This is a genomic window from Sphingobacteriales bacterium (genome assembly GCA_016711285.1).
GTDB lineage: Bacteria > Bacteroidota > Bacteroidia > Chitinophagales > UBA2359 > JADJTG01.
Genome location: JADJTG010000017.1, coordinates 346028 through 392391, shown reverse-complemented (window position 1 = coordinate 392391; position 46364 = coordinate 346028). Strand labels below are relative to the sequence as shown.

At 42.6% G+C, this 46364-nt stretch carries 41 protein-coding genes and 3 pseudogenes (1 of these 44 cut by a window edge); 16 read left to right on the top strand and 28 right to left on the bottom strand.

From position 1 onward, the window contains the following. Positions 1 to 64 precede the first annotated feature (64 nt). Positions 65 to 229, bottom strand: coding sequence for a hypothetical protein (locus IPL35_17640; protein ID MBK8445107.1), 165 nt, complete (start codon positions 227 to 229; stop codon positions 65 to 67). A 64-nt stretch (positions 230 to 293) separates the two neighbouring features. On the opposite strand from IPL35_17640, the gene IPL35_17635 reads away from it, so the two are divergent. Then, entirely contained in the window at positions 294 to 464 is a 171-nt protein-coding gene (locus tag IPL35_17635; GenBank protein MBK8445106.1) for a hypothetical protein, read from the top strand. Positions 465 to 518: 54 nt separating this feature from the next. Here IPL35_17635 and IPL35_17630 read toward each other — a convergent pair whose 3' ends face one another. Together IPL35_17630 and IPL35_17625 are read right to left on the bottom strand one after the other, a co-directional pair. Then, positions 519 to 941 carry a hypothetical protein gene (locus IPL35_17630; GenBank protein MBK8445105.1) on the bottom strand — a complete coding sequence of 141 codons (423 nt, stop codon included), beginning with the start codon at positions 939 to 941 and terminating at the stop codon, positions 519 to 521. A gap of 350 nt (positions 942 to 1291) precedes the next feature. Continuing rightward, complete coding sequence (locus tag IPL35_17625; protein MBK8445104.1) at positions 1292 to 1468, bottom strand: hypothetical protein; 177 nt, start codon at positions 1466 to 1468, stop codon at positions 1292 to 1294. On the opposite strand from IPL35_17625, the gene IPL35_17620 reads away from it, so the two are divergent. The 10 genes from IPL35_17620 (at position 1389) to IPL35_17575 (ending at position 4795) form a co-directional block, all read left to right on the top strand. Beyond that, positions 1389 to 1622, top strand: a complete 234-nt coding sequence (locus IPL35_17620) for a PHP domain-containing protein (protein MBK8445103.1) — start codon at positions 1389 to 1391, stop codon at positions 1620 to 1622. The genes IPL35_17625 and IPL35_17620 overlap by 80 nt on opposite strands. Beyond that, the gene (locus IPL35_17615; protein ID MBK8445102.1) at positions 1592 to 1777 is read left to right on the top strand and encodes a hypothetical protein; all 186 of its coding nucleotides are present in this window, start codon (positions 1592 to 1594) and stop codon (positions 1775 to 1777) included. Before IPL35_17620 ends, IPL35_17615 begins: the two co-directional genes overlap by 31 nt. Continuing rightward, positions 1765 to 2499: a hypothetical protein gene (locus tag IPL35_17610; GenBank protein MBK8445101.1), complete on the top strand. Its 735-nt coding sequence runs from the start codon at positions 1765 to 1767 to the stop codon at positions 2497 to 2499. Before IPL35_17615 ends, IPL35_17610 begins: the two co-directional genes overlap by 13 nt. 84 nt (positions 2500 to 2583) lie before the next feature. Next, complete coding sequence (locus tag IPL35_17605; protein MBK8445100.1) at positions 2584 to 2712, top strand: hypothetical protein; 129 nt, start codon at positions 2584 to 2586, stop codon at positions 2710 to 2712. Then, a complete protein-coding gene (locus IPL35_17600; protein MBK8445099.1) occupies positions 2709 to 3110 on the top strand; it encodes a hypothetical protein in 402 nt (133 codons plus the stop codon). Before IPL35_17605 ends, IPL35_17600 begins: the two co-directional genes overlap by 4 nt. Before the next feature lie 56 nt (positions 3111 to 3166). Further along, positions 3167 to 3544 (top strand): hypothetical protein, encoded by a 378-nt coding sequence (locus IPL35_17595; protein MBK8445098.1) that lies wholly within the window; start codon positions 3167 to 3169, stop codon positions 3542 to 3544. A 1-nt stretch (position 3545) separates the two neighbouring features. Beyond that, positions 3546 to 3731 carry a hypothetical protein gene (locus tag IPL35_17590; GenBank protein MBK8445097.1) on the top strand — a complete coding sequence of 62 codons (186 nt, stop codon included), beginning with the start codon at positions 3546 to 3548 and terminating at the stop codon, positions 3729 to 3731. A 222-nt stretch (positions 3732 to 3953) separates the two neighbouring features. Further along, the gene (locus IPL35_17585) at positions 3954 to 4238 is read left to right on the top strand and encodes a hypothetical protein (GenBank protein MBK8445096.1); all 285 of its coding nucleotides are present in this window, start codon (positions 3954 to 3956) and stop codon (positions 4236 to 4238) included. A 69-nt stretch (positions 4239 to 4307) separates the two neighbouring features. Further along, positions 4308 to 4517: a hypothetical protein gene (locus IPL35_17580; protein MBK8445095.1), complete on the top strand. Its 210-nt coding sequence runs from the start codon at positions 4308 to 4310 to the stop codon at positions 4515 to 4517. Beyond that, positions 4454 to 4795, top strand: a complete 342-nt coding sequence (locus tag IPL35_17575; GenBank protein MBK8445094.1) for a hypothetical protein — start codon at positions 4454 to 4456, stop codon at positions 4793 to 4795. The genes IPL35_17580 and IPL35_17575 overlap by 64 nt, the downstream gene beginning before the upstream one ends. Positions 4796 to 4899: 104 nt before the next feature. On the opposite strand, the gene IPL35_17570 is transcribed toward IPL35_17575, so the two are convergent. The 10 genes from IPL35_17570 to lon form a co-directional block, all read right to left on the bottom strand. Continuing rightward, entirely contained in the window at positions 4900 to 5010 is a 111-nt protein-coding gene (locus IPL35_17570; GenBank protein MBK8445093.1) for a T9SS type A sorting domain-containing protein, read from the bottom strand. A 251-nt stretch (positions 5011 to 5261) separates the two neighbouring features. Further along, on the bottom strand, positions 5262 to 5921 hold the full coding sequence (locus IPL35_17565; protein MBK8445092.1) for a hypothetical protein: 660 nt from the start codon (positions 5919 to 5921) through the stop codon (positions 5262 to 5264). After that, the gene (locus IPL35_17560) at positions 5870 to 6484 is read right to left on the bottom strand and encodes a hypothetical protein (GenBank protein MBK8445091.1); all 615 of its coding nucleotides are present in this window, start codon (positions 6482 to 6484) and stop codon (positions 5870 to 5872) included. Before IPL35_17560 ends, IPL35_17565 begins: the two co-directional genes overlap by 52 nt. 73 nt (positions 6485 to 6557) lie before the next feature. Further along, entirely contained in the window at positions 6558 to 6797 is a 240-nt protein-coding gene (locus IPL35_17555) for a T9SS type A sorting domain-containing protein (GenBank protein MBK8445090.1), read from the bottom strand. Then, positions 6751 to 8118: a hypothetical protein gene (locus tag IPL35_17550; GenBank protein ID MBK8445089.1), complete on the bottom strand. Its 1368-nt coding sequence runs from the start codon at positions 8116 to 8118 to the stop codon at positions 6751 to 6753. Before IPL35_17550 ends, IPL35_17555 begins: the two co-directional genes overlap by 47 nt. A gap of 72 nt (positions 8119 to 8190) precedes the next feature. After that, complete coding sequence (locus IPL35_17545; GenBank protein MBK8445088.1) at positions 8191 to 8685, bottom strand: T9SS type A sorting domain-containing protein; 495 nt, start codon at positions 8683 to 8685, stop codon at positions 8191 to 8193. Between the two features lie 880 nt (positions 8686 to 9565). Further along, positions 9566 to 9751: a T9SS type A sorting domain-containing protein gene (locus IPL35_17540; GenBank protein MBK8445087.1), complete on the bottom strand. Its 186-nt coding sequence runs from the start codon at positions 9749 to 9751 to the stop codon at positions 9566 to 9568. Continuing rightward, a complete protein-coding gene (locus tag IPL35_17535; protein MBK8445086.1) occupies positions 9667 to 11964 on the bottom strand; it encodes a choice-of-anchor B family protein in 2298 nt (765 codons plus the stop codon). Before IPL35_17535 ends, IPL35_17540 begins: the two co-directional genes overlap by 85 nt. Positions 11965 to 12177: 213 nt before the next feature. Further along, positions 12178 to 12687, bottom strand: coding sequence for an LptE family protein (locus IPL35_17530; GenBank protein ID MBK8445085.1), 510 nt, complete (start codon positions 12685 to 12687; stop codon positions 12178 to 12180). Positions 12688 to 12699: 12 nt separating this feature from the next. Next, complete coding sequence (gene lon / locus IPL35_17525; protein ID MBK8445084.1) at positions 12700 to 15135, bottom strand: endopeptidase La; 2436 nt, start codon at positions 15133 to 15135, stop codon at positions 12700 to 12702. A 394-nt stretch (positions 15136 to 15529) separates the two neighbouring features. Between lon and IPL35_17520 the strand changes: the two genes are divergently transcribed. Then, on the top strand, positions 15530 to 17461 hold the full coding sequence (locus IPL35_17520) for a peptidylprolyl isomerase (protein ID MBK8445083.1): 1932 nt from the start codon (positions 15530 to 15532) through the stop codon (positions 17459 to 17461). A gap of 166 nt (positions 17462 to 17627) precedes the next feature. Further along, entirely contained in the window at positions 17628 to 18500 is an 873-nt protein-coding gene (locus tag IPL35_17515) for a hypothetical protein (protein ID MBK8445082.1), read from the top strand. Between the two features lie 49 nt (positions 18501 to 18549). On the opposite strand, the gene IPL35_17510 is transcribed toward IPL35_17515, so the two are convergent. The 8 genes from IPL35_17510 to IPL35_17475 form a co-directional block, all read right to left on the bottom strand. Beyond that, complete coding sequence (locus tag IPL35_17510; GenBank protein MBK8445081.1) at positions 18550 to 20463, bottom strand: arginine--tRNA ligase; 1914 nt, start codon at positions 20461 to 20463, stop codon at positions 18550 to 18552. A 76-nt stretch (positions 20464 to 20539) separates the two neighbouring features. After that, positions 20540 to 21376, bottom strand: coding sequence for a DUF2059 domain-containing protein (locus IPL35_17505; protein ID MBK8445080.1), 837 nt, complete (start codon positions 21374 to 21376; stop codon positions 20540 to 20542). Positions 21377 to 21491: 115 nt separating this feature from the next. Continuing rightward, positions 21492 to 23513 (bottom strand): T9SS type A sorting domain-containing protein, encoded by a 2022-nt coding sequence (locus IPL35_17500; GenBank protein MBK8445079.1) that lies wholly within the window; start codon positions 23511 to 23513, stop codon positions 21492 to 21494. Beyond that, positions 23513 to 24163 (bottom strand): hypothetical protein, encoded by a 651-nt coding sequence (locus tag IPL35_17495; protein MBK8445078.1) that lies wholly within the window; start codon positions 24161 to 24163, stop codon positions 23513 to 23515. Before IPL35_17495 ends, IPL35_17500 begins: the two co-directional genes overlap by 1 nt. A gap of 234 nt (positions 24164 to 24397) precedes the next feature. Next, positions 24398 to 25546 carry a radical SAM family heme chaperone HemW gene (gene hemW / locus IPL35_17490; GenBank protein ID MBK8445077.1) on the bottom strand — a complete coding sequence of 383 codons (1149 nt, stop codon included), beginning with the start codon at positions 25544 to 25546 and terminating at the stop codon, positions 24398 to 24400. A 100-nt stretch (positions 25547 to 25646) separates the two neighbouring features. Further along, the gene (rlmN, locus tag IPL35_17485; GenBank protein MBK8445076.1) at positions 25647 to 26681 is read right to left on the bottom strand and encodes a 23S rRNA (adenine(2503)-C(2))-methyltransferase RlmN; all 1035 of its coding nucleotides are present in this window, start codon (positions 26679 to 26681) and stop codon (positions 25647 to 25649) included. A gap of 113 nt (positions 26682 to 26794) precedes the next feature. Next, positions 26795 to 27880, bottom strand: coding sequence for a D-glycero-beta-D-manno-heptose-7-phosphate kinase (locus IPL35_17480; GenBank protein ID MBK8445075.1), 1086 nt, complete (start codon positions 27878 to 27880; stop codon positions 26795 to 26797). A 28-nt stretch (positions 27881 to 27908) separates the two neighbouring features. Beyond that, entirely contained in the window at positions 27909 to 29117 is a 1209-nt protein-coding gene (locus IPL35_17475) for a pyridoxal phosphate-dependent aminotransferase (GenBank protein MBK8445074.1), read from the bottom strand. Positions 29118 to 29516: 399 nt separating this feature from the next. On the opposite strand from IPL35_17475, the gene IPL35_17470 reads away from it, so the two are divergent. Both IPL35_17470 and IPL35_17465 read left to right on the top strand, forming a co-directional pair. After that, positions 29517 to 34565: a gliding motility-associated C-terminal domain-containing protein gene (locus IPL35_17470; protein ID MBK8445073.1), complete on the top strand. Its 5049-nt coding sequence runs from the start codon at positions 29517 to 29519 to the stop codon at positions 34563 to 34565. A 269-nt stretch (positions 34566 to 34834) separates the two neighbouring features. Then, positions 34835 to 36037, top strand: coding sequence for an MFS transporter (locus IPL35_17465; protein ID MBK8445072.1), 1203 nt, complete (start codon positions 34835 to 34837; stop codon positions 36035 to 36037). Positions 36038 to 36115: 78 nt separating this feature from the next. On the opposite strand, the pseudogene IPL35_17460 reads toward IPL35_17465, so the two are convergent. The 7 genes and pseudogenes from IPL35_17460 to IPL35_17430 form a co-directional block, all read right to left on the bottom strand. Next, positions 36116 to 36604 (bottom strand): annotated as a pseudogene (locus IPL35_17460) (outer membrane beta-barrel protein). Between the two features lie 312 nt (positions 36605 to 36916). Then, positions 36917 to 38459, bottom strand: a pseudogene (locus tag IPL35_17455) (Rne/Rng family ribonuclease). A gap of 211 nt (positions 38460 to 38670) precedes the next feature. Then, positions 38671 to 39318: a peptidylprolyl isomerase gene (locus tag IPL35_17450; GenBank protein ID MBK8445071.1), complete on the bottom strand. Its 648-nt coding sequence runs from the start codon at positions 39316 to 39318 to the stop codon at positions 38671 to 38673. A gap of 213 nt (positions 39319 to 39531) precedes the next feature. Continuing rightward, a pseudogene (locus tag IPL35_17445) lies at positions 39532 to 40732 on the bottom strand (GlmU family protein). 101 nt (positions 40733 to 40833) lie between these two features. Next, positions 40834 to 41337, bottom strand: a complete 504-nt coding sequence (locus IPL35_17440; GenBank protein MBK8445070.1) for a metallophosphoesterase family protein — start codon at positions 41335 to 41337, stop codon at positions 40834 to 40836. Next, complete coding sequence (gene miaA / locus IPL35_17435; GenBank protein ID MBK8445069.1) at positions 41334 to 42260, bottom strand: tRNA (adenosine(37)-N6)-dimethylallyltransferase MiaA; 927 nt, start codon at positions 42258 to 42260, stop codon at positions 41334 to 41336. Before miaA ends, IPL35_17440 begins: the two co-directional genes overlap by 4 nt. 291 nt (positions 42261 to 42551) lie before the next feature. Then, positions 42552 to 44345, bottom strand: a complete 1794-nt coding sequence (locus IPL35_17430; protein MBK8445068.1) for an acyl-CoA dehydrogenase family protein — start codon at positions 44343 to 44345, stop codon at positions 42552 to 42554. A 396-nt stretch (positions 44346 to 44741) separates the two neighbouring features. On the opposite strand from IPL35_17430, the gene IPL35_17425 reads away from it, so the two are divergent. Continuing rightward, positions 44742 to 46364: the start of a choice-of-anchor L domain-containing protein gene (locus tag IPL35_17425; GenBank protein ID MBK8445067.1), read on the top strand. Its footprint extends 6855 nt past the window's final position; the window shows 1623 of its 8478 coding nt (coding positions 1-1623); its start codon is at positions 44742 to 44744; its stop codon lies off the right edge, out of view.

The following is a 46364-nucleotide window of genomic DNA, read 5'->3' as shown; positions in this document are numbered from 1 at the left end:
CAATTGAAGGAGTATTTTTGTTGAGGCGGTATTTGATGCACAAGAAATTTGCAGCGTGCTTATTTTAAGCGAATATGGTGTTTAAAGATGAGGCGGCACTCCAGCGGCTCAATAGTTGTGTGCCCCCCCCGCCGTGCAGCGCGCGATTATTGAAGGTTGGGCTGCGATGCAAAGAAAACTCCGAGTGCCGTATATTCTCAAAGAAGCGGCTTTGCTTGTAAAGCGGCACTTATCACGCTATTTAGATGCGCTGATGGTATTGACAGCCCGCTTGATTTTGCGCATAGCCGGAAGTGCTGCGCCGCGACCCTGCGCACTTTCGCAAGCCGATGTGGCAAGCCCACATTGCCCGCCAAAGCAGCGATGCCGAAAAAATCGCCCACGCTCAGGCGGTGTTGGTAAATGACGAAACAACGCTGCTGCTGCCGACTATTGTGGAACTGCACCGACAATACAGCCAATAGTGGCAGTGTTTAGTTTTGAATGATGAGTTCTTAATTAAGCGCACAATTCACAATTCATAATTCATAATTCTTCTTTTTTACTCCAAAAGCCTCTACATAGCCTTCCGGCAATTCAAAATAAATACTTTTGCTGCGGCGGTTAATATCTGCAATCTGGTCGGGGTGCAGCGCAATGGGCAAGAGGTGTTCACTCATACGCACTTGTGCTATTTTTGCTGCGAGCAATTCTTCAATGCTTTCTACCACTCCCAAAAACGTTTTGCCGTTATACGCTTTATAACCTTCTATAAAAACAATTGCGCCTCTATCGCCGCCTTTAAACCGCGCACCGCCGCCACCTCCATCGACAAGCTGCACCCCTTTCAGGGGTATCGGCGTATTTTTGTCTTTGCTCTCCTCCACCTGCAAAATCGCCCCTTGTGGAATGGCTTGCAGGCGTTGCACCATATAAGGGAATAGGCGTACCTTTTTGCTCAATATACACCACTTTTATTTTGATAAAAAATCCATTATGTATGGTTCAACATACAATTTTAGTTCGCCTTTGAGGGCGTGCGCTTTTGAATATAGCCGATGGGGTGAAACTGTTCCATATTTTTTCAGATAAAATATAAGATTGACGGATTAAAAATGCAAAAATAGGATATACATTTGAGCAAAAGCGATATTTTGAGCTGTAAAATTGCCATTGCAAAAACTTTTATTATCAAAATTCTGTATTGGTTTTTATAAAAATATCATTGCTTTCCTCAAATTTGATGGTAGTTTTCTGAAAAAAATGCCGAATATTGCTACCTATTTTACTTCCATTTACTTCTTTGTATCGCTTATGCCTGTATTCTCACATCTTCACTGCCACTCAATATTCTTTGTTTAGATGGTGCCGCGCCCATCAAGATATGGTGCCAAAGCCCAAAAGATGGTATGCCCGCCGTGGCACTCACCGACCACGGCAATATGTTCAGTGCTTTTGAGTTTGTAAATGCTGCACAAAAAGCAGGCATTATTCGGTGGTGGGCTGCAATTTTATGTGGTCGAAGACCGTTTTCAGCACACTTTTGCAAAGAACAAAAAGATAAACGCTATCATCAACTATTACTCGCCAAAATCAGGAGGGCTATCGCAATTTGTCAAAATTGTGTTCTTTGGCTTTATTGAGGGGTTTGTACGGCAAGTTTCCGCGTGTGGATAAATCGCTTATCAAGCAATACAAGAGGTTTAATGCAACTACCTGCTGCATCGGTGCCGAAGTGCCCCAAGCTATTATATTCAAAGAGGAAGCTGTTGCCGAGCGCGTTTTTTGGAGTGGTTAGATATTTTTGGCGAAGATTATTTTATTGAATTGCAGCGTCACGACCTGAAAGATATTGACGGAACGGGCATCAGTCAGGAAGATGTGAATCAGGTGTTGTTGAAATGGACAAAAAATACAATGTTCCCGTCATTGCCACCAACGACTCGCATTATGTTGATGAAGCCAACGCCGATGCGCACGATATTTTGTTGTGTGAATGCGGCGACAAACGCAGCACCCGTTGGCGAAGGCAAAGGCTACCGTTTTGGTTTTCCCAACAATCAGTTTTCTTTAAAACACAGGCACAAATGGGAAGCCCTTTTTCAAGATGTGCCGCAAGCCTTAGATAATACCAATTTAATTATAGACCGCATCACACCGCCAAAACTCAAACGCGATGTGCTTTTGCCCAATTATATATTGCCCGAAGGTTTTGCTACGCAAGATGATTATTGCATTATCTGGCTTTTGAAGGGCAAAGAAAAAAATACGGCAGAAATAGACAGTACGTTGGAGGAGCGTTTGAATTATGAGTTGAGCGTGATAAAAGAAGTCGGTTTTCCGGGTTATTTTTTGATAGTACAGGACTTTACGAATGCGGCGCGTGCTATGAATATCGCCGTAGGACCGGGCAGGGGTTCGGCGGCGGGTAGCGCGGTGGCTTATGCCATCGGTATCACCAACATTGACCCCATTCGCTATAATCTGCTCTTTGAGCGTTTTCTGAAATCGAACGTGTGACAATGCCCGATATTGACGTTGATTTTGACGATGAAGGGCGCGACAAATTATTGATTATGTGGTGAAAAATATGGCGAGCGACAAGTGGCGCAAATCATCACTTACGGCACTATGGCTTCAAAATCAAGTATCCGCGATGTAGGGCGCGTGTTGGATTTGCCACTGCCCGAAACCGACCGTATCGCCAAATTAGTGCCCTCCCATTTGATTTGACCGACTACTTGGAAGGCGACACCGAAAAACTCAAAAGAAAAACTCAAAAACGAACAGAAGTGGAGCATATTAAAATGCTACGCCAAATTGCCGAAGCAAGGACTATCAAACCTGGGTGCTGCGCGAAGCCAAAACCCTCGAAGGCTCGGTGCGCTCACCCCGGACTGCGCTTGCGGCATCATTATTTCGCCCTCCGACATCGTAGAACACATTCGGTATGCGCCAACAAAGGATTCAACTTGTTGGTGACACAATACGACAACTCTTTGGTAGAAAGTGCGGGCTTGCTCAAAATGGACTTCTTGGGCTTAAAAACGCTCACCATTATCCGCGATGCCATTGAGAATATCAACAAACAACACCAAATTCCGCCCATTAATCCCGATGAAATCCTTTAACGGACGAAAAAACCTACCAACTCTTTCAAAACGGCGATACCATCGGCATCTTCCAGTTGAAAGTACGGGTATCAAAAATACCTGCGCGACCTCAAACCCAACAACATAGAAGACCTCATCGCCATAGACGCCCTCTACCGCCCGGACAGATGGAGTTCATTGCTTCTTTCATCAACCGCAAGCACGGCAGAGAAACCGTAGAATACCCGCACCGTTGGCTCGAAGAACTCCTGCAACCCACCTACGGAATTATGGTGTATCAGGAGCAAATTATGCTGAGCTGCCCAAGTTATGGCAGATTATACACTCGGAGCAGCCGATATTTTGCGCCGCGGCATGGGAAAGAAAAACCCGAAGAAATGGCAAAACAACGCAGTGTTTTTGGAGGAGCGATGAAAAAGGAGTGGCAGAAAAAAAGCCAACGAAATATTTGATATGATGGAGCGTTTTGCGGCGTATGGTTTCAACAAGAAGCCACTCGGCGGCTTATTCGCTGCTCGCATTCCAAACCGCCTACCTCAAAGCACACCACTCTCGGCAGAATTTATGGCGGCGGTGCTTACGCACAATAAAGACAATACCAAAGACCTCAACTTTTTCTTACCGAATGTAATAATATGAATATCACGGCTCTTGTTCCCGACCTCAACGAGAGTGCTTTGCATTTACCGTTAATAAAAAAGGTCAGATTCGTTTTTGGCTTGGCTGCCGTGAAAGGAGTAGGGAGGCGGCGGTAGAAGAAAATTATTTCGGTGCGCAACGAGGGCGGCGCATTTAAAATGTATTTGATTTTGCAAAGCGGGTGAACTTGCGCACTGTCAATAAAAAGTTTTGAAAATCTGTGTGCCGTGGAGCTTTTTGACAGTTTTGGTTGCCGCGTGCTCAATATTTGGCAGACAACAACGGCAGCAACGGCATAGAAACCATTTTGCGCTACGGCAATACCCTACAACAGCAAAAGAAAGCGCGCAAATATCTTTATTCGGAGGTGGCAGTGATCAGGATATTCCCGAACCTAAATTGCCGCAAGTGGAGGAGTTCGGCTTGATAGAAAAACTCAACCGTGAAAAAGAAGTAACCGGCATTTATTTATCAGGGCACCCCTGCAACGCTATCAGCGCGAAATAAACTGCTGCTGTAATTTACCTTAGACCCGAATTAGACAATTTTCATCAGAAAGAAGTGCGCTTTGCCGCAATGGTGACAAAGTCACAGCACCGTGTATCGGCGGGCGGTTCAAATTACGGCACTTTTACGGTAGAAGATACCAACAGCACTTTGCACCTGAATTTGTTTAAAGAGGATTATCTCAAATACAAACATTTTTTGAAGAAGGCACACTCTTGCACATTCGCGGCGTTTATCAGGAACAAAGATGGGGGGGCGATGCTGCCAAATACGAAGTAAAAATCAACGAAGTACGGCTTTTAGATGATGTATGGCGCGATATAAAATATCTTACTTTACACATAAATTTGCACGATATACAAGAAAACTGGCTGCAAACAATGGATAATTTGTTTGAAAAATACGCCGGAAATCTGCAAGTAACGATAGAGATAGCCGACGACCGCCAGCAAATACAACTGAAATCGCCGCAGCGCAAACTTGCCTATCACCCCGAATTATTTGCACAATTAGACCGTATGAAGCAGATAGCTTATGCGGTTAAAGTGAAAGAATAAAAAAATGAAAAACACAAAAAACGTGTCTTTCATTTTCATCGCTTCACGAATTTTTATCGTCTGAACCACTGATTTATCGGATTAAATGATTTTTGGGATTTTTTTCATCGCTTCACAAACTTTTGGGTAAATACTCTGCCCGACTTCGTGTGGGCTTGCACAAAGTAGATGCCGCTCGCGAGGTGGGCAACGGAAAGTTCGTTTTCTGCTCGAATTGCGTTTCATTTACTCCCCCTGACCCCCTCAAAGAGGGGGAATTTGTACTCCCCCTTGCCCCCTCTAAGAGGGGGAATTGCTGTCCGAGGGTGTTGTATATTGCTACATTGGTGATGGCTTCGGGGCTGTGGATAAATAGCTTATCGGTGGCGGGGTTGGGCGTGATGCTAACCCCGCCTTGCGCGCCCAAAGTGGGGAATGTTTCGTCTATGCCTACAGTCCAGGGGGACAATGTGGAGACTGTCGCAGTCTATTTTCCAGCGGTGTTGCCGAGGCTATCCAACTTGACGACCCAGGCAAATTGTGGCGGCTCATACTGAAAACCACAGGCTACAAAGCCGCCGTCTGCGGTGCGCTCTATGTCTTTTAAGTATGTCATTTTATCGGCATTTACTGTCAGGAACTTCTGCCACAGCACCTCGCCCCATTGGTTGTGTTTAATAATGCTCGCTATTCTCTCATTCAATTCATTATCAGTAGAGGCTACTCCAATATAATCGTTATTTGCTAACATCAAAGGCTGTCCATGAAAAGAATTTACGCCATATTTTAATTGTGTTTCATATTGATTTTCATATACAACGCTGCCGTCATCATAGTGCAGGTGGGCAATGTACATTGTTGAGGGTTTTACCTCAACCAAAGTGCTGTTTCCAAAGCAGCCGTGCAACAGAAAGGTGCTGTCGTTGAGGGGAGCTACTAAGGCACCACAGTCCCAATTATCGGCTTTTCCTATTTTCTTTTCCCATTGCATATTCCCGAAGCTGTCGGTTTTTAGGAGTTGCATATCGGTATTGCCGTCCCATTCGGGTTCTGTTCGCGTGTTACCCGAAAGCACATAGCCTCCGTCTGGGCTTTCTATGACGTTGAATGCCTGAGAAATATACCTAAATCGTATTGTTTGCGCCACTGTATAAATCCATACTGGTCTGTTTTGATAAGCGACATATCATAACCGTCATAACTCGCCCCTGCTATGGCATAGCCGCCGTCTTTGGTGGCTATCAGTTGCCAAGGGAAGGCGTTAAAATCGTCATAAATTTGCTCCAACAATAGATTAGCTTCGCTGTCGTATTGTGCAAAACGGATATGATGTAAACTGTCGGGGGAATATTGTAAAACGTGTACTAAAATAAGATTGCCATTATTGTTTTGTACTAAACAATCAGAACTAGTTATACTACTCAAAAAATCTTCTTGATAAATATGCCTTGTCCACTGTTCTTGTCCATATTTGTTGATATGGGTAAAAAATAATGTCTGAACCTCTTGTAAAGATGGAAGTTGGTAAAACTTTGAACCAGCAAAAGTATATCCTTCATCTAGTGTGTTGACAATGGGAAATGCAATAATATTATTAGTAATTATATCGGGATTATAAATTTTATTAAAATACACTGTAGTATCTGCCCCTTCGGTTTGGGCGTATATGTGTATATATATTAAAAAATATATTATGCTTAAGTGTTTCATTTCTCTATTTTTTTAGTTTTCTAAAATAGAAAGCGTTAGAAGTAGTATTTCGTACTTCTAACGCTTTTCGCCATTATCGTATAATGCTCAATTTAGCAGGTTCGGGTATGTTGTCAATTTTTATAATATAAATACCTTTGCTCAAATGGTTTATTGGTAGCGTGTTGTCGCCTTCTTGCAAAGTACTCTGTATTGTAATATTACCTTGTATGTCAATCACCTTAAAACCTACACCGCTTTTTCCCTGCCATTCTATATGAACCTCATCACTCGCGGGGTTGGGAGAGATGCTTACCCCTCCTTGCGCGCCCAAAGTGGGGAATGTTTCGTCTGTGCCCAACACCCAAGGAACGATGTGGAGGGCTGTCGCAGTCGGTGGGGGAGCAGGTGTTGCCGAGGCTATCCAACTTGACGACCCAGGCAAATTGTGGCGGCTCATACTGAAAGCCACAGGCTACAAAGCCGCCGTCTGCGGTGCGCTCTATGTCTTTTAAGTATGTCATTTTATCGGCATTTACGGTCAGGAACTTCTGCCACAGCACCTCGCCACTTGCAGAATGTTTAAAGATAGTAGCCTGATGTTTGTGATATTCATTTTCTGTAGCGGAAACACCAATACAACTTCCATCGCTATTAATAAGAGGGGTAGAACTATACACACTTAAACCATATTGATTAGGAGTAGGAATATCTTTTTCCCAAATAAGGTCACCTGTATAATTACATTTAGCAATATATAGAGAAAAATTATTGTTATATACATTCTTACAACCGTGAATCAGAAAAGAACCATCAGGAAGTGCTGCTACTTTTGCAGCACAATCTGTAGAGTCAGGAATCCCTATTTTCTTTTCCCATTGCATATTTCCGAGGCTATCTGTTTTTAGGAGCTGCATATCTGCACTGTATAGCCAATCAGAAGATTTTTCGGTGCGCCCTGCAAGCACATAGCCCCCGTCTGGGCTTTCTATGACGTTGAAAAAACGAGAAACGTAACCTAACTCATAGTCTTTGAGCCATAATAAATTACCTGTGGCATCTGTTTTAAGAGCGAAACCATTTACATTTCCCTGTTTTTTGTTATCTCCGACAAATAAATACCCTCCATCTTTGGTGGCTATGAGTTGATTTATATAAAGAGAATTAATACCATCATCATAAGACATTATCCATATTATATTCCCCTCAGCATCGACTTTAACTATTCGTGTATCATAGTAACTGCCATTTTCATTGTATTTTTCATATACATAAGCTATTAAATAGCTATTTTCATTGTTTGTTGTCTTTATGAAAGCATCTCCTTGAGTTAAACCCAAAATTGCATTATTTTCATCTATATATTTTGTCCATATAATATTTCCAAACTCATCCGTGCGAGTAAGATGAAGTTGGTATAAAGGTTCATTATTAGCGTCTAAGCTAAATTTTACACCTGAAAAAACATATCCTTTTCCGTTTGTAGCCTTCAAGATAGCAAAAGCACTGGAGTAGTCATTTTCTAAAAAATAGGTTTTATTAAAATAAATCGTTGTATCTGCTCCCTCTTGCGCTTGAACAAGCACACAAAAATAAGTAATCATACATATTGCAAATACCCTGTTTTTTGATGCTAATAATATTATATTTTTCATATCTGTTCAAATTTATAAATGTAAAAATAAAATACTTTGGGAGTATAACCTCCCAAAGTATTTGTGCAACATTTATCTTACAATACTTAATTTATTAACTTGGTTAATGCCTTCTATTTGTAATAGATATATTCCTATTGGTAAAGCACGAATTGAAACAGGGTTATTACCGCTTTCTAAACGAACTTTCATCATCGGTTTTTTATTCATATCGTAAATAGTTAAGTTCGTCCCTTCTTTACCATTCCACTCTATATATACTACATCATCGGCGGGGTTGGGTACTATATGATACTGTGCCGGTGCGGTTGTATCGGTGGCATCGGTGTTTATATTGCTTTTGCCCGCCGTGCCGCCTACTTCTTCTACATAGCGCACATATTTGGCAGTGCCGTATTGCACCAAAGCTGCCTCGGCTATTGCTACGCTGTAGGCATTGGTGCCATCGGTGTAGCCTTTTAATTTTAGCAACTCTTGCTGTGTTACGCTACTGCTACTGCTCTGCTCTAATTTTAGCATAGATTTTACCACGTTTTTAAATTTGCCATTGGCGGTGCTGTTGGGCAATTGGTTGAGTTTTTGGTCGTTTTGGTGTATTCGGTTTTTTCCAAATACTCACGCCAGCACTTTTTTGCTCAGGTCGTCGTTTTTGCACTCCAAAGCCAAGCGTGCGGCTTCTTTGTTGCTGCCGAGGATATGTTGTTGTGTTGTTTTCACAATATGAGTATTTTATGCGTGGTAAAGCAATGCTACAAATATAAATCTTTTTTTATTTCAACTTTGTCAAAGTTCGAACTTTGACAAAGTTATCCCCCCAGCCGATGACGAACCCGCTACACTTTAAAAAATCCTGTTAATCCTTTAATCCTGAAAATCAAGGTTCAGACGATTATTAGGTGGAGCACGATACCTATCCTGCCGAGGGTAGTAATTTATTAGGTGGAGCACGATACCTATTCTGCCGAGGGTAGCAATTTATTAGGTGCAGCGCGATACTTATCCTGCCGAGGGTAGCAATTTATTAGGTGCAGCACGATACCTATCCTGCCGAGGGTAGCAATTTGTTAGGTGCAGCACGATACCTAGCCCGCCGAGGGTAGCAATTTATTAGGTGCAGCACGATACCTATCCTGCCGAGGGTAGCAATTTATTAGGTGCAGCACGATACCTATCCTGCCGAGGGTAGCAATTTATTAGGTGCAGCGCGATACCTATTCTGCCGAGGGTAGCAATTTATTAGGTGCAGCGCGATACTTATCCCGCCGAGGGTAGCAATTTGTTAGGTGGAGCACGATACCTATCCTGCCGAGGGTAGCAATTTATTAGGTGAAGCACGATGTATATCCCGCCGAGGGGTAACAATTTATTAGGTGAAGCAGAAAATCTTTAATGCTTATCCGCTCCATCTATTTCATTTCTGTTTTATCATTTCCTCCAAAAAACATCATTATTGTGTTTTTAAAAACTTAGCCCCCCAGCGTTTGCCGCTTGTGCTTTGTGCCGAAATATAGTAAATTCCCGTTGCCAAATTTTGCAAACTCACCTCACCTAATGAGGCGGCAGGCACAAAATCGCGCTGCCATACGCACCTGCCCTGTGCATCGCTGATACGCAAGCTGATATTTTCGTGCATTGCTTCGCCGAAAAACGCACTTGCAGCATATCGGCGGTAGGATTGGGAGCTATTGCAAGCGGGAGTATTGTTTGCGGCTCGTTGCCAAAACCCACACCTGCCGCTTCTACTCTGAAATTATCAAAAGCAACTTCGGTATAAGCAGTTGCTGAAGTGTCGGTTTCGGTGACACTGATTTCAAAATAGTAAGTGGCAAAAGGTTTTGAATTATCAGGGCGGCTAAATTCAAAATATTGCCAGGTGCTGTTGGTAATATCCATATCTGCCCATTCTTGCAGCAAAAAGGTGGTGTCGTCATTGCCCACACTGCAACGAATCACAGACGAGCCGCTGCCGCATACCCATAAATTAAAACTCAAAAGATTATCAAATCCTTCCGGATTAATCCAACTGAAATCAGGAGAACGCAGAATAGTAGTGCCTGCATCTAAATCTTGTTGTTCCAAAGCAGCGGCGGCATTGCCTGTCATATAGCAAAAACCACCGTAGTCATCATTTACATCGCTATAAGGCGCACAAGCAATATTGTTGTGCGTAGCCCCGTGCGGTATTCCGCGTTCCCACATACCATTTATGCTGTCGCCGCTTACCTGCCAACCATAATCAAAGAAAAAATCATCAGCGATACTATTATTTCCTCCTGTATATAAGATTATAAAGTTTTCATCTATTGAATAATTTTCATAATAACTTACTTGTTGCCCCCACAATCCTATATAAATATCATATTGATCTGGTACAAAATCAGGAATTTGAATAATGCCATTTTGGTCTGAAATATATAATTCTTCTTCACCTTCGGGATTGATAAGTAATACATAACAAGCAGCAGTATAAGGAACGCATACTGCGCTTACCTGCGTTTCTATTGTCAGTGTAAATTTTTCTTTCTGAACCAACTGCACATCTAAATTGGTGTATTCGGCGGTATTGAGTGTGGTGGTGACGGTTTTGGGATAATAGCCGAATTTACTGAACTCTACCGTATAAACACCTGCATTGGCAACGCCGCTTTTGTAAGCACCCGCTATATTGGTGGAGTCGGTGTAGGCGGTATTTAGTATTTTTACCTGTACATTATGAAGCAGTGCGCCGCTTGCCGAGTCGCTCACCATTCCTTTTATATAGGCGGCTCTTTGGTAAGTGGGCTGTACGACCCACAAGCCGGTGGCGCGGTCGGAGGCGATGATATTTCCGCTGGGCAAAAAAGGATATGCGTCCCAACAACCCTCAAAACAGCAGCCTCCGAGCGGGTTGGTATCATAAAATTCCGTTTGTACCAAATTATCGGGTTCGTGGGCATCTACAATCACCACGCCATCGTTGTAGTAGCTGGCAACAATAAAATCGTTGAACACTTTTACGTTGTGTGGTGCGGCATTGCTGCCGGCATTGGACTGATAAATATCCAAGAGCTGCACATCGTTCAAATCTTCTATGTTATAAGCTGCAATATAGGCATCGCCTTTTTCGTCAGTAGTATAGAGGGTGTGGCTGTCGTCCGAAAGCCAAGTATTGTGTGTAAATGCGCCCGGCGTTTCTTGTGTGGTTAAAATTTGCGGTGCGCTTTTGTCGCTCACATCTACCACCGAAAAATGACCGTTGTAAATTTCGCCGCTATACAGGCGTTTGTTGCGCACATAGCCGTCGTGTGCGTAATAATTGGAATAAGCCCCCACAATCGGCGGCTGCATCGGGTTGGCGTTGAGGTCAAGTATCAAAGCACCGCGCTGCCCCACAGGTACGGTTTTATTTTTGTTGTTGTAGCCGTATAAATACAGATAGCCGTCTTCATCTACCCACAGCGTATGCACGGTAGCAATAGTATCATTGATGCCATAATAGGATTGATAATGAATACTATCGGGCAAATATTGCAGGTCGGCGATGAGCAAACCGTCAGAATTGCCCGAAAAACCATCGTGTACAATATAGGCGTAGTGCGAAAAAGTTTTCATTTCGCGCCATATACTGTTGGCTTGTGCCGGAATAAACTGCACTTGTTCGGGCTGTTCGGGGGTGGTAACATCTACTACCGACAAACCATTTTTTAAGCCCACCAAGGCATATTCTTTGTCGTTGGCGGCGTAGCCCCAGCAACTGCTCAACATTTCGCTGTAAGTATAATTGGAAAGGAGTTGCATTTGATTTTGTGCCGTCGTCGTTGCCCAACAGCACAGCCAGATGCTCCAAAAAAAGTGCAGTTTTCTCATGATTAAAGTGCGTGTATATTTTATATGCCGTGCAAATGAATAAGCAAGATAGCTTATTTATTTACAAAATTTGTCATAGAATATTCAAAATTACACACATTTTGTGATAATGTTAAATGATCAATGATAGAAAGCTGTATAGATCATTGAAAATGATACACTTAACTAATAACTAATCATTCAAAACTAAACACTATCCATTTTGCCGCTTCATTACCAATTTACCAAGGCTTTATTAAAAATATCATCGGTAATTTGTTTGGTGATGTTTTCAATGAGTTGGTCTTCCACTTCGCGCAGGGTAAGGGTGCTTTCAAAATCTTCGTAGCGTGTAAAGGAGTTTGTCCACGTTTCCTGACTGAGGCGGTTGAGATAAGTGCAGCGCACCTCTATGGTGAGGCGGCTCAAAGAGGCACGCTCGTTGCTGTTGAGAGCCACCGGCACTACTGTATAGTTCACCACCGCCCCCGAAAACTCCAAATCGCCGCCTCGGTCTTTGAGGTTCAGGCGCGTTTCGTTGACGAATTTGTTTTGCATTTTTTCGGTGAGCAAAGGACTGAGGCGCGCATTGACCAAAGAGGCTTCATTTTTAAAATACAACACCGACACCGTCTGCACCTCCGGCGGTACCGAAGCACCACTGAAAGAATAAATGCCGCAGGATTGCCACAGCAGCAGCAGTATTGGCAGGCAAGTATATAGCAAAATCCTCTTACTCATCATTGCTTGATTGTTTTATTTCTTGCTCGGCAAAGCAATTTCCAATACTTCCTGCATCGTTTTTACATAATGAAATTGCAGGTTTTTGATAAAATTAGGATTGATTTTTTCCACATTTTTGCGGTTTTCCTCGCACAAAATCACTTCTTTGATACCGGCTCGCTGTGCCGCCAATATTTTTTCTTTGATACCACCCACCGGCAATACTTTGCCGCGCAATGTAATTTCGCCGCTCATCGCCAGATAGGGTTTTACGGGCTGCCCCGACAACAAAGACACCAAAGCCGTGAGCAAAGTGACTCCCGCCGAAGGTCCGTCTTTCGGAATAGCTCCTTCGGGAATGTGGATATGCAGGTCGTTTTCGGAAAATATGTCTTCATTGATGCCGAGTGTTTTGCTGTTGGCTTTGATAAAACTCAATGCCGTTGTCGCCGACTCTTTCATCACATCGCCCAGATTTCCCGTGAGTATTAAATTGCCTTTGCCTCTGCTGCGGTTGGTTTCTACAAATAAAATGTCGCCGCCGCTCGCCGTCCACGCCAAGCCGATAGCCACTCCTGCTGCATTGTTTCCGGTGTAGCGTTCCGGCTCCATGCGCGTGCTGATGTCCAACACCTGATGCACCATTTCCACATCTATTTTGGAGGGGGTTTCTTCGTACATCGCCACCAACTTGGCAATGTGGCGCATCAGGGGGGCAATTTTGCGCTCCAAATCGCGCACTCCCGACTCGTGGGTGTATTCGTCAATCATTACCGCCAGTGCTTTGTCCGAAATCTTGAACTGCTTCGGCTGTAAGCCGTGTTTTTCGCGCTGTTCGGGAATGAGGTGTTTTTTTGCAATTTCTATTTTTTCTTCCGTAGAATAACCGCTCAACTGAATAATTTCCATACGGTCGAGCAGGGCGGGCTGTATGGTGGATAAATTATTGGCAGTGGCGATAAACATCACACGCGAGAGGTCGTATTCTAATTCCAGATAATTATCGTAAAAAGTGCTGTTTTGTTCGGGGTCGAGCACTTCGAGCAATGCCGAAGAAGGGTCTCCGCGAAAATCATTACCTACTTTGTCTATTTCGTCCAATATAAAAACCGGATTGGAAGTGCCCACGCGCAAGAGCGACTGCAAAATGCGTCCGGGCATAGCACCGATATAGGTTTTGCGATGTCCGCGCACCTCCGATTCGTCGTGCAAGCCGCCGAGCGACATACGCACATACTTGCGTCCGAGTGCCCGCGCAATGGAGCGTCCGAGCGAAGTTTTTCCTACTCCGGGAGGTCCTACAAAGCATAAAATTGGCGATTTGAGGTCGCCTTTGAGTTTGATAACCGCCAAATATTCCAAAATGCGCTCTTTGATTTTATCCAAACCATAGTGGTCATCTTCCAAAATTTTTGAAGCGCGTTTCAAATCCAAATTATCTTGGCTCACTTCGTCCCAGGGCAAGTCGAGCAGCAGTTCCAAATAATTCAGGCTCACCGTATAATCCGCCATATTGGGGTTCATACGCTGTATTTTGCGCATTTCTTTGTCAAATGCTTCGCGGGCGGCGGTGGGCATCAATTTTTGTTTGGCGCGTTCGCGCAGATTTTGCAGTTCGCCCACAAAAGAAGCCCCTTCGCCGAGTTCCTCCTGAATGGTTTTCATTTGTTGCTGGAGAAAATAATCGCGTTGCTGCTTGTCTATCTCTACATTTACGCGCGACTGAATTTTGTTTTTGAGTTCCAGTAATTGTATTTCGTGATGCAGCAAGCCTAATAGTTTTTCACCGCGCTGCTGTAAGTCGTTGATTTCTAGGAGTTTTTGTTTTTCCTCAATAGGAACATTTAAGTTGGAGCATATAAAATGCGTGAGGTGTGCATTTTTATCAATATTGCGCACCAAAAAAGTGATGTCGTTCGGAATTTGCGGCGACAACTCAATGGCACGCACGGCACTGTCTTTCAGGCTCGACATCAGAGCTTCAAATTCCGGCGTTTGCTCTTCCTTTTCTTCGGGCAGTGCTTGTATTTGTGCTTTGATATAAGGCGATAAAGTAGTTATTTTTTTTATAACAAAACGCTGCCTGCCCTGTAAAATAACCGTATGCGTATCATCGGGCAATTTCAATATTTTTACTACCCTTGCCAAAGTACCGGTGGTGTATAAATCTTTTGAAGTGGGGTCATCAACCTGTGCCGACCGCTGCGTAATTACGCCGATAAGCTGGTTGGTATCGTGGGCTTTTTTTACGGTTTTAAGCGATTTATCGCGCCCTACACTTACAGGCACTACTATATTCGGAAATAGCACCGTATTGCGCAAAGGCAACAAAACTACCGTTTCGGGTATTTCCATAAATTCGTTCATTTCGGGAAAATCCTCTTCGTTAATAGATACTAAAGGGAACATTTCCGATTCTTCGTCAAGTAATAATTTCAAAGTATTTTGTATTTTAATCATAGAAAACATATCTGAAAAGCTATTATTTGTTTATATACTTATCAGATTTTTTGTCACCAGCAGCCTGTATAATAAAAGGCAAAGTTAGTTAATATTCCATATTTATTGCAACAAATAAGAAGGGCGTTTTAGGGCAGTAATACTACTGAAATGCTGATAATATATTGTTTTTCAGGAGTATATATACAGTTGTCATCACTGAAAAGTTCGGTGTATGACGATGCTGTTCGGTGCATTAATATTTTTTTAACGATTATCATGTAGAGAAGTGTATAAAAATTTTTACTTTTGAAGCCGTTTTTATAAGAAAACATTTCTTTTTTTCTTTTTTATTTAATAAATGTATTATCCTTTTTTATTTATGAATTTTCGCAACAAAATACTGCTTTTTTCTTGGATAGCAGTGTGCATAGTACTGTTTTGCAGTGGTTCGGCAACAGCACAAAACAACTCCATTTTATTCACCTATGGACAACAAGAAGTGCCTTTGTCGGATTTTAATTATGTATATGAAAAAAACAACCGCAACGATGCCAATTTGTACAAAGAACAATCGGTGCGCGAGTATTTGGATTTATTCATCAATTTTAAATTAAAAGTGAAAGCCGCCGAAAGTATCGGTTTGGATACTTTGGCTTCGTTCAAAAATGAGTTGGAGCAGTATCGCCGCCAATTGGCACAGAGCTACCTCACAGACCGTGATGTGAGCGAAGAACTCATCAAAGAAGCCTACGAACACAGCAAAGAAGAGCGCAAAGTGTCGCATATATTGGTGATGTGCGCCGAAGATGCTTTGCCCGAAGATACGCTGAAAGCCTACAACAAAGCCTTACAGCTCAAAGCAGATATTGTGCTCAAAGGCAAAGATTTTAATCAGGTTGCCCGCGAATCTTCTGACGACCCCTCCGTGCGCGACAATGGCGGTGAACTCGGTTTTTTGTCGGCATTTCAGACAATATACCCTTTTGAAAGAGCTTTTTATCGCCAGCAAGTGGGAGAAATCTCTGACCCCGTGCGCACTAAATATGGCTATCATTTGATAAAAGTAGAACAAAAACGCCCCTCTGTCGGAAAACGCCACGCTGCTCATATTTTGTTTCGCATACCAAAATTTGCCGATGCTACGCAAGCACAAGATGCCGAAAAACGCGCCAACGAAGCATACAGTTTGCTCCAGAAAGGCGAAAAATTTGAAACATTGGCACGCCAAATATCCGAAGACAAAAGCACCGCACCGGCAGGCGGCGATTTGGGTTGGTTTGGTGCCGGAAAAATGGTATCCGAATTTGAAGCAGCTACCTTTGCCCTCAAAAATGCGGGCGATTTTTCACCACCTTTCAAAACACTCTACGGCTGGCATATCGTAAAACTCATAGAAAGCAAACCCATCGGCGATTTGGAAGCGATGCGCAGCGAACTGAAAGCCAAAGTAGAAAAAGACAGCCGCTCCGAAGTGGCACATCACGAATTTATCAATAAACTCAAAAAACAATTTGCTTTCAACGAAAACGAAAACGGCAAAAAAAATATTCTCAGCAAATTAGACTCTACTTTTCAGCAGGGAGCGTGGAAACCCAACCCCGCCGATAGCTACGACCAAGTATTGTTTATTGCCAATAAAAAAACATACCGCCAAAAAGATTTTGTAGATTTTTTAGTGAAAAATCAACGCCGTTTGAGGGCAGGGCAAAGCACCGAAAAAGCATTTAATGCGCTGTATCAGTTGTATGTAGAAAATGAATTGGTGAAAATGGAAGAAGCTATTTTGCCCGAAAAATATCCCGATTTTCGCCGTTTGATGCAGGAATACCGCGATGGCATTTTGCTCTTTGACCTCACCAACCGCGAAGTGTGGGAAAAAGCACTCACCGACTCCACCGGACTGAAACAATATTTTGAGCAGCACAGCGACAAATACCAATGGGGCGAACGGTGCAAAGCCACCATTTATACCTGCCACGATGAAGCCACCGCACAGGCTTTGAAAGCAGTGTTGGACAAGGGCAGTGCCGAAACCTTTATCAAAGAAAATTTAGATAAAGGTATTAAAATTGGTATGCAAAGCGGCTCTTTTGAAAAAGGACAAAACGATGCCATTGATTCTATTCCTTGGAAAAAAGGCACTTCGCGCATACTCGGAAACGATAAAAAAGAAGCAATTGTAGTGTATGTAGAAGCGATATTGCCGCCTGCCCCGCGCACGCTGGACGAAGCCAAAGGCTATGTAGTTGCCGACTATCAGGCAGAGTTGGAAAAACAATGGATGCAACGCCTCAATACCACCTATCCGGTAAAAGTAAATGAAGAAGTATTAAAAACTTTGATTAAACCATAGCATCTTTATACAGATTGGTGTCTTTATTCAAAAAACCTCCTTTTAGCTCTTGCCAAAAGGAGGTTTTTTTACAATATAGCTTTGTGAAAAAAAATTAATTTTGCAAAATATTTTTTTTGGAAAATCTTTTAAGATATTCTTTTATTTTTATCAAATTATTATTACTATGCGACACCTATCCGTATTTGTATGCTTGTTATCCGTTCTTTGGATATTAATAATGTTGGGAGCTTGTCGCAAAAACGAAAAGGCACAGGACAACAGTACTCCGATAGCCAGAGTAAATGACCGATTTTTGTATTTGCCGGAAATGGCAGATATGCTGGAAAGTGCCAAAACAAACCAAGACAGCACTGCGCTTATAAAACGCTATGCCGAAGAATGGATTTATAAAAATATGCTCTATTTCAAAGCCGATCAATACCTCAACGAACAACAAAAAGCAGTGATAGAGCAGCAAGCCGAAGCCTATAAAGAAGCATTAATGGGCTATCGTTTTGAAGAGGAACTACTCAAAACAAAATTAGACACGACACTTTCTGATGATGAATTGCAGCAATACTATGCCGAACTCGGCGACAATTTTATTTTAAACTTTCCGGTAGTAAAAACACGCTATTTTATTTGCTCTAAAGAAAACAAACTTGAAGATTCCCTACGAATATGGTTTCGTTCCAACAGCCCCGAAGATCAATTACGTCTGCAAAAAACAGGTGATAAAATTGGGGCGCAATATCAACTAGATACACAATGGTGGGATTTTGAGCAACTGCGTCAAATTATTCCTTTTTCCTCCAAAAAGCCCGCTACATTGATACAAAACGACAATTTTATATTTTTTAAAGAAGGCGACAAAGCCTATTTTGTAGAAATTACAGACCACGCCAACACAGGCGAAAAAATGCCTATAGACTATACGCGCAGCGAAATTACAAAAATTGCCGCTACCAAACGCCGTTTGGAATATTTAAAAAATCTCAAAAATAATCTCTTTCAGGAAGCTATAGATAAGGGCGAAGCAGAAATGATGTTTAAATAGACGCAATTAGTTTTTTTATAAAAAATTCATAACGTATTATTTTGTAAAATCACATGCGTTCCACCGTTTGAATACCCAATAAATGCAAGCCTTTTTGCAATAATGCACCACATATCGCCGAAAGCTGCACCCGAAATTCGGTGCTGCGCTCATCTGCGTTGTTTAAAATAGAACATTCGGCAAAAAAACGGTTATAGTTTTTGGCTAAATGATACACATATTGCGCTAATAATGAGGGGTTGTAGTGTGCGGCGGCATCGGCAACAACGGAAGGGTATTGTAAAAACTGCAACAATAATTCACGCTCGCTCGGCTCAAAATCGTGCGGATATTGTAATACGGTGGGTACGGGCTTGGCGTATTTGCGCAGTACGGCGCGGGTGCGGGCGTAGCTGTATTGCACAAAAGCCGCTGAAGTGCCGTGTATGTTCACCGACTCTTCGGGGTTGAAAATCATACGCTTTTTGGGTTCTACCAGCAGCAAAAAGAACTTTATGGCACTTACGCCGAGTGTTTCGTAAGTGGCAATAGCTTCCTGCTCGTTGAGTACCAAAGTTTTGTCGGCTTCTTCGGCAGCTTGGCGCACCTTATCCACTACTTCGTCCACCAAATCATCGGCATCAACTACCGTACCTTCGCGGCTTTTCATACGACCACTCGGCAAATCCACCATACCATACGCCAAATGGAAAATACCATCGCCGTAGGGTTTGTTCATTTTTTGAAGTGTTTTTTTCAGGGCTTGAAAATGATAATTTTGCTCATCGGCAACGGTGTAAATAGAGGAATCCATGTGATATTTCTCGTAGCGGGCTTCGGCAACACCCAAATCTTGCGTAAGATATACCGAAGTGCCATCGCTGCGCAGCAATATTTTGTGATCTAATCCCAAATCCGTCAAATCCACCCACACCGAGCCGTCCGGTTTTTGATATACCGTATCCTCGCTGAGTGCCTCCATCACCAATTCTTTTCCTCTCAAATAATATTCCGATTCTTTGTATTCCTCCTGAAAATCAATGCCTAAGCGGTTGTAAGTCACCTGAAATCCTTCCAAAACCCAATCGTTCATCGTTTGCCACAAACGGCGGGTTTCGGGGTCGTTTTCTTCCCAGCGTAACAACATATCTTTGGCGGCAGCTCCTAATGTGCTGTGCTGATTGAAATAATCGTTTTTAAATTCTTTGAAAAAATAAGCCCGCAGTTTGTCGCTATCGTCTGTTTCCAACTCTTTTTTTGCTTTTTCGCCGTTTTTACCCTTGAGCCACATTGAAAATGCTTGCTGTGCAGCTTCGCTTTGTTGCCAACTGCCATATTCTTCGGCAATCATTTTATCAAAAGCCACATAAAAATCGCCTACAAAATGATCGCCTTTGATACCACTGACGGCGGGTGTAATTCCGTTGCCGCTTTTCAGCCACGCCACCATACTTTTACAAATAGCAATGCCGCGGTCGTTGAGGATATTCACTTTTACCACTTCGTGTCCTACGGTTTTGAGCAGTTCTGCCACACTCCAACCTACCATCATATTGCGCAAATGCCCTAGATGCAAAGGCTTGTTGGTGTTGGGTCCACAATATTCCAATACTACTTTTTTGCGGTCTTCGGCGGCTAAACTGTTGGTGCCGTATTCGGCTATATGTGCACTGACCTGACCGAAATGGTGCAGCAAGCAGTTGGTGGTTAAAGTGAGGTTCAGAAAACCTTTTTCCAAAGTGGCAGCGGCAAAAGCAAGTTCAGGGCGGCGCACTTCTTGGAGTTGTGTTTGCAGGAGCAGGGCGATGTCGTTGGGATTGCGCTGTAATTTTTTGGCAAGCGGAAAAATAACAACCGTACAGTCGCCGCTAAAATGCTTGGGCGTTTCGGTGATGGTAATATCCTGTGGCTGAAAATCGCTCTGGTACGCCGCATTGAGCAGCTTGGCAACTTCTTGTTGCAGCAGTTGGTAAATGATATTCATAAAAAAATTAAAACAAAAACAGACACTCGTAAGATGTTCAAAATCTGTACAGATTTCTTCTTTTTTTAAAAAAAAACTAATCTTTCTTGCGCACTTCGCCGCGCGAATGATAGTTGGCGGCGGGTATAAACGAGCGAAATTTATAAGTTTTATTTTTTACGTCTGTCTCTGATAATTGCACTTCCATTTTAGCACCGATGTAGGGTTTTAACGCGGGTAGTTCGCTTTCTTTTACGGTGAGCGTATATTTACATTCGTTTTGCCAGTTTATGATGTAGGTAGTGCGGCGGTTGAGCGAGTCCTGCTCTGTTTGTATGGTGTCTTTGCGCGTCCACGAAATTTGGCTGCCGTTTTCCTGTTTCATCTCAAAAGAGCCATCGTGAAAGAATTTGCAGTCTTCAGGTTTTTTGAGCATGTGTTGCTCCAAGGCTTTATTACCTTTATCCACCAAAAAATTCAAAGCACCTTGCCCCCAGCTTTGTTTAAAACTCATCAAGCCAAAAAACATTTCTTCTTGCTTGCCGAGCAGTTTTTTTCCGGTATCGGTTTTATAGAAAGCCAAAATTTCGCCCATTTCTTTGGAAGTAAATTCTTTCGGATACATCTCGGCATAAAATTGTTGGAAAGCGGGGGCGGTTTCGCGCACCATTGCCGGAATGAGGGTATCCCATACTTCTTTGCTCAATTCGTCCATTTCTTTTTGAGCCAAAGGGATAATTTCGCCATACACTGCATCGGCACGCTCCTCCACTTTCAGTAATGGCATCAGTTCAGTTATGTATTGCGCCATATCCTTTTTTTCCTGCTCCGTTTGAAAAAAATCGGCTTCGCTCACTTTAATCGTGGTATCGCGCCATACATGCTGGGCGGCAGCATTGAAACAAAAAAAGTAAAAACAACAAAGGTGTAACAATATTTAATCATAATTTTTTATGTAAAAAAATTGAATAATGAAGGTAAAAATAAGATAAATGGATAAAAACGGCAAAAGTGGTCGGAAGAGCTTCTGCCGTTTTTAGTTCTTTTTTTTAATGCTTGATAATTTTATGTCGTACAAAGGCATTGTTTTGTTGAAGCGATTGAATTTCAATCATATACAAACCATCGGGCAAATCGCCCAAATAAATTTGTGATTCATTTTGTGCCTGCAAGTGCATTTTTCCCGAAAGGTCGTACAATTTTACTATATATTGGTTAAAATCATCACTTAAAACCTGAATATTTAACAAATTTTCAGTAGGATTGGGATAAATTCTGACGGCTGTTTCCGCCGCTTGCTCTAAGGGCAACTCTTCATTGCCGGTATAAGTGACATTGAAATTATTTGCCATAATCGGCTGCAACATCAAGGAGCCAAACTGAATGGATTGCCGCCACACACCATCTGCATTGTAAAATAAATTTTTACGCCCAAAATTCAAAGGTGTATAAAGCGATTCGGTGTGTTTGATGGTATCGCCGCTTTGTGTGATGGAGTCTATTTTTTCAATATACAGGGTGTCAATACCTAAGCTGTTTACGTCAAAACCGATATTGAGCGGGTCTTCGTCTATTTGGCGAAATCCGATATAAAAAACGCTGTCCACCGGAATTTTTGTGCCGAAATCGTATTTTGCGAAGCAGTCGCGCTCGTTTTCCGAAAGGCGATATTGTACTTCGCTGCTCACATAGAGTGTGGAGTCGGAAACATCGGGATTATCTTCAAAATCTATGCTTTTCCATACTTTAAATTCCAAACGGTTGGCTGCCAAATCGCCCACAATATCTGTAAAATATACCTTGATGCCGGTAATGGAATCGGGTTTGTTGAGATAAAAACGATACGCCAACTCTGCACTTGCGCCCTGCAAGCCGTAGGCTTTTTCTGCCGAGCCATCATCATAAGCAAAATAATTAGAAAATATTTGGTCTTGTGTTACCTGATCTACATCTAAAGCACCGGAGCCATCATCAAAATAATATTCGCTGCGCAATACCACATCGCGGCGGTCGTCAAAGTCTTCGTCATTGAATACGATATTGCGGCGCAAAGGCACCGTGCCGCCCGCTACTTCGGCATAATCAATAATATAAGGAATAAGCGGCTCTAATGCAGGAGCAGTACGATACAGCGAATCTTTGAGTATCATTCCCGAACACATTTCGCTGGTGCGCAGGTTCAGTTGAATACCGCCGTTGGATACACTGCTGTTGTTGCGCAGCGTAAATTGTATGTTTTCGGAATATTCGGTGTCTGTATTGTCAATAAAATGTTTCCAAGGCATAGCCCAATAGCGTTTCAACATAGGCTTTGCGGGGTAAATAAAGCCTACATCTTGCAAGGAAGTTTGCATCAGCGAATCGGGCGTAATCTGCACATAATCAATGTGCCAGTGGTCGTTGTAGCCGGTGATAGTGGCTTTGTTGCGAAAGCGGAACTGAAAATCATCGGCATAAAAAGTGGCTGTATCGCCGCCGTCACTAATCAAATCGTCTTTGATACGAAAACTCACCATCGTAAAAGTATCTAAATAGGCTTGTAAGGCTTCGCCGCGCATTTCCCACACCTTGTTCCATATTCCGCGATTGTCTTTGAGTTCCAAAACCAGCGAGTCGGGCGGGTTGGGAATATCGCCGTTGCCTTTGGCTTGAAAAAAGAAACTCAGATACAACGGGTTGGCTGCATATTGCGAAAATTCGCAGAAAGGACGCGACAGCAAGGTGTCGGCACTGCCCGTTTGCAAAGTATCCGACACAAAATACGGCAAACCGTATTCATCTAAACCATCAAAAGTAGCTACGCCAATGGTAGGAGGGTCAATAGGCAGGGTGGCATTGACATATACTTGCTTGCCGATTTCCCATTTTTCGTATTGTGCATAGATGCTGCTACGCGAGAGTGTTGCGAACTGATTGGAGAAATCATCGCGGAATGGCACGAAATTGATGGGTTCTTTGGCGATAGAAAAATGCAGAAATGCTTTGCAGCCTGCTCCGGCGACGGGTTTTATTTGGAGAAAATAATCGCCGGCGGGCAATGCAATTTCTCCTACGCCCACGTTGGCAAGCACTATCGTTCCTTTGGATTCGAGGTGTGCAGGTCGTAGATGCGGGCGGAGTAGGTAGTTCCGAGAATGGCGGAGAAGGTGCGTTTGATGCTGCCCACCGTACAGCGTTCGTTGCTCACGTCAAAGTCGCGGTCAATATCAAAATTATTGCCCAAGTCGCCGCCCAAATTTTCGTTGATGTCGCTGATAAAAATAAATTCGTCTATAAATATGCCGCCGCCCGCACTCAGTTGTAGCCGATACACACCGGCGGCGATGTCGCTGAGGGTATGTGTAGGAATTTGGGGATTGATGGAATTTTGTTCCACCACTTCGCCGCTTTGCACATTGAGCAGGGTAATTTCTACGGCGGCGATATTATTGGGCGCAAAATTGATGCTGATGCTGCCGTCTGTGCCGCTGCAAGAGGGGCGCATTACTTCGTAAAAGTCAAAAGCGGCGGCGGCGTTGAGCGAGGTTTCGCTGTTGCACGACCAGCCGAGCGTGGAAGATTTGAGCTGTTGCCATAAATGACGATGCTGCAATTCGGCGTTGCCACCGAGCGGGCGCAATACTTCCTGAGCAAAGATGGTGGGCAAGGTGCTGCACATCAATAATGCAGCCCATACCAATATTATATAATAGCGTGTATTCATTAAATATAAAAAAAACAAGGGTCGTTATATATTTTTTAGGTCGTTTTTAGGTGTTGGAGCTTAGAGTTTTTCAATATATCATCATATTATAGAGTATGCAACACCAAGTTTAATTTTTTGATTTATAGATAAAAAGTAAAATTTTTAAAACAAAATTTTCTATTTTCAAACTACAAAACTACACTTTTCTTTGCAGTGCCGCAAATACGGAACGCAAAATCGGTGCTTATCGTATAAAGGAGTGCATTTTTTTTACAATTCGTCATCTATAAACAAATCGGCGGTGAGGCGGTCGGCGAGTAATATGCCGTTTTGGGTGAGGCGGTAGCACTGTTGTTCTGCATCATAATACGCCCATTTTTTTGCAAGCAACTCTGCCGCCTGCTCCTCAAAATACCGCAGTCGCTCTGCTCCAAATTCGGCGGCAATGTAGGCGGGTTTTACTCCCCATTTGGTACGCAAACCGGTGAGCAGGTATTCATTGTAGCGTTGTGTGGCAGAAAGCACCTCACCCTCGCAAGGCACGCGGTTTTCCTGCAAAACGGCTTTGATGTAAGAGGCGTTGTTGGCAATATTCCATTGGCGTGCGTTGCCGTTGTAAGAATGTGCCGCCGCTCCCAAACCCAAATAATATTTTTGTTGCCAGTAGCTGCTGTTGTGGCGGGCATAATTGCCATTGGCGGCGAAGTTGGAAATTTCGTAATGTTCGTAGCCGTTGGCGGCGGCTTCGTGCATCAGTTGTTGCATGTGCGTTGCCGCTGTTTCGGGGGAGCTTTCCTGAAAAAATCCCTTTCTTTGTTGATGATATAAAATCGTTTTCGGCTCTATGGTGAGCGAGTAAGCCGAAAAATGCGGCACTTGCAGCGCGAAAGTTTGCCATAAATTTTGCTGCCAGCGTTCCGAAGTCAAAGTGGGGGTGGCGTAAATGAGGTCGATACTCAAATTTTCAAATCCCCGATCTTGTGCATTTTTGATACAATACAATGCGAGGCGGGCATCGTGGGCGCGGCGCATCAGCTTCAAATCCTCATCAAAAAAGGATTGTACGCCGATACTCAAACGATTGACAGGCGTTTGTTGCAGAGATTTTAAATAACCAGTGTGCAGGTCGTCAGGGTTGGCTTCGAGGGTAATTTCGGCGGTGGGTGCAATACGAAAATAGCGGTGCAGTTGTTCAAAAATACGATGCAGGTCGTCTGTGGGCAGCAAAGAGGGGGTGCCGCCGCCCCAATACACACTTTCAATCAGCGGGTCGGCATTCAAATAGGCGGCTTGCAATTCTATTTCGCGCAACAAAGCCTGTACATAATCGGGTATGTAGCGCAGCAGGGTAGAAAAATGAAAATTACAATAACTGCACGCTTGTTTGCAAAAAGGAATATGAAGATAAATGCCCGCCAAAATTCAAAAATTGAATGAAAGATAAAATGATTATTTAAAAAAAAGATAAAATGAATCCGATATAAAATATTGATTGTTAATATTTTATATTGCTTCAAATTTATTTGTTCGCCAACTGCCCGCAGGCAGCATCAATATCTTTGCCACGACTGCGCCGCAAAGTGGCGATAAGTCCTTTTTTATTCAAATACCCCAAAAAATCATCAATACGTTGCCCATCGGTGCGCATAAATCCTGTACCTTCTACCGCATTGTATTCAATCAAATTGACCTTGCACGGCACAGCGCGACAAAAACGCAATAATTCTTGTGCATCTTGGAGCGAGTCGTTAAAATCTTTGAGCATCAGGTATTCAATAAAAACAGGGTTTTGGGTTTTTTCGTGATAATACACCAAAGCCGCCTGCAATGCCGCCAACGAATTAGTTTCGTTGATGGGCATAATCTGATTGCGTTTTTCGTCATTGGCGGCGTGGAGCGACAACGCTAAATTAAAACGTGGCTCATCATCGGCGAGTTTGCTGATCATTTTGGCAATGCCGGCAGTGGAGAGCGTCACCCGCCGCGGCGACATACCTAAACCCTGCGGGCTGCATATTTTTTCGATACCCGCCATTACATTGGCATAGTTGAGCAAAGGCTCACCCATACCCATAAATACGATATTGGACAAAGAACGCTCGTAGTGCTGCTGTGATAAACGGTTGAGCGTAATAATTTGGTCAAAAATTTCATCGGGATTGAGGTTGCGCATACGCTTCATTTGTCCGGTGGCGCAAAACTTACACGTCAGGCTACACCCCACTTGGCTGGATACGCAAGCTGTAACGCGCTCATCTGCCGGAATCAATACACCTTCTACCATTTTGTCGTCAAATAAGGCAAAACGACATTTGATAGTGCCGTCGCTGCTTTTTTGTTCGAGGTTGAGCCGGAGGGAGTTGATAACAAAATGAGTGTCCAAATATTGGCGCAGCGGTTTGGAGAGGTTCGTCATTTCGTCAAAATTCCACGCCCCTTTTTGCCATAGCCACTGATACACCTGTTTGGCACGAAAAGCCGCTTCGCCGCGTTGTACAAAATGTTCGGTGAGTTGTGCCAAACTATATTGGCGTATGTCTGTTTTGCTGCTCATATTTCTTGGTGGGTGACGAATTTAAAGAGGTTGATAGTGCCTTGCTGATGAAAATTATGTCTGAGATTTGCACCAACTCATTTGATGGCACTACTTTTGCTCCGAAAAAAAAACTAATCTATGGATTCTTCGGGAAAGTGGTGTATAGTATCTGCTTCGGACTGCGGAGGATAAACCTCACTGTTTTCTGTTTCTTTGCTGCCGACTTCAATTCCGAAAATTGCTTCGGTTTCTGCAATCAATTCTTCTGATGTTATGGGGCTTACGCCTATTTTGCTGCACACTACAGCCGCTGCAATATTGGCAAGTTCTACGCTGATGGATAAATCCAATCCCAATGCCAGCCCCATTGCCAAAATACTCACCACCGTATCGCCCGCACCAGATACATCGTATATGCTCTTGTTATAAGCCCGACTGATATTGCTATCTTCAGAATTATGATAAAATATACCTCTTTCTGATAAAGTGATAACAGTAGTTTCATTATCTAATAATGCTTCAATACGGGCTGCTGCCGCCACCAAATCTTCGTAGGTTTGTGCGGGCATGGACAAACCCTCCGTAGCTTCTTTTAAATTTGGCTTGAATAAAGTGCAGCCTTTGTAGGTGAAAAAATTGTGCTTTTTGGGGTCAACGGCGGTAGGAATTTCGTATTGACGACATATTTTGATAATTTCTTCAATCACAAAGGGAGTAAGCACCCCTTTATTGTAATCCTGCAATACCAATACTTTTGGCTTGAACTCTTCTATCAGGTCTGCAATTTGATTCACCAACAATATTTCCACACTTTTTTCCAAAGGGTCGCGCACTTCTTCATCATAACGCAATATTTGCATATTATTCTGATTGATTAAGCGCGTTTTTACGGTGGTAATGCGGCTTTGGTCTAAAATAATGCTATCGGTGTTGATATGTTGGTCGCGCAGCAAAGACAAAAAATCGTAGCCCGAACGGTGGTCGCCGATAACGGACACCAAAATTGGAGTAGCTCCGAGTTCTTTGATATTGAGTGCCACATTAGCTGCACCGCCTAAGCGAAATTCCTGACGAGATACATCTAAAATCGGAACCGGAGCTTCGGGCGAAATGCGGCTTATTTTGCCGAAAATGTAATGGTCTATCATCACATCTCCGACAATCATCACTTCAGAACCCGCAAAGGAGTTCATTATTTGGCTGATCCAACTGCTCATTATTGTCGCTGAAAAAATGACAATATTTTTATTGATTAATAATCGGTTGCAACTGTGCAAAAGCTGTTTTCAGACGGCGCATCGCTTCGGTGAGAGCTGTTTCGGAGGCTGCATACGAAATACGCAGGCAATAAGGGTCGCCGAAAGAAGTACCGCTTACTACCGACACATGGGCGGTATTGAGCAAATACATACACAAATCGTCCACATCTTTAATAATAGTATCTTTGTATGAAGTGCCGAAATAATCCTCTACATCAGGAAAAACATAAAAAGCTCCTTGCGGCTCGTTGCACACTAGTCCGGGAATTTCGCGCAGGTGGGAAATGACCAAATCGCGGCGTTTTTTGAAAGCATCGCGCATTTCGTAAGTAGGTGCTAAAGAGCCTTCTAGGGCGGCGAGGGCGGCGCGTTGCGCAATACAACTGGCTCCTGAAGTAAACTGCCCCTGCATTTTGTCGCAGGCTTTGGCAATTTCGAGGGGTGCGCCCATATATCCAATACGCCAACCTGTCATGGCAAATGCTTTTGATACTCCATTTACTGTAACCACACGGTCTTTCAATTCCTCAAACTGGGCGATGCTTTCGTGCTTGCCCAAAAAGTTGATATGTTCGTATATCTCGTCAGAAATAACAATGATGCGTGGATATTTTTGCAATACTTTCGCCAATCCGTGCAATTCTTCTTTGGTATAAAAAGTGCCCGTGGGGTTGCAGGGCGATGAAAATAAAAATACTTTGCTGCGCTCGGTGATAACAGCTTCAAGCTCGGCAGGCGAAATTTTAAAATCGTTTTCCACTGCACTCGGAATTTCCACCACGGTTCCTTCTGCGAGTTGTACCTGTGCGGCATAGCTCACCCAATAAGGTGCAGGAATAATCACTTCATCGCCCGGATCAACGGTACATAAAATAATATTGGCTAAAGATTGTTTGGCTCCGGTAGAAACCACAATTTGTTCAGGGGCATAGTCCAAATTATTCTCTTGCTTGAATTTACGGCTGATGGCTTGTCGCAAATCCAAATAACCCGGCACGGGCATATATTTGAAATAATGCTCATCAATAGCTTTTTTGGCTGCTTCCTGTATGTAGGCAGGTGTATCAAAATCGGGTTCGCCAAGACTTAAGTCTATCACCTGAACACCTTTGGATTTCAGTTCGCGACTCAATTTTGACATCTGAATAGTTGCCGATTCGGTAATATTTTCAATACGAGCACTTAAAACACCCATAAAAAATGTATATGATGAGAAATAAAGAATTTATTTTTTTATAAAAGGCAAAAGTAAATAAAAAATACTTCATACGAAATTTTTGTTGCGTCTTTACTTCTCCTATTACCAAAAGATAATTTGAAAGCCACAAAAATATATATACCTTTTTTGTTCTTTCTTTATATTTAAATAATTGATTATCAGTTATTTGTGTATTTTTATTTTAAAAAATATTTTTTTGGCAAGGTAATTGATATATTGAATTTTGAATAGCATAAAACTATTCCAAAAATCTTTTTAGACTTTTGCCGCCGTATTTATTATTGTTTTTTGAATAAAAAAATAAAGCTGATGAAGTATATCCATACTTTAATAATAATGCTGTTATTCACCTGCCTTAATTTGCAGAGTCAATGTGTGATACAGCCCTTGTCTTTGTCGCAGCGCATTGATGCTGCCACACTCATTATTGACGGAAAAGTGATAGCGCAGCAAGCAATGTGGCACGATGCACATATTATCACTGTACATCAAATTGAAATTTACAGTATTTTGAAAGGTATTGCAGCAGCCAATATAGTGAGTGTTTATACCGAAGGCGGCAGTATAGGAGTCTGGCACGAAGAGGTGTATCCGAGTTTGTCCCTGCAAATCGGCGAAAGCGGCGTTTTTATGTTGCATCAGGAAAATGCACTCTTGCCTCATTATGCACTTACTGCGGGTGTGCAGGGTTTTGTTGCTTATGAACCTCAAAGCGGTGTTTATCACGATAGAGAGCAACAATATGTTTCGGCAAAAAAATTGTACAAAACTATTCAAAAATATACCGCACAAAAAACAACTGTCGTTAAAAAAAATCCGAATACCGCTGTTCCTGCCGCCAAATCTGATGCTTTGCAAATTAGCAGTTTTTATCCGACCGCAGTAAAAGCAGGCATACAAGATGTATTGACTATTGAAGGTAATAATTTTGGCACTTGGGGCAGCGAAGCAGGCATATATTTTCGCGACCCTAACGAAGTTAATTTGGAACAATACCAAAAAGTACCCGATAACCATATTATATCTTGGAGCGATGAAACTATAAAATTGTGGATACCGGGTGTATTGACGAATAACGGACACAATGGAGCAGGTAGCGGAAAAATTATGGTGTATAATGCGGAGGGTAATTATATAAAATCAGATAACGAACTGCAAGTTATTTTCAATAAAAGAAATATCAATTTTGAACCGATACATTTGGTAAATGATAATGAAAGCGGCAACGGGATTTCTTTTAAAGTTGCCTATCCTTTGGCAAATAATGCTGCCGCTATGGGTGGCATCAACGATATGCTGGAAATATGGCGTTGCGAAACCGGAATGAACTGGCAGGTGCAGGGGGCTACTTCCAATACCCTCAGTAGCGATGACGGCGAAAATATCATCACCTACGACCTCAATAATACTTTGCCTATTGGTTATATTGCCCGTACCCGTTCTTTTATGTTGCAGTGTGGAGAAGATATTTATCTCAACGGAGCGGATATTATTATCAGCAACGACTATAACTGGAACTTCGGCGATACGCCATTGACCAACGAACAGGTTGATTTTCAATCATCTGTATTACACGAATTAGGGCATGTAATAGGTTTGGGACATACGCTCAATGCAGCAAGTGTTATGTATAGTGTGTTGCCTTTGGGTGGTATTAAGCAGTACATTGAAGACAATTCAAAAGAAGCAGGAATGTTGGTGATGCAAGAAAGCAGCAGCGAAAGCGTATGTGGTTTTGATACTTTTAAAGTTTTTGATACAGCTAATTGTACAACAGATAATAACAATGATACTCCGCAAGATACCGCTATTGTGGTAGTGCCTGTGGATAGCACAGATAATAACAATGATACTCCACAAGATACCGCTATTGTGGTAGTGCCTGTGGATAGCACAGATAATAACAATGATACTCCGCAAGATACCGCTATTGTGGTAGTGCCTGTGGATAGCACAGATAATAACAATGATACTCCGCAAGATACCGCTATTGTGGTAGTGCCTGTGGATAGCACAGATAATAACAATGATACTCCGCAAGATACCGCTATTGTGGTAGTGCCTGTGGATAGCACAGATAATAACAATGATACTCCACAAGATACTGCTATTGTGGTAGTGCCTGTGGATAGCACAGATAATAACAATGATACTCCACAAGATACTGCTATTGTGGTAGTGCCTGTGGATAATCCTGAACCGATGATATGTTCATTATTATCCGTAGAAGCAGCGTGGCAAAGTGCTTGCGACCCCAACACGCAAACCTATTCGCAGGGCATTATGCTCACTTACGAAAATGCACCCGCTTCAGGGTACTTAATCGTAAATGGTCAATATTTCCCTGTTTCTGGCAGTCCGCAATGGGTAGTTTTGGAAAATCTTTATGCCAATGGTGTGCCGGTTGATGTGTTTGCTTATTTCACCGAACAGCCGGCTTGTGGCATAGCAGTTTATGATTTATTTAATGCCCCCGCTTGTATAGCTCCCGACCCTTGCTATATGGGAGGTTTTACGATAGGCAATACTACTTGCAATCCTGAAAACAATACTTTTCAGCAAGATATACAAATTTATTATACTGCTCCTTTGGGTTCTTTATTCGCAGTCAATGATATAATTTACACGGCTACCGGCAGTCCGCAAACCGTCACGATTTGGAATATTCCGGCAGATGGCAGTTCGCAGAGTTTGAATATTGCCTTTCTGAATTATCCTTCCTGTGCCGTTTCTTTGGCAGATGCTTTTGTTGCACCTGCTACTTGCTTGCCGCCGCCGCCTTGCAGCATTGATGCCGTAATAGCAGATTATCAGTCGCCGTGCGATGAAGCTACACAAAATTATTCGCAGATATTGGGAATTACATACAGCCACGCACCCGCCGAAGGATTTTTGGTGGTGAATGGTCAAAGTTTTGCCATTACCAACGAAGCGCCGCAAAATATTGTGTTGAGTGATTTACCCGCCAATGGTTTGTTGCAAGATGTCGTCATTTATTTCAGTGCCGATACAACCTGTGCGCTGACGGTGGCAGATATATTTACTGCGGCAGCACCTTGTATTCCACCGCCGCCGCCTTGTGCTATTACACAAATAACAGCCGGCGGGCAGACCGCTTGCGATGAAAATACACAAACTTTTACACAAGAAATAATCGTGTTTTATGAAAATGCACCTGCTGACGGCGAATTGATAGTGAACGGACAGGCTTTTGCTGTTGTGCAAAGCCCACAATATATTTTATTGGATAATCTTGCGGCTGATGGTAATTTTCATGATGTAGCAGTTTCATTTAGCGAATCACCGGAATGTGCCACTACTGCAACAAATATTTTTGCAGCACCTGCACCTTGTATTCCACCGCCGCCGCCTTGCAGCATTGCGCAAGTAGCAGTCGGTGAACAAACAGCCTGCGATGAAATTACACAAACTTTTACACAGGAAATTATTGTATATTACGAAAATGCACCTGCTGACGGCGAATTAGTTGTAAACGGACAGGCTTTTGCCGTTACACAAAGCCCGCAAAATATAACGCTTACGAACTTGATTGCGAATGGAAATACTTATGATATAGCAGTCGTTTTTTTGGCAGATGAAAATTGTATCTATGCCGCCGCCGATGTATTTACGGCACCTGCGCCTTGCCTGCCGCCACCGCCTTGTGCTCTGTATCAGTTAGAAGTAGGAGGGCAAACTCAATGTGATTCATTAACTCAAACTTATTCGCAAGAAATTATTGTATATTATAATAATGCCCCACAAACAGGGTTTTTGACAGTAAACGGACAAAATTTTGAAATTACACAAAGTCCTCAGTATGTCACTTTAAATAACTTGCCTGCCGATGGCAGTATTCAAGATGTAACAGCATGGTTCAGTGCTGCTCCCGAATGTAGTTTCACGGAGTATTTTATGTATTTTGCACCGCTACCTTGCCAACAAGAAGAAATTATTGATACGCCCCCCTGCACCATCAACAATATTAGTGTGGGTTATCAAAGCGGGTGCGATACCGAAAACAATACTTTCCAGCAAATATTGACCGTAGCATACAACAATGCACCGCAAAGCGGATATTTGTCGGTGAACGGTTTATTATATACCATCACCGAAAGTCCGCAAACAGTGACTTTGGTATTGCCGGTGGGGACAGGTGAGAATATTCCACTAACAGCTCATTTTACCGAAAACAGCACTTGTGTGTGGAGCAATGCCGCCGTTTATATTGTGCCGCCCGTTTGCGAAAATGATTCTATTTATATAGAAGAACCCAACGCTGTCTCTTGCGAGCAAAATACTTATTGCACTACAGCCATGACGAAAATCAGCATTTGTCCGCTGTTTTGCAGTTTGTCGAGTGATTATGTTATCACCGAAGTGGCTTCTTTATTCAGTTGTGGTAAAGATATTAAACAAACCTGTGTAGATTATACACCACTACCGGGTATGGAAAATGTTGGAGAAGAAACACTCACCATCACTGCCTGCGATAATAGCGGTACTTGCGAAACGGTAGCCATTACTGTATATATCAACAACGCGGCTAATACTGCACCTTCGGCACAATCTGATAGTATTCAGGTGGCTTCGGGAGTATCGGCGTACAGCATTGACCCCTTGCTCAACGACAGTGATGTCAATGGCGACAGTTTAAGTATTTGTAATTTTAGTTTTCCGCAGCACGGTTTTGTGGGTTTAGTGAATAATACGCTTACCTATATGCCCGAAGATGGATTTACGGGTAATGACTTTTTTACTTATACCGTATGTGATAATTCGGTATGTGATGAAAAAAATGCTACCACTACCATTTATTTGCAAGTAGGAACGCCCTGCCAGCCGGAAGTGTCTTATGCCTGCACCGATAATTTGACCAATCCTTTGGTATTGTGCCCCGACTTTTGTTTTGGAGAGGAGTCTTATAGTATCACCGCTTTGGAGTCGGTGTTTCAGTGCGGCTTGCACCAACTCAGCGATACCTGTGTACGTTATGTGCCTTTGCCTGCTTTTTCCGGTATGGATACGGTATTGTTAACAGCTTGTATCGCTGACGGAATTTGCCAAACGGCTGTTTATTATATTCATGTATTTGACGGTTGTTATGATGAAGAGGGTGCAGGAAAAAAAGAAGAAGAAACGAATGTTACTACTGAAAAATGGCAGATTCCGAATGCTTTTTCGCCCAATAGCGATGGCAGCAATGATATATGGAAAGTGGCAAACGGCGACGAAACTACGGCTTTGTTACAGGTATTTACTTTGTCGGGACAACTCGTCTATGAGCAGCGCAGCACTTTGCAGCAGCTTCGCTGGAGCGGCGATGCACTGCCCGAAGCACCTTATATTTTTGTGCTGCAAGCGTGGAACGAGCAACATATATTGTTGAATAAGAAGTTTTTAGTAGAATTAAAGAGAAATTAAGCATTATCAATATTAGTATAATGAAAAAAAATATTTAATTAATAAATTAATTTTTAAACTTTGTGTTTATATTTGTCCTTGTAAATGGTTAAATTAACTAAAGTATTTTTTAATAAATATTTTGAAAATTAAAATATTACGGACTAAATCTCGTTTTTATTATTATAAATATAGAATTGTTTTATTAATTGTTTCATATATGTTATTGCAATAAAGGTCGGCGTGATGCTGACCTTTATTGTTTTATAGCTACCTTGGAGCACTTTTTTATGACTAATATTTTTACTTCCTTTAAAGGATTATCAGGGCGTATTTGGCTGTTGGCATTTGTAAATTTTATCAATCGCAGCGGCTCTATGATTATGTGCTTTTTGCCGTTATATATTACCGAGTCGCTGCATTACAGTCTGTCGCAGGCGGGTGTCGCAATGGCTTGCTTTGGTTTGGGTGCTATTATCGGGCAGCAAATCGGTGGTTCACTGACGGATAAAATAGGCTATCGTCGCGTACAACTTGTTTCGCTGGTAGCTACTGGTGTGATGGCATTGGTGCTGTTGCAGGTGCGTGATTATTATGTATTGTGTGCCACACTTTTTACATTGAGTTGTGTATCCGAAGCTTTTCGTCCGGCAAATTCCGTGGCTATCAGCTTCAACAGCACAGCCGCTACGCGCACGCGCTCTTTTTCGCTGCTGCGGGTAGCATTTAATTTAGCCATTACATTATCGCTTACCTTGGGCGGTTGGCTCATTTTGCAGGGTTGGCATTATATTTTTTGGGTAGATGCGCTCACTTGTTTTGCGGCAGCAGCGGCTTTGTTTTTTCTATTGCCCGAAGCACCGGCGCAGGCGTTTTCCGAAACGCTTGCCGCCTCACAGCAGCAGCACACAGCTGACGATGCTTGGATTGCTTTCAAAGATCCTCTTTATGTGCGTTTTATAATAGGCACTTTTTTGGGAGCTTTATCTTTTATGCAATTAGTATGGTCAGTGCCACCGTTTTTTAAGCAATATTATCATTGGAACGAATTTACTATCGGTTGTGTATCTGCCATCAATGGCGTAGTGGTGATGCTGCTCGAAATGCCGGTGGTGCATTATTTGGAACGCCACTACAAAATGATGTCGCTCATTCGTATAGGCACTTTGCTGTATGCAGCGAGCTATGTGGCATTGATGTTGCCTTTAGCGCAGGCTTGGACAGCTGCTGTGTTGTATATGACCATTATTTCGTTTGGCGAAATATGGGTGATGCCCTTCAGTACCACCTGGGCACTGAAATGCGCACCGGAAGGACAAGAAGGAAAATATATGTCGTTGTACGGAATGGCCTATGCTACCTCCAATGTAGTAGCACCATTGATAGGAACACAACTAATGTCGCATTTTCCGTATCAGGTATTGTGGGGTGCGGCGGCACTGATAGCAGTAGGAGCGTGGTTAATTTTCAAATCATTGCCGGAAAAACTCTGAAAAAATATACCATAAAAAAACGCTTTCAACATTCGTGTTGAAAGCGTTTTTTGGGGTTTTAAATTTTGCTAATTATTATTAAAACGCATAGTTCAAACTAAAGCCCAAAGTAGCAGGGTCAAGTGCCAAACCAAATACATTGGCAGTAGTGCCGTCGCCGCCGCCGTCAGGTTTAGTGGTAGCAGTGCGGAAACCCAAGAAACCATAATTGGCATTGATAGCCCAACGGTCTGAGAACGCGTAATCAATACCCGGACGCACACCAATCTCAAAGCTGCTTCTTTTGTTTTTGATGCTATTTACTTCTGCGCTGCCAAAACCAACAGTAGCATCAGCTTGCAAATAAACCCCCATTTTTTCGTTAGGAGTACGGCGAAAACGTACAAAAGGCATCAAATTAAACATGCTTTCTTTGTCATCGCCATAAGATTCGCCCGAAATACCCGCACGCAAACCTAATACCAAATTGTTGGACATATTATAGCCCAAATAAGGCATTACCGAATAAGTGGTGGCGCGGTCATCTACATCTTTTACGCCGGAAGATAAAAAAGAAAGCGTACCGCCTGTAAAATATTTCTATTGTGCAGACACTTGGTTGCTAAAAACAAGGCATAATACAAATACAGAAATAAACTTTAATGTTTTCATGTTTGATAAATAATGTTTTTGGGTTAATGAATAAATGAATCTTTTTATTAATAATTTATGTATATAAAAAATAAATCACCTGTTGCTAAAAGCTGATAATGTTAGTTATTTTTTCTAAAAAAAAGAAACCGAAAAGATTGTCAGAAAGTTCCTGTCTGAACACAACTTTTTTTGAATAAAAAATATAGGCTGCATCGCTTTATTATAAGCAAAAAAAAATGAGTTGTTTTATAATTCTATTTCTTCGCCTTCTTTGTTATAAATATGGTAATCCATTAATGACAAAGCAGCATCAGAGCTGATATTGATTCGTTTTTTAAATTCCCACATCCATTGGTAGCGCAAAGACCACCAACCGCGTTGCAAGTGGCTCTCTACAAAAGGATGTACTTTTATTTTTAGTTCTTTATAATTTAATTCTTTGAACAAGTAGCTCAAATCTTCATAAACATGGTCGATGAGCAGCAAACTGGGTTGTGCTACACCGCTACCATTGCAATGAGGGCAGGTTTCGGTATTGGTAATTTGCAATTCGGGGCGCACCCGTTGGCGGGTTATCTGCATCAGGCAAAATTTTGACAAAGGCAAAATAGTATGCTTGGCGCGGTCATTTTTCATCAACTCCACCATCGTATCATATACCTTTTTCGGTTTCGTTTGATTTCATATCAATAAAATCAATGGTAATGATACCGCCCAAATCGCGCAGCCTGATTTGGCGCACAATTTCGGCTGCTGCCAATAAATTTACCGATAAGGCATTGCTGTCCAAATCGGTGCTGGTGCTCACTTTATAGCCGCTGTTTACATCAATGACGTGCATGGCTTCGGTATGCTCTATAATAATATAAGCACCGCCATTCAAATTGACGTGTTTTCCGAAAGAAGCCTTGATATTTTTATTAACGGCAAAGTGGTCAAAGATGGGTTTTTTGCCGCTATAATGTTGCACGATGCTCTCTTTGCCCGGAGCAATGCGGCTGATGTAAGTCCGAATTTCGGCACTCAAACGGGCATCATCTACCGCTACCCGATGAAAAGAAGCATTGAGCAAATCGCGCAAAATGGCGGAGGCTTTGTCTAATTCGCCGAGCAGTTTGGCGGGCGGTGTATCCGATAAAATTCCTCTATACACTTGCTCCCATTTTCCGAGTAATTCGTGGAGGTCGGCGTGGAGGTCGGCTACACTTTTGCCTTCGGCGGCGGTTCGGATAATCATACCGAAGTTGCGCGGGCATATACTTTTGGCGAGGCGTTCCAAACGTTTGCGCTCCTCTTTGGATTCTATTTTTTGTGATACCGAAATTTCTTTGGAAAAAGGAATGAGCACCAAGTACCTGCCGGCAAAAGAAATTTCGGTACTCAAACGCGCCCCTTTGTTGGCAATCGGCTCTTTGATAATTTGTACTACTAAAGGTTGCCCTTTTTGCAGCAAATCGCCTATTTTTCCATTTTTTTCGGTGTAAGGCTCTATATTAAAGTCGGCTAAAAGATGGGTAGTTTGTTGGGTGGATAGGGCAGCTTTTACAAAATTATTGAGCGAGCGCACTTGTGTGCCCAAATCGGTATAGTGCAAAAATCCTTCTTCTTTTCCCAAGTCAATAAAAGCGGCATTGAGACTGGGCAAAATACGTTTTACTTTTGCCAACAAAATATCTCCCACTACAAAGCGGGTATTCTCGTGTTCATAGTGTAGTTCGGTAAGTATGCCTTCCTCCAGCAGTGCAATTTCTGTTCCCTTGCCTTGTGATTTTACTATAAGTTCTCGCATGAATAGCGTTTAAAAAAGTGTTGTTTGTAGGATTGCCAAACAAATATTGTAGTGTAGTAATAAATATGTGAGTAATTAATTTTTTTTGTCTTTATCCCAAAATAATGGTGATAAGATTTATTTTTTGTATTTAAAAATAATCTCTTTTGTGCATCAGAAAAGAAAAGTGAAATAATGAATTGGCTTCGGGTAATGTGTGTGTGTTTACTGTTTAACGAATCAGGCGCATTTTTTTTATATGAATATCTTTTTTAGGACGGTCATTGGCTCCGGTGGACTGTGCTGCTATTTTATCCACTACTTTCAAACCTTTATATATTTCGCCAAATACAGTATAGTTGCCGTCTAAGTGCGGCGTGCCGCCGATGGTTTTATACACTTCTTTTTGCTCATCGCTCAAAGGGCGTGCGCCGCGGCGTGCCGCCGACTGCAGCGATTCCTCATCAAATACTTTGCCCTGCACCAAATAAAACTGGCAGCCCGATGATGCCTTTTGCGGATTATTGTCGCGGGCGGCGGCGAGTGCACCTTTTTTATGAAAATAGTTGTCGTTGAACTCCGCCGGCACTGTATAGCCTACATCGCCGTTGCCCAGGGCTTGGTCGGGGGCGGCATCTTTGGATTTGGGGTCGCCGCCTTGTATCATAAAATCTTTAATAACACGATGAAACAACAAGCCGTCATAGAATTTTTCCTGTACCAATTTTACAAAATTATCGCGGTGTTGAGGAGTGCCGTCATATAGCATTACTTTAATAGTACCCATATCTGTTACTATTTTTACTTTTTTACTTTGTGCTTGCAAAAAAGAAGTAAAGAGGAACAAAGCAACAAAAACTGTTAACATTTTTTTTTGCATATATTATATGTGTAATATTGATGAAAAGATATATAAAAACGAGCCAATGAATTTTAAAAAGAAAAAGCAGGTTTGCAGCATTTTTGAACAGAAAGATAATTTTTATACTGACTCTTAGTGCAAATGTAAAAAAACATTCCATAAAATTTTAAGAGATAGATAAAAATTAATAAAGGATATTTTCTACGAGACGCAGAAAAATGATTGTATAACTTATGGTTTCCGATTCCAAATACGATAAGGCTCACTGTCTTGCCATATTTGATAGAGGAGGTCGTAATCAAAATCGCTCAAATTTTGGTTGCGCCGTGCCAATACTCGTGCTGCGGTTTCCATCGCTTTGTCGTAGCGGTAGTCGGTAAATTGTTCGCCGCCGCCCCACGCAAATGAAGGAATATGTTTGGGCGGAAAGTCGCTGCCGAAAATATTGCAGGAAACGCCCACCACCGTTCCGGTATTGAACATCGTATTGATGCCGCATTTGGAATGGTCGCCCATTATCAAACCACAAAATTGTAGGCTGGTATCAATAAAACCGCGCTCGGCATAGCTCCACATACGCACTTTCCCGTAGTCGTTTTTTAGGTTGGAATTATTGGTGTCAGCACCCAGATTACACCATTCGCCCAGCACCGAATTTCCTAAATAACCGTCGTGTGCTTTGTTGCTGTTGCCCCATATTACCGAGTTGTTGATTTCGCCGCCTACTTTGGCATAATCACCGATGGTGGTAGCACCATAAATTTTAGCTCCCATTTTCACCACAGCGTGCTCGCCCACAGCTATAGCTCCGCGCAGTATTGCCCCTTCCATCACTTCGCAGCCTGCACCGAAATACATCATTGCACCGTTGGCATTGAGCGTAGCTCCTTCTATAACAGCTCCTTCTTCCAAAAAAATACGTTTTTTGTCGCCGATAATACGATTGCTCTTGCTCAAAGGTGTAGAGGTACGCCCTTGTGTGAGCAGTTGAAAATCGCGCTCAATGGCGGTGGCATTGTGCAAAAACAAATCCCAGGGACGGTGCAGCCAAATACACGGCGACTCCCACTGATAGGCACTGAATTGTTGAGAACTCTGCTGCAATGTGCCATTCCACGCAATAATTTCGCCGCCGTCTTGCAAAGCTTGGGCGGGTTTGAGGGTGCGGATTTTTCGTGCCAATGTACGCTCCGGCAATATGCTGCTGTTGATAAATATCGCTTCTTCGGGCAAAGATTATATTGCCTTTTTGCATTAGATAAGGAGCGGTAACAATTTGAACGGGGCTTTTGAGCATCAATTCCCACTTTTTGCGCAAAGTAAGCACCCCGATACGCAAATCAGAGATGGGACGTGTGTAGGTAAGCGGCAACATTTGCTGCCAAATACGCTGAAAATCTACTAATACAAAAATTTTGTTGTCTTGATTCATACAGTAAAAATAAATAATGCTTTTTTATTTAAAGCCGAACAGTAAAAAAACTCAATAAATTATTTAAAAAAATAAAATATCGGTTTCTACAAAAAAATACTTTATATGTGGCGTGGTGCTTCTATAATTTTTAAATCGCCGATGCGGTTACCGTCTATCGTAAATCGCAGCAAAGTGCGCACTTTGTGCCAGCCTTCCTTGCCAAAAGCCCCCGGATTCATCGTAAGCATTTGGTACTGTGCATCGTACATTACTTTGAGGATATGAGAATGTCCGCAAATAAAAAGTTGTGGTGTTTCGGGCTGTTGTAACAACAACTCGCGCACCCTTTTGTCGTAGCGTTTGGGATAGCCGCCGATATGTGTTATCCACACACGCACATTTTCGCAAATAAACTGTGTATCTAAAGGCAACTCGCGGCGCAGCGCAGCACCGTCAATATTGCCATATACGCCGCGCAAAGGTTTAAAATTGCGCAGTTGTTCGAGTACTTCCATCGTACCGAAATCGCCCGCATGCCACACTTCATCACAGGTTTCAAAATGTTTAAAAACGCGCTCGTCCAAAAAACCGTGCGTATCCGAAATCAGTCCGATATGTTTCATTGAATAAAAAGATGATTTTCAATGTGTTGAATAAGGGCAGGGATATTGTCGGGAGCAAAAAAAACAGCTTCACTTTCTTTTTTAAACCAAGTCACTTGCCTTTTTGCATAGTTGCGGCTATGTTGTTGTATGAGTTGAACCGCTTTTTCCAAATTTGTTTTTCTGTCAAAATAATCAAATAATTCCTGATAACCCACAGTTTGCAGGGCATTGTAATGGCGAAAGGGCAAAAGATTTTCTGCTTCTTTGAGCAGTCCGTTTTGCATCATGTTCAGCACTCGCTTATCAATGCGCTCATAGAGCGAAGGGCGTGGCAATTCCAAAACTATTTTAAGGCTGCGAAAGGGGCGCGGCGGTGCGGCAAACTGAGTATGAAATTCGCGTAGGCTTTTGCCACTGGTGAGTATTACTCCCAAAGCACGCATCACGCGGTGTGGATTTTGGAGTTCGTAGCTGTTGTAGTGAGGGTCGAGAGAGGCGAGTTGTTGGCACAGCGATTGCAGTCCTTCATTTTGCAGTTGTGTTTCTAATTGTCGGCGAATGGCGGGGTCAGTGTCGGGCGTGGCATCAAAGCCGTGTAGCACTGCCCGCGCAAAAAGCCCAGAGCCGCCGCAGAGTATCACAATAGGTCGGCGGCGGTGCAAAGCAGCTATGCAAGCCAATGCTTCGTGTTCGTAAGTGCCGGCGGTATAGGTGTCGCGCACCGACAGACAGTTGATGAAATGATGAGGAACGGCGGCTAATTCTTCGGCGGAGGGCTTTGCAGTACCGATGCTCATTTCGCGATAAAACTGGCGTGCATCACACGAAACGATTTCGGTGCCGAAATGCTGCGCCACCTGAATAGCCGTCGCCGTTTTTCCGGTGGCTGTTGCTCCCAGAATCGCTACCACCATAGGCATATTTTTATCAGATACTGCCATTATAATTTTTTAAAAAGCCAAATACAATAGGAAAGCAAAGGTAAAACAGAATGATTGTAAAATGCACTATAAAGTATATTTTCATATACAAAGCACCGCCGCCGCTTAAAATGCTTGGCGGATATAATGCTTATATATCAGGAAAAATGAAAAAAGCTGCAACACTATAAAAGTATTGCAGCCTTTTAAATTCAACAATTAAGTATTTTTTATGAAAAAAATATTTAAACTTTTATTTTAAAAAATATCAATAAATTATTGATTATTAGTTTTTTATAAAAAATGACATTATTAAAAACAGTAGTTGTTTGCTTGTATGAGTTCCTGAGCAATAATACGGCGTGCGCCGATAGTATTGTAGGTTGGATATTTGGTAAAACGTTTTAATCCTAATTGCATCATGCGCATCATATCGCCTTCGGCAAAGGCAGCCAACGCCGTTTTTCCATAGATAAACATACGGTCTGACATATCCGAAATATAAGTTTGTGCGATGGCAATATGTGCAGCGCAGGCTGCTTCGCCGCGTGCAGCTACCATTTTTTCAACGCGCAACAAAGTAGATTCTGCTGCAAATAGTTCTATTGCCATATCTGCGATACACATCAGAATTTCCTGTTGTGTGGAGAGTTTTTGCATAAATTTCTGTACGGCAGCCCCTGCAATCATCAATACAGCTTTTTTGCCGTTGGCGATGGCTTTTTTCTCTTCATCAAACAATGAACCACTGCCACTGCCGCCGAAGTCGGGTACTGCCATCAGTTCTTGTTGTACTTTCATGGCGGGTCCAATCAAATCCAACTCGCCTTTCATAGCGCGGCGCAACAACATATCTACTGCCAGCAAACGGTTGATTTCGTTGGTGCCTTCAAAGATACGATTAATGCGGCTGTCGCGGTAGGCGCGGGCAGCGGGAGCTTCTTCGCTGAAACCCATACCGCCGTATATTTGTACGGTTTCATCTACCACATAATCCAAGGTTTCAGAACCCAACACTTTGAGGGCGGCGCACTCGATGGCGTATTCTTCGGCTGCCTGTAATTTAGCCTGTGCTTTATCTACACCGCTTGCCAAAAGTTCATCTACTTTTTCTTTCATCAAATCTGCCACGCGATAAGTGGCTGATTCACAAGCAAAAATGCGAATGGCTTGTTCGGCGAGTTTGTGCTGGATAGCACCGAAATTGGCAATGGGTTGTTTGAATTGTTGTCTTTCATTGGCATATTGTACGGCTTTGGCACAACTTGCTTTGCTGCCGCCCATTACCATAGCGCACAATTTGAAACGACCGATGTTGAGTACGTTGAAAGCAATTTTATGTCCTTTGCCGATTTCGCCCAATACATTTTCAACAGGAACTTCTACATTTTCAAAGAATACTTGTCGGGTAGAAGAACCTTTGATACCCATTTTTTGCTCTTCTGCACCCAAAGTAATACCTTTGCGGTCGGCTTCAACAACAAAGCCGGTGAATTGAGTACCATCTACTTGTGCAAATACGATAAACAAGTCGGCAAAACCGGAGTTGGTAATCCACATTTTTTGCCCGTTGATGATATAATTTTTACCATCGGCACTCAATATAGCTTTGGTTTTGGCGGCGAGGGCATCAGAGCCGGAGTCGGGTTCGGTGAGGCAATAGGCGGCTTTAATTTCGCCGCTTGCCATTTTGGGCAGATATTTTTCTTTTTGGGCATCGGTGCCGAAATAAAAAATAGGCAAAGTGCCGATACCGGTGTGTGCAGCTACGGCAACACCAAAGGAATGGCTGTGACCGAGTTTTTCGGAGATGAGGGTTTCGGTGAGCAAATCTGCACCTGCTCCGCCGTATTCTTCGGGCAAGCCCGCACCTAAAATACCAAGTTCGCCGGCTTCATTGAGGAGTTGCTCCATTAAGCCGGGTTCCATTTTATCTATTTTTTCTATGTTGGGTGCAATACGCGCGTTGATAAAATCGTAAGTGGCATCACCAAAAAGGCGTTGCTCTTCGTTTAAATCTTCTGGCGTAAATAATTCGGCGGCGGCAGTCGTTTTTATCAAAAATTCGCCACCTTTCAAAACAAGATGAGTGGTTTCGTTGCTCATTGTATCTGTTTATATTGAATACGTTAACAAAATATAAGGGCAAATTTAGCGTATATTTTTATATAAAAAAATTTCGCTAATAGCGAAATTTCGCTAAAATAAATTAATTATATTTAAAAAATACTGACAACGAAATAGGATTTTATCGTATCTTAGTTTTGTAATGATTGATTTTATAAAAAAATGCTGTTTGATGATTGTTGGAAAATGTTTTAATTTTGACAGTTTTGTTATTTCATATATCCTTTTTTGTTGATAATCAAGTTGTTTTTTATACATTTGTTTGTTAATTTGTAAATTTTGATTCAAACCTCTACCTTGTTTTATATGAAATTACATATATCATAATACATTATTTCTTGTTGTTTTTTCCTTTACTCCATCATTTGTTTGATTATGTTACGTTCTATTCTATCTTTCCTTTTACTTCTGTTTTCCGGTGATTTATTATTGGCACAAGGTATCGGCACTTCACCGAGTAATGATTTTGAAGGTTTGGTGCAAGATGTGTTTATCTCCGGCAATTGCTTGCAAGTAAACGATGTACAAGGTTGCGGATTTATTGGCACTTTTTCTAATGGTGGCGGTATTGGTTTGGGAGGAAATGGCGGTGTGGGTATTATGCTGGCAAGTGGTCGCTTGGCAAATGCTGCCGGTCCCAACGACAGCCAGGGTACATCGGGCACGGGTGGCTGCGGAGCTTATTCGGCTTTGCCGGGCAATACTACCGAAGGGTCGTACTTGCAATTCACCTTTACACCGGTAGAAGATTTTGTGGAGTTTAATTTCGTTTTTGCTTCCGAAGAATATGGCGGCGATTATGATTGTTCGGTATTTAATGATGTATTCGGTTTTTTTCTGACAGGACCCAATCCGGGTGGCGGAAATTATAACAATACCAATATCGCCTTATACAACGGCATACCTATCACCATTAATAATTTCAACGACCAAGGCTGCGGCGACCCTGTTATTTATACCAACAACGTTGGCGGCTCTTTTATGGAATACGACGGTTATGTGTCGGCATCTATTTTTGCGGCTGTGGACAGCTGCGAAGAATATACGATTACCATTGCCGTTGCCGATGTAGGTGACGGTATTTTTGATTCGGCGGTATTTTTGGAAGGAAAAAGTTTTTCTACGGGCAGTGCATCTACGGTAGCTGCTACCATTGCTGGCGAGGAGTTGACAAATGCTTTTGAAGGCTGCCAAAATATTGTATTCACTTTTTGTAAAGATATAGAAATAAACCCCATCAGCGAACCTGCTGAAATTGAAGTGATTCTTGGAGGCACTGCTACCAATGGTGTAGATTATACGGGACTGCCACCCGGCAATACTTTTACGGTGCCCATTCCGGCAGGTATTGAGTGTATAGAGCTGGAAGTACCTGTTGCTGATGACGGTATTTTGGAAGGTGAAGAAACATTTACTTTGGAAATTACCAACAATACTTGCCCTTGCGGAGCAAATCCGCCTCCTTTGGAGTTGAAAATTCTGGAAAATAATTTGGCAGTTTTGGTAAATGATACCGAATTGTGTCCGGGTGGACAACCTCAGTTGCTTATCGCCAGCCCTTCGGGCGGTTATTTGCCACAAGGCGAAAATTATATTATTCAATGGAAACAATGCAATGCGGGTTTTACCAACTGCGTTAATGCCAGCAATGTGGTATTTCCGGGTGCACCCGGGCAAACACTGTATTATCAAGTACAGGTTGAAGATGCCTGCGGAAATACGGTAACAGAAAATGTACTCGTTACAGTGGGCGGCTTGCCCGAACAGCCCGTCATTGAAGACCCGGGTATTTTGTGTCCGCCGGGTTCTGACGGCTATGTAGAAGAAATATTTTTAATATCCAATGTGGCGAATGGTGTGTGGAGTGGTCCGGGTATTGTAGATAACAGAAACGGAATTTTTAATGTAGATACTGCTTTTGCCGAAGCACCTCAATTTCCTACCGGCGGTCAGCCATATACATATACTATTATATATGAGGTATCCGACGAATGCGGA

What these genes read in the sequence shown, in the direction of transcription:
- IPL35_17620 (MBK8445103.1), top strand. Translation starts at nt 1,389, where the DNA reads ATGCCCGCCGTGGCACTCACCGACCACGGCAATATGTTCAGTGCTTTT.
- IPL35_17625 (MBK8445104.1), bottom strand. Translation starts at nt 1,468, where the DNA reads ATGCCTGCTTTTTGTGCAGCATTTACAAACTCAAAAGCACTGAACATA.
- IPL35_17590 (MBK8445097.1), top strand. Translation starts at nt 3,546, where the DNA reads ATGATGGAGCGTTTTGCGGCGTATGGTTTCAACAAGAAGCCACTCGGC.
- IPL35_17580 (MBK8445095.1), top strand. Translation starts at nt 4,308, where the DNA reads ATGGTGACAAAGTCACAGCACCGTGTATCGGCGGGCGGTTCAAATTAC.
- IPL35_17560 (MBK8445091.1), bottom strand. Translation starts at nt 6,484, where the DNA reads ATGAAACACTTAAGCATAATATATTTTTTAATATATATACACATATAC.
- IPL35_17550 (MBK8445089.1), bottom strand. Translation starts at nt 8,118, where the DNA reads ATGAAAAATATAATATTATTAGCATCAAAAAACAGGGTATTTGCAATA.
- IPL35_17540 (MBK8445087.1), bottom strand. Translation starts at nt 9,751, where the DNA reads ATGCACGAAAATATCAGCTTGCGTATCAGCGATGCACAGGGCAGGTGC.
- IPL35_17535 (MBK8445086.1), bottom strand. Translation starts at nt 11,964, where the DNA reads ATGAGAAAACTGCACTTTTTTTGGAGCATCTGGCTGTGCTGTTGGGCA.
- IPL35_17530 (MBK8445085.1), bottom strand. Translation starts at nt 12,687, where the DNA reads ATGATGAGTAAGAGGATTTTGCTATATACTTGCCTGCCAATACTGCTG.
- lon (MBK8445084.1), bottom strand. Translation starts at nt 15,135, where the DNA reads ATGTTTTCTATGATTAAAATACAAAATACTTTGAAATTATTACTTGAC.
- IPL35_17515 (MBK8445082.1), top strand. Translation starts at nt 17,628, where the DNA reads ATGCGACACCTATCCGTATTTGTATGCTTGTTATCCGTTCTTTGGATA.
- IPL35_17510 (MBK8445081.1), bottom strand. Translation starts at nt 20,463, where the DNA reads ATGAATATCATTTACCAACTGCTGCAACAAGAAGTTGCCAAGCTGCTC.
- rlmN (MBK8445076.1), bottom strand. Translation starts at nt 26,681, where the DNA reads ATGAGCAGCAAAACAGACATACGCCAATATAGTTTGGCACAACTCACC.
- IPL35_17480 (MBK8445075.1), bottom strand. Translation starts at nt 27,880, where the DNA reads ATGAGCAGTTGGATCAGCCAAATAATGAACTCCTTTGCGGGTTCTGAA.
- IPL35_17475 (MBK8445074.1), bottom strand. Translation starts at nt 29,117, where the DNA reads ATGGGTGTTTTAAGTGCTCGTATTGAAAATATTACCGAATCGGCAACT.
- IPL35_17465 (MBK8445072.1), top strand. Translation starts at nt 34,835, where the DNA reads ATGACTAATATTTTTACTTCCTTTAAAGGATTATCAGGGCGTATTTGG.
- IPL35_17450 (MBK8445071.1), bottom strand. Translation starts at nt 39,318, where the DNA reads ATGCAAAAAAAAATGTTAACAGTTTTTGTTGCTTTGTTCCTCTTTACT.
- IPL35_17440 (MBK8445070.1), bottom strand. Translation starts at nt 41,337, where the DNA reads ATGAAACATATCGGACTGATTTCGGATACGCACGGTTTTTTGGACGAG.
- miaA (MBK8445069.1), bottom strand. Translation starts at nt 42,260, where the DNA reads ATGGCAGTATCTGATAAAAATATGCCTATGGTGGTAGCGATTCTGGGA.
- IPL35_17430 (MBK8445068.1), bottom strand. Translation starts at nt 44,345, where the DNA reads ATGAGCAACGAAACCACTCATCTTGTTTTGAAAGGTGGCGAATTTTTG.